Source organism: Rhodococcus koreensis (genome assembly GCF_017068375.1).
Taxonomy (GTDB): Bacteria; Actinomycetota; Actinomycetes; order Mycobacteriales; family Mycobacteriaceae; genus Rhodococcus_F; species Rhodococcus_F koreensis.
Window position 1 is genome coordinate 173,015 of sequence record NZ_CP070610.1, and the last position, 57,103, is coordinate 230,117.

51 protein-coding genes and 1 pseudogene (1 of these 52 only partly in view) are annotated in these 57,103 nt (G+C 64.7%); 27 read left to right on the forward strand and 25 right to left on the reverse strand.

Going from position 1 to position 57,103, the window contains the following annotated elements:
- From JWS14_RS41775 to JWS14_RS41795, 5 genes are all read right to left on the reverse strand, one after another.
- Positions 1 to 804 carry the 5' portion of an oxidoreductase gene (locus JWS14_RS41775; protein WP_095869814.1) on the reverse strand. 411 nt of this gene lie to the left of the window's left edge, so the window shows 804 of its 1,215 coding nt (coding positions 1–804); its start codon is at positions 802 to 804; the stop codon falls past the left edge of the window.
- 48 nt (positions 805 to 852) lie between these two features.
- Positions 853 to 1,065, reverse strand: a complete 213-nt coding sequence (locus JWS14_RS41780; RefSeq protein WP_095869813.1) for a hypothetical protein — start codon at positions 1,063 to 1,065, stop codon at positions 853 to 855.
- 375 nt (positions 1,066 to 1,440) lie between these two features.
- The gene (locus tag JWS14_RS41785) at positions 1,441 to 1,737 is read right to left on the reverse strand and encodes a DDE-type integrase/transposase/recombinase (protein ID WP_095869812.1); all 297 of its coding nucleotides are present in this window, start codon (positions 1,735 to 1,737) and stop codon (positions 1,441 to 1,443) included.
- 181 nt (positions 1,738 to 1,918) lie between these two features.
- Positions 1,919 to 3,751, reverse strand: coding sequence for a serine hydrolase domain-containing protein (locus JWS14_RS41790; protein ID WP_206016354.1), 1,833 nt, complete (start codon positions 3,749 to 3,751; stop codon positions 1,919 to 1,921).
- A gap of 119 nt (positions 3,752 to 3,870) precedes the next feature.
- Complete coding sequence (locus tag JWS14_RS41795; RefSeq protein ID WP_095869810.1) at positions 3,871 to 4,767, reverse strand: LysR family transcriptional regulator; 897 nt, start codon at positions 4,765 to 4,767, stop codon at positions 3,871 to 3,873.
- Between the two features lie 205 nt (positions 4,768 to 4,972).
- On the opposite strand from JWS14_RS41795, the gene JWS14_RS41800 reads away from it, so the two are divergent.
- Together JWS14_RS41800 and JWS14_RS41805 are read left to right on the forward strand one after the other, a co-directional pair.
- Entirely contained in the window at positions 4,973 to 5,851 is an 879-nt protein-coding gene (locus JWS14_RS41800; protein ID WP_206016355.1) for a carbon-nitrogen hydrolase family protein, read from the forward strand.
- A complete protein-coding gene (locus tag JWS14_RS41805; protein WP_206016356.1) occupies positions 5,848 to 7,218 on the forward strand; it encodes an APC family permease in 1,371 nt (456 codons plus the stop codon). The genes JWS14_RS41800 and JWS14_RS41805 overlap by 4 nt, the downstream gene beginning before the upstream one ends.
- A 2,642-nt stretch (positions 7,219 to 9,860) precedes the next feature.
- Here the strand turns inward: JWS14_RS41805 and JWS14_RS41810 are convergent.
- Positions 9,861 to 11,618, reverse strand: coding sequence for an FAD-dependent oxidoreductase (locus JWS14_RS41810; RefSeq protein WP_095869992.1), 1,758 nt, complete (start codon positions 11,616 to 11,618; stop codon positions 9,861 to 9,863).
- Complete coding sequence (locus JWS14_RS41815; RefSeq protein WP_241031744.1) at positions 11,615 to 12,856, reverse strand: MFS transporter; 1,242 nt, start codon at positions 12,854 to 12,856, stop codon at positions 11,615 to 11,617. Before JWS14_RS41815 ends, JWS14_RS41810 begins: the two co-directional genes overlap by 4 nt.
- Positions 12,857 to 13,129: 273 nt before the next feature.
- Between JWS14_RS41815 and JWS14_RS41820 the strand changes: the two genes are divergently transcribed.
- The 3 genes from JWS14_RS41820 (at position 13,130) to JWS14_RS41830 (ending at position 16,152) form a co-directional block, all read left to right on the forward strand.
- Positions 13,130 to 13,993 (forward strand): sugar phosphate isomerase/epimerase family protein, encoded by an 864-nt coding sequence (locus JWS14_RS41820; RefSeq protein ID WP_095869803.1) that lies wholly within the window; start codon positions 13,130 to 13,132, stop codon positions 13,991 to 13,993.
- Entirely contained in the window at positions 13,990 to 14,772 is a 783-nt protein-coding gene (locus JWS14_RS41825; RefSeq protein ID WP_095869802.1) for an SDR family oxidoreductase, read from the forward strand. The genes JWS14_RS41820 and JWS14_RS41825 overlap by 4 nt, the downstream gene beginning before the upstream one ends.
- 357 nt (positions 14,773 to 15,129) lie before the next feature.
- A complete protein-coding gene (locus JWS14_RS41830; protein WP_206016357.1) occupies positions 15,130 to 16,152 on the forward strand; it encodes a LacI family DNA-binding transcriptional regulator in 1,023 nt (340 codons plus the stop codon).
- Between the two features lie 380 nt (positions 16,153 to 16,532).
- Here the strand turns inward: JWS14_RS41830 and JWS14_RS41835 are convergent, their stop codons facing one another.
- Complete coding sequence (locus JWS14_RS41835; protein ID WP_095869800.1) at positions 16,533 to 16,730, reverse strand: hypothetical protein; 198 nt, start codon at positions 16,728 to 16,730, stop codon at positions 16,533 to 16,535.
- A gap of 156 nt (positions 16,731 to 16,886) precedes the next feature.
- Between JWS14_RS41835 and JWS14_RS41840 the strand changes: the two genes are divergently transcribed.
- From JWS14_RS41840 to JWS14_RS41845, 3 genes are all read left to right on the forward strand, one after another.
- Positions 16,887 to 17,525, forward strand: coding sequence for a phosphoadenosine phosphosulfate reductase domain-containing protein (locus JWS14_RS41840; protein WP_241031745.1), 639 nt, complete (start codon positions 16,887 to 16,889; stop codon positions 17,523 to 17,525).
- The gene (locus JWS14_RS50655; protein WP_241031846.1) at positions 17,465 to 17,695 is read left to right on the forward strand and encodes a phosphoadenosine phosphosulfate reductase domain-containing protein; all 231 of its coding nucleotides are present in this window, start codon (positions 17,465 to 17,467) and stop codon (positions 17,693 to 17,695) included. Before JWS14_RS41840 ends, JWS14_RS50655 begins: the two co-directional genes overlap by 61 nt.
- 95 nt (positions 17,696 to 17,790) lie before the next feature.
- Positions 17,791 to 18,219, forward strand: a complete 429-nt coding sequence (locus tag JWS14_RS41845) for a YciI family protein (RefSeq protein ID WP_095869799.1) — start codon at positions 17,791 to 17,793, stop codon at positions 18,217 to 18,219.
- Positions 18,220 to 18,344: 125 nt separating this feature from the next.
- On the opposite strand, the gene JWS14_RS41850 is transcribed toward JWS14_RS41845, so the two are convergent.
- From JWS14_RS41850 to JWS14_RS41860, 3 genes are all read right to left on the reverse strand, one after another.
- Positions 18,345 to 18,560 (reverse strand): hypothetical protein, encoded by a 216-nt coding sequence (locus JWS14_RS41850; protein ID WP_095869798.1) that lies wholly within the window; start codon positions 18,558 to 18,560, stop codon positions 18,345 to 18,347.
- A 10-nt stretch (positions 18,561 to 18,570) separates the two neighbouring features.
- Positions 18,571 to 18,885 (reverse strand): hypothetical protein, encoded by a 315-nt coding sequence (locus JWS14_RS50660; protein ID WP_241031746.1) that lies wholly within the window; start codon positions 18,883 to 18,885, stop codon positions 18,571 to 18,573.
- A gap of 1,323 nt (positions 18,886 to 20,208) precedes the next feature.
- Positions 20,209 to 21,228, reverse strand: a complete 1,020-nt coding sequence (locus JWS14_RS41860; protein ID WP_206016358.1) for an AraC family transcriptional regulator — start codon at positions 21,226 to 21,228, stop codon at positions 20,209 to 20,211.
- A 730-nt stretch (positions 21,229 to 21,958) separates the two neighbouring features.
- Between JWS14_RS41860 and JWS14_RS41865 the strand changes: the two genes are divergently transcribed.
- The 5 genes from JWS14_RS41865 to JWS14_RS41885 all read left to right on the forward strand — a co-directional run bounded on the left by JWS14_RS41865 (position 21,959) and on the right by JWS14_RS41885 (position 28,215).
- Positions 21,959 to 22,849, forward strand: coding sequence for a TauD/TfdA dioxygenase family protein (locus JWS14_RS41865; RefSeq protein WP_095869796.1), 891 nt, complete (start codon positions 21,959 to 21,961; stop codon positions 22,847 to 22,849).
- A 641-nt stretch (positions 22,850 to 23,490) separates the two neighbouring features.
- Positions 23,491 to 24,081 carry a hypothetical protein gene (locus JWS14_RS41870; RefSeq protein WP_095869795.1) on the forward strand — a complete coding sequence of 197 codons (591 nt, stop codon included), beginning with the start codon at positions 23,491 to 23,493 and terminating at the stop codon, positions 24,079 to 24,081.
- Positions 24,082 to 24,327: 246 nt separating this feature from the next.
- Complete coding sequence (locus tag JWS14_RS41875) at positions 24,328 to 25,881, forward strand: long-chain-fatty-acid--CoA ligase (RefSeq protein WP_095869794.1); 1,554 nt, start codon at positions 24,328 to 24,330, stop codon at positions 25,879 to 25,881.
- A 97-nt stretch (positions 25,882 to 25,978) separates the two neighbouring features.
- Positions 25,979 to 26,872 (forward strand): alpha/beta fold hydrolase, encoded by an 894-nt coding sequence (locus JWS14_RS41880; protein ID WP_206016359.1) that lies wholly within the window; start codon positions 25,979 to 25,981, stop codon positions 26,870 to 26,872.
- Between the two features lie 14 nt (positions 26,873 to 26,886).
- The gene (locus JWS14_RS41885; protein WP_206016360.1) at positions 26,887 to 28,215 is read left to right on the forward strand and encodes an MFS transporter; all 1,329 of its coding nucleotides are present in this window, start codon (positions 26,887 to 26,889) and stop codon (positions 28,213 to 28,215) included.
- 96 nt (positions 28,216 to 28,311) lie between these two features.
- Here JWS14_RS41885 and JWS14_RS41890 read toward each other — a convergent pair whose 3' ends face one another.
- Positions 28,312 to 29,535: an NAD(P)/FAD-dependent oxidoreductase gene (locus JWS14_RS41890; RefSeq protein WP_095869791.1), complete on the reverse strand. Its 1,224-nt coding sequence runs from the start codon at positions 29,533 to 29,535 to the stop codon at positions 28,312 to 28,314.
- A gap of 277 nt (positions 29,536 to 29,812) precedes the next feature.
- On the opposite strand from JWS14_RS41890, the gene JWS14_RS50665 reads away from it, so the two are divergent.
- Both JWS14_RS50665 and JWS14_RS51300 read left to right on the forward strand, forming a co-directional pair.
- Positions 29,813 to 29,986 (forward strand): hypothetical protein, encoded by a 174-nt coding sequence (locus tag JWS14_RS50665; protein WP_240960983.1) that lies wholly within the window; start codon positions 29,813 to 29,815, stop codon positions 29,984 to 29,986.
- Between the two features lie 54 nt (positions 29,987 to 30,040).
- Complete coding sequence (locus tag JWS14_RS51300; protein WP_257014823.1) at positions 30,041 to 30,172, forward strand: hypothetical protein; 132 nt, start codon at positions 30,041 to 30,043, stop codon at positions 30,170 to 30,172.
- Positions 30,173 to 30,653: 481 nt separating this feature from the next.
- Here the strand turns inward: JWS14_RS51300 and JWS14_RS41900 are convergent, their stop codons facing one another.
- Positions 30,654 to 30,869 carry a hypothetical protein gene (locus JWS14_RS41900; RefSeq protein WP_095869789.1) on the reverse strand — a complete coding sequence of 72 codons (216 nt, stop codon included), beginning with the start codon at positions 30,867 to 30,869 and terminating at the stop codon, positions 30,654 to 30,656.
- 249 nt (positions 30,870 to 31,118) lie between these two features.
- On the opposite strand from JWS14_RS41900, the gene JWS14_RS41905 reads away from it, so the two are divergent.
- Positions 31,119 to 31,490: a hypothetical protein gene (locus JWS14_RS41905; RefSeq protein WP_095869788.1), complete on the forward strand. Its 372-nt coding sequence runs from the start codon at positions 31,119 to 31,121 to the stop codon at positions 31,488 to 31,490.
- Positions 31,491 to 31,826: 336 nt separating this feature from the next.
- Here JWS14_RS41905 and JWS14_RS41910 read toward each other — a convergent pair whose 3' ends face one another.
- The gene (locus JWS14_RS41910) at positions 31,827 to 32,630 is read right to left on the reverse strand and encodes a hypothetical protein (protein ID WP_143548759.1); all 804 of its coding nucleotides are present in this window, start codon (positions 32,628 to 32,630) and stop codon (positions 31,827 to 31,829) included.
- A 112-nt stretch (positions 32,631 to 32,742) separates the two neighbouring features.
- Between JWS14_RS41910 and JWS14_RS41915 the strand changes: the two genes are divergently transcribed.
- Positions 32,743 to 33,051 carry a hypothetical protein gene (locus tag JWS14_RS41915; RefSeq protein ID WP_095869786.1) on the forward strand — a complete coding sequence of 103 codons (309 nt, stop codon included), beginning with the start codon at positions 32,743 to 32,745 and terminating at the stop codon, positions 33,049 to 33,051.
- 121 nt (positions 33,052 to 33,172) lie between these two features.
- On the opposite strand, the gene JWS14_RS41920 is transcribed toward JWS14_RS41915, so the two are convergent.
- Entirely contained in the window at positions 33,173 to 33,559 is a 387-nt protein-coding gene (locus JWS14_RS41920) for a DNA-binding protein (protein WP_241031747.1), read from the reverse strand.
- A 9-nt stretch (positions 33,560 to 33,568) separates the two neighbouring features.
- Entirely contained in the window at positions 33,569 to 33,889 is a 321-nt protein-coding gene (locus JWS14_RS41925; protein ID WP_095869785.1) for a hypothetical protein, read from the reverse strand.
- Positions 33,890 to 34,655: 766 nt separating this feature from the next.
- On the opposite strand from JWS14_RS41925, the gene JWS14_RS41930 reads away from it, so the two are divergent.
- Positions 34,656 to 34,925 carry an Atu4866 domain-containing protein gene (locus tag JWS14_RS41930; protein WP_095869784.1) on the forward strand — a complete coding sequence of 90 codons (270 nt, stop codon included), beginning with the start codon at positions 34,656 to 34,658 and terminating at the stop codon, positions 34,923 to 34,925.
- Entirely contained in the window at positions 34,922 to 35,653 is a 732-nt protein-coding gene (locus JWS14_RS41935) for an SDR family oxidoreductase (RefSeq protein ID WP_095869783.1), read from the forward strand. Before JWS14_RS41930 ends, JWS14_RS41935 begins: the two co-directional genes overlap by 4 nt.
- 495 nt (positions 35,654 to 36,148) lie before the next feature.
- On the opposite strand, the gene JWS14_RS41940 is transcribed toward JWS14_RS41935, so the two are convergent.
- Positions 36,149 to 36,550 carry an SRPBCC family protein gene (locus JWS14_RS41940; protein ID WP_095869782.1) on the reverse strand — a complete coding sequence of 134 codons (402 nt, stop codon included), beginning with the start codon at positions 36,548 to 36,550 and terminating at the stop codon, positions 36,149 to 36,151.
- Between the two features lie 161 nt (positions 36,551 to 36,711).
- Here JWS14_RS41940 and JWS14_RS41945 point away from each other — a divergent pair, with 161 nt between their 5' ends.
- Complete coding sequence (locus tag JWS14_RS41945) at positions 36,712 to 37,569, forward strand: helix-turn-helix domain-containing protein (RefSeq protein WP_095869781.1); 858 nt, start codon at positions 36,712 to 36,714, stop codon at positions 37,567 to 37,569.
- Between the two features lie 81 nt (positions 37,570 to 37,650).
- Here JWS14_RS41945 and JWS14_RS41950 read toward each other — a convergent pair whose 3' ends face one another.
- Positions 37,651 to 38,217 (reverse strand): flavin reductase family protein, encoded by a 567-nt coding sequence (locus JWS14_RS41950; RefSeq protein ID WP_095869780.1) that lies wholly within the window; start codon positions 38,215 to 38,217, stop codon positions 37,651 to 37,653.
- A gap of 113 nt (positions 38,218 to 38,330) precedes the next feature.
- Here JWS14_RS41950 and JWS14_RS41955 point away from each other — a divergent pair, with 113 nt between their 5' ends.
- Positions 38,331 to 39,206 carry a helix-turn-helix transcriptional regulator gene (locus JWS14_RS41955; RefSeq protein ID WP_095869779.1) on the forward strand — a complete coding sequence of 292 codons (876 nt, stop codon included), beginning with the start codon at positions 38,331 to 38,333 and terminating at the stop codon, positions 39,204 to 39,206.
- A 65-nt stretch (positions 39,207 to 39,271) separates the two neighbouring features.
- Here JWS14_RS41955 and JWS14_RS50670 read toward each other — a convergent pair.
- Positions 39,272 to 39,844 (reverse strand): annotated as a pseudogene (locus JWS14_RS50670) (hotdog family protein).
- 505 nt (positions 39,845 to 40,349) lie between these two features.
- Between JWS14_RS50670 and JWS14_RS41965 the strand changes: the two are divergent.
- The 3 genes from JWS14_RS41965 (at position 40,350) to JWS14_RS51970 (ending at position 42,829) form a co-directional block, all read left to right on the forward strand.
- A complete protein-coding gene (locus JWS14_RS41965; protein WP_095869778.1) occupies positions 40,350 to 41,126 on the forward strand; it encodes an SDR family oxidoreductase in 777 nt (258 codons plus the stop codon).
- A 283-nt stretch (positions 41,127 to 41,409) separates the two neighbouring features.
- The gene (locus JWS14_RS41970) at positions 41,410 to 42,348 is read left to right on the forward strand and encodes a cation:proton antiporter domain-containing protein (RefSeq protein ID WP_259376157.1); all 939 of its coding nucleotides are present in this window, start codon (positions 41,410 to 41,412) and stop codon (positions 42,346 to 42,348) included.
- Positions 42,278 to 42,829, forward strand: coding sequence for a cation:proton antiporter domain-containing protein (locus JWS14_RS51970; RefSeq protein WP_420855175.1), 552 nt, complete (start codon positions 42,278 to 42,280; stop codon positions 42,827 to 42,829). Before JWS14_RS41970 ends, JWS14_RS51970 begins: the two co-directional genes overlap by 71 nt.
- Before the next feature lie 323 nt (positions 42,830 to 43,152).
- On the opposite strand, the gene JWS14_RS41980 is transcribed toward JWS14_RS51970, so the two are convergent.
- From JWS14_RS41980 to JWS14_RS42000, 5 genes are all read right to left on the reverse strand, one after another.
- Entirely contained in the window at positions 43,153 to 43,908 is a 756-nt protein-coding gene (locus JWS14_RS41980; protein WP_241031749.1) for a GntR family transcriptional regulator, read from the reverse strand.
- Between the two features lie 349 nt (positions 43,909 to 44,257).
- A complete protein-coding gene (locus JWS14_RS41985) occupies positions 44,258 to 45,424 on the reverse strand; it encodes a CaiB/BaiF CoA transferase family protein (RefSeq protein WP_095869775.1) in 1,167 nt (388 codons plus the stop codon).
- A 1-nt stretch (position 45,425) separates the two neighbouring features.
- Positions 45,426 to 46,577: a zinc-binding dehydrogenase gene (locus JWS14_RS41990; RefSeq protein ID WP_095869774.1), complete on the reverse strand. Its 1,152-nt coding sequence runs from the start codon at positions 46,575 to 46,577 to the stop codon at positions 45,426 to 45,428.
- A gap of 21 nt (positions 46,578 to 46,598) precedes the next feature.
- Positions 46,599 to 48,116, reverse strand: coding sequence for an aldehyde dehydrogenase (locus JWS14_RS41995; protein WP_095869773.1), 1,518 nt, complete (start codon positions 48,114 to 48,116; stop codon positions 46,599 to 46,601).
- Positions 48,117 to 48,227: 111 nt separating this feature from the next.
- On the reverse strand, positions 48,228 to 49,598 hold the full coding sequence (locus JWS14_RS42000) for an MmgE/PrpD family protein (protein WP_206016363.1): 1,371 nt from the start codon (positions 49,596 to 49,598) through the stop codon (positions 48,228 to 48,230).
- Between the two features lie 559 nt (positions 49,599 to 50,157).
- Here JWS14_RS42000 and JWS14_RS42005 point away from each other — a divergent pair.
- The 3 genes from JWS14_RS42005 (at position 50,158) to JWS14_RS42015 (ending at position 53,565) form a co-directional block, all read left to right on the forward strand.
- Complete coding sequence (locus JWS14_RS42005; RefSeq protein WP_241031750.1) at positions 50,158 to 51,432, forward strand: MFS transporter; 1,275 nt, start codon at positions 50,158 to 50,160, stop codon at positions 51,430 to 51,432.
- Positions 51,433 to 51,441: 9 nt separating this feature from the next.
- Positions 51,442 to 52,188, forward strand: coding sequence for a GntR family transcriptional regulator (locus JWS14_RS51420; RefSeq protein WP_275957910.1), 747 nt, complete (start codon positions 51,442 to 51,444; stop codon positions 52,186 to 52,188).
- Between the two features lie 102 nt (positions 52,189 to 52,290).
- A complete protein-coding gene (locus JWS14_RS42015; RefSeq protein ID WP_259376146.1) occupies positions 52,291 to 53,565 on the forward strand; it encodes an MFS transporter in 1,275 nt (424 codons plus the stop codon).
- 6 nt (positions 53,566 to 53,571) lie between these two features.
- Here the strand turns inward: JWS14_RS42015 and JWS14_RS42020 are convergent, their stop codons facing one another.
- A complete protein-coding gene (locus JWS14_RS42020) occupies positions 53,572 to 57,048 on the reverse strand; it encodes a serine/threonine-protein kinase (protein ID WP_206016365.1) in 3,477 nt (1,158 codons plus the stop codon).
- Between the last annotated feature and the right edge of the window lie 55 nt (positions 57,049 to 57,103).

Genomic DNA, 57,103 nt, shown 5'->3' on the forward strand with positions numbered 1-57,103 from the left:
TCCCGCTTGCTGCAAACGTTCCAGAAACGGTCCCAGTTCGTCAGGATGCGCCGCGATTTTGGCTCCGTAATCCACCTCCTTCCATTGCGAGAAACGCACTGAAATTATGAATTGAGGGCCCGTCGCAGCACGGATTGCCGAAACTATTTCAGCAGGATATGCGGCGCGGTCAGCTAGGGTTTCACCGCCGTATTCATCGGTTCGCCTATTCGTTTCATGCCACAAAAATAGATCCAACAGGTAGCCATGAGCGCAATGCAACTCAATCCCGTGTGCGCCGAGCCGCTGGGCGATAAGCGAACTCTCGACATATGCATTTTTGGTATCCTCAAGGTCCTGCTTCGACATTGCAACACCGTTGGTACGGCCCTCCTGGATCAATCCTGATGGGCTCCATGCAGGATGGTCCGGATGTGGATTCTCAATACCGTCGACAACCAGTCGCAGGGCACCTGGATGCCACAGCTGCATCAATAAGACTACGTCGCCGGTACTGAGGACCTCACGGACGACATGTCCCCATTCCTTGATGGTGTCACGGCCGAGAATGCTGAACGCCGGCTGCCAGTACCCCGCCGGATGGTCAGGTGCGGCCCCCTCGGAAATGATTATTCCCGGGCCCCGTTCAGCGGTCGAGCGCAGCGTATCCGCCATGCCCACAGTTGGCTTGTACCCACGCGAGCCACGCTGCATGGCAGGAAGAAGAAACCTGTTACGGACCGTCGTGGTATTGATTCGAAGAGACGAAAACAGTAGATCGTCTGTATCTTTCAACACATCTTCTTCGGCATAGTTCGTCTGCATCTGACCGCCTTACGGTTGGAAATCGAGTCACCGAAGACGTTAAGTCCGTCACAGTTGGGTGACAATTAGGAACTTTTTGGTGCCTACTAACGACACGCAATGTGCCGAGCGGTCGGTTTCGTTCGGCAGCGTGATCAATGAGGTCCGCAGACGGTCGATCGCGCCACGAGGTTCGGTAACATCGCGCGAGTCGATCGAGTATTCGACGATCTGATTTGAGTACAGATCATCAACGATGCTTAGGTAGTGGTTCGCGCTCATTCGGATTGTCCTACTGAGAGATCGGCGACTGCGCGACTTGTCCCCTCAAATTCTCGCAGCGGTTTGATCGGTTGGCGGCTTCTTTCAGTTCGGGGGCTCGCCTGAGTTCGAGGTCGAGGCGCCACCTGTCTTGACGCCGTCGTCGCGCTTTCACCCATCCGCACAAATAATCCTCGACGGCGATGACGTCGCTGCGAAACTTCTCGTATCGAGAACGCCTCCAGTGTGAGGACATCCCTCCACGGCGGGGAAGCATCCACGAAGTGGAGGGATGTCGAACCAACCCGCACCAGACCCGATCGTTCGACGAATGCAACCGGTCCGCATTGAACCAGCGAACCCACTCGGCGCAGCGCGCGGTCATCGTCTCCACGATCAGCGGAGCCACCCGCGACCACCACACCGGCGCAACGCCAGGCGCTTCGAGCATGACCTGATGCCGGTCGCGCCCATCGAACGCCGCAACCCGTACCGTGCGCACGCCTGCTTCATGATCTCGGCGGTATACTGACTTCCCCTGTCCGAGCGCATGATTGTGCCTGCGACGTCTCCGCCACGTTCGTCGACAGCCATGTTCAGCGCTTCGAGGACCAGTTCGGTGCGCATGTGATCCGCCACCGCCCACCCCAGAACCTTCTTCGAATACTCATCCTTAATCGCACACAGATACATGTCACCTTCACCGCAGGTCAGACCTGCGCGACGACCTCGTCGTCGGCGGTGGTGCCGACCACGAGCGCGCCGTTGGATGAAGTCTCCGATCGAACCTGGAAGGGGTTCGGGTGGGGAACCCCATCAACGGCCATAGTCAGGCGAAGCGCATCCCAGGCCGATAAGGGTACGTTCGCTGGGTCTATCTCGCACCAACTGCCTCGACGGGCATGGGCGCTAGCTTGGCGGCCTCGGCGACGGCGGAGCTCCAACTGAACTCGTTGTTGTCGCTGAAGTAGTAGTAGGTGGCGCCGTTCGGCATCATCGCGACCGTGATGCCGCCGTACCCCGACATGAACGGTACGTAGAAGGGGCTGGTGTAGGCGGGGTTGTCGGCGGAGGTGAAGTCCTGGCCCCAGAAGCCGTTCTGGTATTTCATGGGCTTGGCGCCGGTGGTGGTCATGCCCCGGTCCTCCGGGTCGCGTTGCATGGTGGCCGTGAGCAGGGCCGGGTCGAGTATCTGCGTGCCGTTGACGGCCCCGTGGTCGTTGTTGAGGAACTTGGCGAACCGGGCGACGGAGTCCTGCGTCCAGAACATGCCGTACCCGCCGAAGGGTGCTCCGCCGGGGCTGTTGTCGGTGCGGGAGGAGACGAGCGAGTCGGGCCCGACGCCGACGGGTTCGAGCACGTCGTCACGGAGCATGTCGAAGATGTCGGCGTCCGAACCGGCCTTGTCGTGCAGGTAGTTGTTCATCGCGCGGGTGGCGAGGTAGGTGTCCGAGGTGTGGTAGGCCCACTGGCTGCCGGGGCTGGCCTTACGCGGGAAGGACAGGGCGAGTCGCATCTTGTCGGCGTAGGGCTCGGCTGCGAAGAAGTCCGCCATGGTGGGGCCCGCTTCGTCGGTCTCGTAGCCGTGCGAGATGTAGTTCCCGGTGGCCATGTCGAGAGTCTGGTCGAGGGTGACGCCGCTCCAGGCGGTGTTGCCGGCGGTCTCGGGGATTCGGTCGGAGAGCATCTCCTGGGCCACGGCGGGGCCGTAGCGCTTCGCCAGCCGCAGCATGGCTGTTCCCGCGAACGCCGACTTCGCGGTCGAGTACGAAGGCAACAGCATCTGGCCGCAGAATGGGTACTCCCCTTGCCGGGTCCGACAGTTGCCCACATAGTGCACTCCGCCGAAGTAGAAGCCGAAGGTGCTCAGTGCGGACGGCGTGATGCCGGCGCTGAACTTCGCTACGTCTACCCCACTGTCCGGGTAGTCGGTGGCCAGCGCCGAGATGGGCTTGGTCGGGAGCCGGTCCCCGACCTCGGCGGCGTACGCGTCGCGCAGGTTCTCGGCGCCGTCGACGGGCCCGGGCCGGTAGTCGGCCGGTACCTGGCCCCACATGTCGAGCTGGAAGTATTCGCAGGTCTCCGTGGTGATCTGGTAGCGGATTTCGGAGACCGATGTGGCGTCGAAGAGGAACATCAGGGCGCCGTTGTGCACGCAGTTCGCGTTGCGCTCGACGAGCGCGAAAGGCAGTGAGGCGCGGGTGCGTTCGCCGTCGCCGTCCTCGTTCCACGCACGGCCGGGGCCCACCGCCAGGTTCCACGCCTGGTTCCCCGTGTACTGCAACCCGCGCTTGGCCGGGACGAGGTGGCTGCCATTCTGCACGAGGGCGATGTCGACCGGTGGCAGGTGCCGGGTGGCCGCTGTATCTCCGTATCCGTACGGGTCTTTCAGTACGCGGAAGCCGCCGGTGGCGGAGAGACCGTTGAGGGTGAGGGTGCCTTCGAAGCTGTGGGTGGGTGGTGCTGCCTGGGCGGGCAGTGCGAAGGCGCTGTCGGGGACCGTGTCCGTGGCGGCGCCCTCGGTGAGTTGGCCGGCGGTGAGTTCGGTCCGGTTCACCGCCCCGCTTCCGGTGAGCGGATCGCCCGGTACGGGCACGGCTTCGGCGGGCGCCGCGATCGTCGGTGGCGAGACGGTGCACGCCGCCGCGAGTGCGACGGTAACGACGATGGCACGGCTCAGCCCTCGGGCATAGAAGGGTCTTGGCATGGTGGGTGTCCTCTCGGGCCGGCAACAGATACGGATATCGCCGCATCCTGGGGCCCGCCGGGGCCGCCGTCCAATGCCTGTCCGGTCTGATCAGGCTGCCCGCCAGGTATACGTCCAGCTCATCCGCGGGCGGTGACCTGAGGCCCGTACTGCTCGACGCAGAAGCGCGAGAGCCCCGTGGCGAAGGCCTCGATGCTGCGCAGCGCATAGTGGCTGGGGTCCCACGCGGCGTGCAGATGGATCTGCAGCGGCTCGCCCGCGCCGTCGAGGATCAGCAGCGGGTGCAGGTCGAAGCGGGGATCGTCGGAGACCACCGCAATTCCGTGGCCCGACGCCGCCATGGCCTGGGCGACGTGCGGAGTATCGCATTCGAGCACGATGTCGTACGAGGCGTCGGCGTCCTGCACGGCATGGTCCAGGACGCGTCGGGTGCCGTGCGCCGGGGTGAGGACGATGAGGGGCGCCGCGGCGAGTTCCCCGATCGTGACGCCGTCCCGGTTCGTCCAGGCGTGGTCGGCCCGCACATAGGCCCACAGCGGCAGCCGCGCCACGGGCAGCCCGGCCAAACGGCGCCTCGGAGGCGCCGTGGAAATGGCTACGTCGGCGCCCCTCCCCAGGGCCTGGTACGCGCGGGCCGGGCTCTCCGCCTGCACCGTGACGAGCGGATCCTCCGGTCCCCAGGTGGCCAGGAACGGTGCGATCACGTCCGTGATGGTGGTGGGCGGCGCCGCCACGGTGATCCGCATGGCGCGACCGGAAGCAAGTGCTCCGACTGCGGCCTCGGCGGCGTCCGCTCGGGCGACCAGATCTCGGGCCAACGGAAGGAAGCGCCGGCCGGCGGCGGTCAGGATCAGCTGTCTGCCGCCGCGGTCGAAGAGCGTCATGCCCAACGACGCCTCCAGGCCGCGCAGTTGGCGCGACAGCGAGGGCTGGGCGACGCGGACCTCCTCGGCGGCCTTGGTGACGGAACCGGTCTCCACGATGGTCAGGAAGTAGCGCAGCACCCGCAGTTCCATTGGAAGTGGCCTCTCGGAAGACGGAGGAGACATGGCACTTGCATGCCTCAAAGGCATGTAAGTCAGCCCTAGAAAGTATTTGAAATTATATGTGACGAGGCCCACGCTTGTCTCACCCCGGCCGCCCGGCCCACGCCCCCGGCGCCTGAACCACCATCAACTGCTCCCTCCAGAGCCCTACCTTCGATTGGCTGGTGTTCCCCGCATGACCCGCCCCCTGCCCCTGATCCTCGCCCAGGCGCCCGGCCGCCCGGCCGACGACCTCGCAGGCTTCACCTCCGACGTCGAGCGGCGCGTGAAGCTGCGCGCACCAGGCGCCCTCGTCGTCTACCCCGAACTACACCTCGGCGAGAGCGCCCCAGGCGTTCCGGCCGCGCCGGAGAAAGCCGCCGAGCCGCTCGACGGCAAACGGGACGCTGCCCTCGCCGAACTCGCGGGCGACCTGGGCATCTGGCTGGTACCCGGCAGCGTCTACGAACGCGGCGCCGACGGTCGCATCCACAACACGGCACCCGTCTACTCGCCGCAGGGCGAACGCCTCGCCGCGTACCGCAAGATCTGCCCGTGGCGCCCCTACGAGACGACCGCACCCGGCAACCGGTTCGAGGTCGTCGACCTCGCCGGGGTCGGCCGTATCGGACTGTCCATCTGCTACGACACCTGGTTCCCGGAGGTCTCCCGCCATCTGGCCTGGATGGGCGCAGAGTTGATCGTCAACGTGGTCCGCACCCCGACGAGCGACCGCACGCAGGAAGTCGTCCTCAGCCGCGCCAACGCCATCACCAACCAGGTCTTCGTCGCCAGCGTCAACTCCGCCGCCCCGTCCGGGATCGGCCGCAGCCTCGTCGTCGATCCACAGGGCACGGTGCGCGCCGAAACCGTCGATGCCGGCGACTCCACCCTCACCGACGTGATCGACCTCGACGAGGTCAGCAACGTCCGCCGCTACGGCACCGCCGGCCTCAACCGCGTCTGGGACCAGTTCCGCCCCGGTGACGCGCCCCTCGAACTCCCGCTGTACGGGGGCCGTATCGACCCCGCCACCTGGAACGCCGCCCACACCACCGAGGAGCCACCACGATGAACAGCGAGACAACTGGGAACACCATGAGACTGAAAGGCGACCTGAGCCTCTTCTCCGTCATCCTGTTCGGCCTGGCCTACATATCCCCCGGCATCGTCGTCACGATCTTCGGCGTGGTCGCCGCCACCAGCGGCGGCGTGGCCCCGACGGCGTTCGCCGTCGCCACCCTCGCGATGGTGCTCACCGGGCTGAGTTACGCAAAGATGGCGCGCGCGGTGCCCGGTTCCGGGTCGGTCTACACCTACGCCCGCAAGATGCTCGACAGCCGCATCGGTTTCCTGTCCGGCTGGGCGATGCTGCTCGACTACTTCTTCATCCCGATGGTCGGCTGGCTGATCACGGCGATCTACTTCAACGCCCAGTTCCCTGACATACCCAAGTGGGTCTGGCTGATCGTCTCGGTGGGCATCACCACCGCCATCAACGTCTTCGGCATGAAACTCGCGGACCGCGTCAACAAGGTCCTGATGTTCATCGCTCTGGGGTCGCTGGTCCTCTTCGCCACCCTGTGTGTCGTCTTCCTCGGCAAACACGGCTCCTCCGCACCCGCCACGGACGCCCTGTGGAACTCCGGCACTTCGATCGGCGCGGTCACTGCGGCCGCCGCCATCGCCGCGTACTCCTTCCTCGGCTTCGACGCCCTCTCCACACTCGGCGAGGAGACCAGGGGCGGGGCGAGGACGATCGGCAGAGGCATCGTCGGGTGCGTCATCGCCGCCGGCGCGATCTTCATCGTGCTGTCATTCGTCATGCAACTCGTCCACCCGGGCGCGCTGTTCACCGACGTCGACGCGGCCGCCTACCACCTGAAGGTCCAGGTCGGCGGCGAGACGTACGCCGAGATCATCAACTTCGTCACCATCGCCGGATCCATTGCCTCCTGCATCGCCCTGCAGGCGTCCGCCGCCCGCCTCATGTACGTCATGGGACGCGACGGCGTACTGCCCAAGGCCGTCTTCGGCAGGCTGTCGGCGACGACCGGCACCCCGGTCAACAACCTGCTGCTGACCGCGGCCGCCGGTGTCATCGCCATGAAACTCGACCTGACCACAGCCACCTCGTTCATCAATTTCGGTGCTTTCCTCGGCTTCGCCGTGGTCAACGTCTGCGTGATCGCCCACCTGGTCCGAGAGCACAGACACGGTCGCACCCTCAACCTCTTCTCGTACCTGGTGATGCCGGTCATCGGCGGCGCCGTCTCCGTCTATCTGCTCACGAGGCTCGGTGACGTCGCTCTCCAAATCGGCGGCGTATGGTTGGCGATCGGCGTTGTCTATCTGGCCGTTCTGACCAAGGGCTTCCGCCGGCCCGCACCGGAAATGACCTTCGACGACGACACCGTGGCCACCGACAGAGTCACCGCGTAGCTCCCCTTCCTCGCCCGGCGGCGTCGTGCGGTATCGCGACGCCGTCACCGGCCGGGTGAGGCGCGCCCTACGCTGGGTCGTGGAGCAGGAACAGCGGTCCTGACGTGCCCGGTCGTGCCACGGGCCGCGCCAGCACGGTGCGAATCACGCGCAACGACACACTATTACCGAAATATCGTTAATCTCCGACCAGCAGGACCGTTCACAGTGCTATTCCTTCTGATCCATGCCGTCATCACAGTCATGTCGATCGTCCTGCGCCGCCGCGTGCCGAATGCAGGATCGCTTCTTGCGGTTGCGGCACAAACGTACGCAACCGAACGATGGAGCACCGCGCATATCGTCGACCCTGATGTCACCGCACAGTTCCTAAGTACCAATCCGGGCCATCTCGCCGGCGAATCGGTCGCAGCCCAAAGATCCGACACGACAGAGTCGCCCATCGGTAGCTGCCGAGCAGGCGGAACCACTCTCGCTCGAACTAACAGCACTGGCCCGCAATACATTCGACACTCCGCGAGGCAGCTCACGATCCCAGACCCTCAGGATTGATATGCACAAACACTCGCGCACGAGGCGCCCCTGGCAGATAGTCAGCCATTCACTCTTCTCGGCACACTCAGCGACGCGAACGATTCCGAGTTGATCATCCTCAAAATCCGGTCGCGCTCCACACGAGAATGACCGCGAGGCGATGACGCAGAGATCGCGCGCAACAAACCGCACATCACCACGCCACCCACGGGTGCAATAACGGCTCCGGCAACAAGCCAGAAAGCGGCCATGATGGCGCCACGCGTTCATCTCGACGACGTCCTCGATCTCGCGATCTTCTGGGCACCGATCGGCGAACCTACACCCGGAACGATCCAGTCCGAATTCGGCATCGATGTCGCCGAGTACCGACGACTACTTTTGGCCGCGATACAACGGCACCAGCAGCGGCCGGTCGTCCCCTGCGATGCTGCGACCCTTGACCGGGTGTACTCCTCATCCGTTCTGGCGGCACTCGCCGTACAGCATCATCACACACCGTCCTTACCAACACATTCGGTCGATCCGAACCCCGAAACCTGCGATTCCCCCCGCCACCTGGTCGACTAGACACAGGTCTTCACTTCGAAACAGAGAATGCCATGTCAGCAACCGAAACCGGGGGACGCCAGGGGGAAACACCGGATCTACAAATTGCGCGAACAACACCAGTTGAGATGGAGATCCGTCGTTACCGTCGATGGCGCGATAGACGACGTGAGGCAGAGCGCCGACGTACCCAACTCCCTGAACGCAGTAGAGAAGTCGAGGACATACTCACCTTTGCGCGGAGATGCGCCCCCTAGGGGGGGTCCAGCCGAGGAGGATATTTTCGTCAACTTTGGAATGTCAACCAAACGATTCGAAGCAAGAGTGAAGCAGATTTTAGACGAGATCGGTTGCGACAGTCTCGAAGAACACAATTGATGTGGGTCTATCGCGAGTCAACCTCCCCGATGACCCAGTTTCGCAGTTGGGAAGCGCACACGAGAATCAGCCACCGCGGATCCGTCCGGTTCTGATACTGATCGCCGCGACGAGCCCGGCGATACTGATGGCCATCGGTGTCCTTCCTCTGAACGGGTGGGGAGTCGTTGCAGCCGCCGTCGCCGATGGATTAACTGCCTCGCCAATCCAAGCCGCCACCCGGACAATCACCCCTGCGCTCGTACCTGCCTTCCAACACACCGCCCTCCATTCCTTCGACGCCCTTTCCCGGGAGATCGTCTGATGCGGCGGGCCAGTGCTGATCTCCCTCGCCGCAGCGATCGCCGTCACTCCACCGCGGTTGCGCTGTTCGCCACGAGTGCGAAGTGGGCTTCCGAAGACATCAGCAGGAGACGACCCCGGACACGTGCTCTATGTAGGACCTCTAGACGCAGCACCGAAGATTCAGTTGCAGGAGATTCGCTTTCCGGCTTGACCCAGACCATCCGACCCCAGTGTCGACCACACCTAAACTAAATTCAAACTCGTCAGCGCGTGTGTATGAGGATGAGACAACCAAGCCCTGAGTTGGCCGCACAGCCATTGGAACCCTCCCTTAACAGTCAGGGGCTGTCGAGAATGCGACTGTCGTGGCGATTCCACATGTCGCACCTGTCGACGGCTTTGCCTATCCCGATGTCCACTCAGGTTCCGACCTGTCGGACGGTCAGCGCTCTAGGTCGCCGGTCCGTTGGTGAGGGTATGCGTTCGCCAAATTTCGTATCTCGTTTTGGGCACAGTTCGATTCGGGGATCACCTGCCACAATCGTTCGATGAATCGGGATGTTGTCATGCCGAAGTGCACAAGTATTTCCTCCTCGGCAGCGCCCCCGTATGGTGCCCACGTCCTGGCGAACTCGATGAGGTGCTCCGCCTCGGTATCAGGATGGCTGCGTGTGCGGTTGGCTTCGATCCAGGTGGCGCGACGCCTTTGGCGCCATTGGCGATACTCACGACAGTTCATAAGAATTCACAGATCTGATCGGGACTACGGAAGCGGCGGGCGGGTGGGTCGTGCCGAAAGAGCGCTGCGCCCTGATGTCGTCGAACATCGGCAGGACGGGCGGCGCCGGTGACGTTCTCGAATCGTCCGCCGGCGTCGTCCGACCGCTGACTGGGTGTCAACCAGCCGGTTGTGTGTCACGGACGTTGGGGCTGCCGGACTCCTCCTCCGAATCCGTGGCGCTGGTGGCGTGTCGTGCTGCGATGTATCCGAAGGTCATGGCGGGTCCGATGTTGATGCCGCCGGACGGGTAGTGCCCGCCCATGACGCTGGCCTGGTCGGATCCCACGGCATAGAGACCTGCTATCGGGGTGTCGGAATCGTCGAGCACACGCGCGGAGGCGTCGGTGACGATACCGGCGAAGGTCCCGAAGCTTCCGGGTACGACCTTGACGGCGTAGAACGGTCCCTTCTCCAGCGGGGCGAGTGAGGGATTCGGGAACGGGTTGTCCGGATCCCCGGAGCCGCGGTTGAACATCGTTTCGCCGCGGTGGAATTCGGGGTCCTCTCCGCGTCGGGCATTGTCGTTGAACGATGCGACCGTGGTGTGGAGTTGGGCGGGGTCGATGCCGCATTGCTGTGCCAACTCGGTGAGGGTGCGACCGGTCTTGAGGTAACCCGAGCGCAGGTACGGCCAGACCGGGATGGGGCGCGGTTTGGACATTCCCAACGGATACAGGCGCTGGAACCGGTGATCACAGACCAACCACGAGCACACTTGCTGCCCGTCGGGAACGGCGTCGATCATCGCGGTGGTGTAGTCGTGGTAGCCGTCGGCCTCGTTGACGAACCGCTTACCTGATGCCAATACGCCTATGACACCGGGCTTTCCGCGATCGAGGATGTGCGGGAAGACACCTGTCTTGCCGTTGCGGTACGGCACCAGCGAGACCGGGCAGTAGGCGACCGGTGAGGCGAGGGTGGTGTCGAGGCGGCCGCCGGCGGATTCGGCGAGCGCGATCCCGTCGCCGGTGGTGGTGTCGGGGGCCAGGGTCCAGTGTTCACGCCCGGTCGGGGTGCGCGGAAAGTACTTTTTGCGCATGTCGACGTTGCTGGGGAAGCCACCGGTTGCGAGGATCACTCCCCGGGCGGCGTGGATGGTGACCGGGCCGTCGGGGCCGTCGAGCTGTGCTCCGGTCACCGCCCCGGAGTCGTCGGTGGTCAGCGTGCGTGCCGGCGACGAGACGCGGATGTCGACGCCGAGTGCGTCGGCGGAGGACAGGAGCCGTCCGATCAGGGCGGTGCCGTTGACCAGTTGCATGCCCTTGCGTGCGGTGGCCAGGTCGATGAGGTGCCGGGTGACCCGACGTGCGGCGTGCCCGAAGGCCTTCGGGGAGCGGGTGGCGTGCAGAAACGCCTGGAGGTCGGGGCCGGCCATGATTCCCATGCCGAGGAACGAGGTTTCGTAGAGTTGCCAGCGCAGCTTCGCCCGAGCCGGGGCGGGGATCTGGTAGGCGTCGATCGGTTGGGGTGCCACCGAGCGGTGTCCGGTCCCGGCGCCGGGGGTGCCGCCGTGGATGTCGGCGATGGTGGTTCCGGGTACGAACTGCAGCCTGGTCTTGTGATGGAAGAACCCGACCATGCGCGGCGCCTCCGCCAGGAACGCATCGACCTTGGCGGCGTCGAAGTTCGTCCCGAGTCGGTGTTGCAGGTAGGTGCGCGGCAACTCGATGTCCTCGTCGACGCCGTCGGCGCGGGCGAGGGGGTTGCGCGGCGCCCACATCCATCCGCCCGACCAGGCGGTGGCCCCGCCGCAGACATCGGCCTTTTCGGCGACGATGACGTTCGCGCCGTGGTAGGCGGCGGTGACGGCGGCAGCGAGGCCACCGGCTCCGGCGCCGATGACGAGCAGATCGCACGAGAGGGTGTCGGTCATCGCCGGCCCTGCCCGGTCCACTTGTACGACCACAGTCCGGTCACGAGCGCCACGAGGGACGCGGCGGCGAGCAGGATGGCCACCGGGGTCCAGTTTCCGCTGTCGCCGAGCAGGGCGGTGGCGGTCAGGGGCACGAAGCCGCCCACGGCCCCGGCGACGGCGTAGCCGAAGCCTGCGCCGCTGTAGCGGATGCGGGCGTCGAACATGTCGGTGAACCAGGTCTGCTGCACCGAGGCGGAGATGTTGTGTCCGAGGTTGATCAGGATGAAGAACCCGAGAATCATCATCGGCATCGATCCGCTCTCGAGGGCGGAGAAGAACGGGACACCGGCCGCGGCAGCGCACAGCGGGCCGACGATGTAGAACCAGCGGGCACCGAACCGGTCTGCGAGCAGTCCCCACAGCGAGGTGGTCGGTACGGCGAGGACGAGGGCGACCATCGATGCGGTGAGCACGCTGCTCGGCGGGGTGTCGGTGTAGTTCTTGACGTAGACCAGCGAGAACGTGAAGCCGATGTAGAACGTGCTCTGGTCGACCAGGCGCATCCCGATGATGGCGAGGATCTGCTTGGGGCTGGTCCTGAGGGCCTCGAGCAGCGGTGCGGCCTGCTTCTTCTTTGTCTCTTCGAGTTCGGCGAACACCTTCGACTCGGGGACGCCGCTGCGGATCCAGAGCCCGACGAGTGCGAAGAGGATGCTGACCAGGAACGGCAGACGCCAGCCCCAGGTGTCGAACTGCTCCTCGGTGGTGAGGTTGGTGACGATCGAGAATGCCAGGGTGCCCAGGAGTAGGCCGAGGAACGATCCGATCTGTACCCCGCTGGCGAGGAAGTTGCGCTTGTTCTTCGGCGCGTTCTCCACCGCCATCAGGGCCGCTCCGCCCCATTCGCCGCCGACGGCGATGCCTTGCACCGCGCGCAGGCTGACCAGCAGGATCGGGGCCGCGATGCCGATGGCGGCGTAGCTGGGCAGCAGACCGATGGCGGTGCTGGCCAGACCCATGATCAAGATGGTGATCACCAGCATCTTCCGGCGGCCGACCCGGTCACCGAAGTGGCCGAAGATCGCCCCACCGATCGGGCGGAAGACGAAACCGACCGCGAACGAGCCCAGCGAGGCGAGGACACCCACGGTCGGGTCCTCGGAGGGGAAGAACATCGGTCCGAACACCAGGGCGGCGGCGGTCCCGTACAGGAAGAAGTCGTACCAGTCGACGATCGCGCCGACCGTGCTGGCCATCGCCGCCCGCCGTGAGCCGGACGGCGGCGGTGCGGGCGCCTCGCCGTCGACCGGTCCGGTACGGCCGGAGGACGAATAAGGTTCCGAGGCTGGAACATTCGAAACTGTCATGGGTGGGGGTTCTTTCCTGGGGTGAAGCCCGAGCCGAAGGGGCGGTTGCGGCGGAGGGGGCGCAGTGCTTGAATGACTACGTAGTAAATTTGTGATTCACAGCATAAGTAGGGCGCAGCTGTCCGTCAACTCCCACCTTGGAAACCGCGTAAAGGACTGTTCATGACACGACCCATCGGGCTGGCCCACCTGTCGGCTCTGCATCTACCCCCTCCCGAGTTGGTCGAAGCTGCGGCCGACTGCGGCTTCACCTCCGTCGGCGCGCGGGTGCATCCCGCCACCACGTCGGAGACCCGGTATCCCATGGCCGCGGGCTCCCCGATGTCGGCGCAGACGCGGGCTCGTCTCGACAGCACCGGTGTGCGCGTGTTCGATGTCGAGGCGTTCACCCTGGACGGCGTACGCGGTCGGGGTGAGTGGATGCCGGTGCTCGAGGCCGGCGCCGCCCTCGGTGCCCGGGTACTCAACGTGATCGGCGGTGACGACGACCGCCATCGCCTGACCGATTCCCTGGCTGCGCTGGTGCGCGATGCCCACGAGTTCGGTATCACCGCCTCGATCGAGCCGATCTCGTATCAGAAGGTCGATACCTTCCGCGCCGCCGCCGCCGTGGCGGAACAGACCGGGTGCGGGATCATGCTCGACGTCCTGCACTTCGTCCGTGCCGGGGGCACCGTCGGCGACCTCGCGGCTGTTCCGCCGGGAGCGGTGCAGGTGATCCAGTTGTGCGACGGTCCCGCCGCGGTCCCGCACCTCGAGGCGCCGCCGCGGATGCCGCTCGGTCAGGACACCAACGGGTCCGACCGCCAGATCGAGTCGCGCGCGACACGTCAGGTGCCCGGGGACGGCGCGTTTCCCCTGATCGAGATCCTCGCGGCGCTGCCCGGCGTCCCGGTCAGCGTGGAGGTTCCCGACGTCGCCTTCGTCGAATCACACGGCATCACAGAACATTTGCACAGACTCATGGCCGCAACACAACAGCTGATCACCACCGCCGACACCGAACGAACGGAAGCGATTCGATGACCGCAGTCGACACCACCGACTCCCTGCACGTCACCACCGCCGACCCCTCGACGTTCTATCCCGGCCGATTCGCCGGACGCGTCATCCTCGTCACCGGCGCCGCCGGCGGCCTCGGATCAGCGGCAGTGGACCGACTCATCCACGAAGGCGCCTCGGTGGTGTGCACCGACGTCGTCGGCGACGGGGACGGGACGGGCCGCGACATCGCGGCTCTCGACGTGACCGACCGTGCAGCCTGGGACGAGACCCTCGCCCGTGTGTTGGCCACCCATGGCCGCCTCGATGGCGCACTCTTCGCGCACGGCATCCAAGGACCGGAAACCGCGATCACGGCCATGCCGTTCGAGGGCTGGTCGAAGACCATGAGTGTCAACCTGGACGGCTGCTTCCACGGCCTCGCCGCACTACTTCCCACGCTGACCGAGCAGGGGTATGGCCGGGTGGCGATCTTGTCCTCGATCTCGGCGCGGGAGGGTAATCCCTTCCAGGCCGCCTACTCCGCATCGAAAGCCGCCGTGGTGTCCCTGGTCAAAACCGCCGCCAAGGAGGTCGCCACACACAACGTCACCGTCAACGCGATCGCACCCTCGATGATGCACACCCGGATGCTCGACGACCTCAGTCCCGAACGCAACGCCGCGCTCCTGGCCCGGGTTCCCATGGGCCGGGTCGGCAGCACAGCAGAATTCGCTGCCCTGGCGACCTGGCTGCTCTCGACCGAGGCCAGCTACGTCACTGGACAGACACTGGACCTCAGCGGTGGCCGGAACACCGCCTGACAGTGGGTAACCGTTTCCGGTCGGCCGCCGGCGCCGCGCTCGGCCGGGCCGAACCGGAGGTACGGACGTTGCCGGCGCATACTTCGACGGCGATCCGCGCGAGTGCCGCGGTCCAGATTCCCGGACCGCGGCGCACCCGCCGCCGATCTCCCCCGCGCCCGCAGCACCAATCCCGGACCGAGGAGGGCGGGGCTCTCCGATGAAACCCACGAGGAAGGCACACCCACCAGCAATCGAGGTGTGTGCGAGGACGACCCGTCGAAGCCGTTCGACGCCGACCACACGGCGCCACGCCCAGGCCCCGGGGCCCGCGGCGACGTCATCCGAACCCGGCCCACCGTTGGGTATGATCCGCACGTGGTAACCAGTGTCGATCTCGCCGCCTACCTGGGACTGAGCCAGTCGACAGTCTCCCGTGTCATGCGAGGAGACCCCGCCGTCGCCGAGCGGACGACCAAACGGGTACTTGCCGCAGCCCGGGAACTCGGTTACGTCCCCAACTCCGCGGCTCGCAGCCTGGTCACCCGACGGGCGCGGGCGATCGGTGTCGTGGTCGCCGACCTGACCTCGCCGTTCTACCCCACCGTCGTCGACGCCATTCAGCACCGGCTCAGCGAACGCGGTTATCGCATGGCCCTCATACGCGACCCGGACGTCCCCGAGGGCGTCGACAGCGTGGACGTCCTCGACCCGGCGACCGTGGACGGGATGATCTTCGTATCCGCTCGCCGCAAATCCCGCACCGTGCGCCGAGTGCTCGAACGAAGCACCCCAGTGGTGCTCCTGAGCCGCGACGATCCCACCCTGTCTCTCGAAGTGGTCCTCTCCGACGACGAAGGTGCCGGCGAGCTGGTGATCGAGCACCTGACCGCCCTCGGTCACCGCGACATCGCGATCCTGTCGGTACCGCGCGACCGCACCAATGGTGCCGCCCGCGAAGACGGCGCCCGGCACGCACTCCAACGCCGCGGCATCGCCCTACCCGACCACTACATCCGCCGGGCAACCATGACTCACGAGCACGGCGTGGAAATGGCGACATCACTGCTGTCGATGGATCATCCACCGTCAGCAATCTACTGCGTCACAGACGAATTGGCGTTCGCAGCATTGGACGCGGCCGCGCGTCTCGGCGTGTCCGTACCCGCCGAACTGTCCGTGATCGGCTTCGATGACTCACCACAAGCGCGATGGGCAATGATCAACCTCACCACCATCCACCAGCCCATCGAGGACATGGCCGCCGAAGCGGTCCAGCTCCTCCTCGCACGACTCGACGACAACACACCGGAACAACCCGGCAAGCGAGTCTTCCCGGTCAGCCTCCAGATCCGAGGCACCACCGGCCCAGCCCCGCAACGCGCCGCGTCCACCAGCTAGGTAGCCAGAAGCGGTATAGCCGGGTTTTGGGGTCACGCTTGTGGTGCAGGTCATGGTCGGCGGCTTGGTGTTCCAGCCGCGAGTTCCGCTGTGGCGGTGAGAGTGTCGACTGTTTCGAGACGGCAGCGGACGCTGGTGAGGTAGCGAGCGGCGTCGGCGGATCGACGATACGGTGGTCGTAGGACAAGACAGATAGGCCATCCACCGGACATCGATCTGGAGATCCCTTTCATCGAGAAATTTGCTCTTACGTACCACCTCACCGCCGGGGCGCTCACCCAACGGTTAGGAGCAATCGCTGCCCACCATCACCCGATCCACGCCGACGGTGTCGATGGCCGCCCACACCACGTCCTGCTCCGAAGTCAGTTCCGGCGGCGTCACGATTTCGCTCTGTCGTGGGGGTACTGCTCGGCGATCTCACTTGCCTCCCGGACAAGCCAGGTCAGCCCCACTGCGCCGTCTTCCCCAACCGTCCGCAGATCCGCCCACCGACTCTGCGGGCCACGGACGCACACCAACGCCAACTCGTTCTCGGACAACGCCTGCCACAGCTGCTCCACCGCGGACGACCCCATGCCGTCCATTCAACCGCAGAACATCACGCCGGTGCCGAAGCCCGGGCGCGGGTACGCCGGGACGACAGGTGCCGTATCCAGCATGTCGCGGCTCCGCGTCTGCTGCTGGCACCCATATGGGCCATAGGTCCCCTATGCACACCGCACTGCCGATGGGTGAGTGGCGGAGCGACGACATCGGAACCTGGCCTGGATCTCGCCGCACTGCGTGGATTTCGAGGGCCGTCGGCGAGAGCTGGCGCGAAGGCCATCGCGGACATCACCGTTCGGATCGAGTCACATCTGGCCGGCCACGACGGGTACCTCGCGTTCTCCGGCGGAAAGGATTCGCTCGTCATCCTCGACCGGGCCCGCCGCGTCGCACCGGAGGTGCCGGTGGTGTTCTTCGACTCCGGCCTCGACTACCCCGAAACCTACGACTACCTCACCGAACTCGCCCACACCTGGCGGCTGGACCTGCACTGCATCCCCACCGACCCACCACTGCTGCAGGTGCTCGCCGACTCCGGCCTGTGGAACCACACCGCACTCACCGACGGTGCGGCCGCGGCGATGGTGGATCTGCACGCGGCGCTGATCACTGAACCCGCTCGCCGCGCGCACGCACTGCTCGGGCCGGGTGAGCTGTGGGGTATGCGGGCCGACGAATCCGCCCCCGCCGAATGCTCAACACCCGAGGCGGCCGCCGCGACGGCATCATCGCCCGCGCGGACGGCACCGCCGCGTACAGGCCGATCTGGGACTGGACCACCACCGACGTCTGGGCATACATCGCCCGCCACCGGCTCCCGGTGAACCCCGTCTATGCCAAACTCCGTCAGCTGGGTGTCCCCGCGCAGCAACACCGCCTCTCCCACCTCATCGACGGTGGCCACCTCGACCGCGGCCGGCTGACCTGGCTCCGCCGCGGGTGGCCGGCCCTTTTCGAGCAACTCGCCGACACGCTCCCCGCATCCGACAACTGAGCTAGGAAATGTCGCCGGGGATGTCGAGAACCCGCGCACGGCTTCGTCCCCGCAGTGAAACGGCCACAATGGGCCGCACCGCACCAAAGGAGAACATGATGGCCAAGTACCTGCTGCTCAAGCACTACCGCGGCGCGCCCGCATCGCTCAACGACGTACCGATGGACCAGTGGACGCCGGAGGAAATCTCCGCCCACGTGCAGTACATGAACGACTTCGCCGCCCGGCTGGAGGGCACCGGCGAGTTCGTCGACAGTCAGGCACTTTCCGCGGAGGGCATGTTCGTCCGGTACGACGGTGAGGGGCGGCCGCCGGTGACCGATGGGCCGTTCGCGGAGACCAAGGACGTGATCGCCGGCTGGATGGTGATCGACGTCGAGACCCACGAGCGGGCGCTCGAGCTGGCCGGCGAGTTGTCCGCAGCCCCAGGGGCGGGTGGGAAGCCGATCCACGAGTGGCTCGAGGTGCGACCGTTCCTGGCCGCCGCACCGAACACTACGGAGTGCGGTTTTCACCAGGGGTGATGACATGTCCCGCGATCGTCTGATCGCGGTGCCGGGGCCGCTCGAACAAGGCGTGCTGTCTAGTACCTGAGCAAGAATGAGCTAGAGTATGGACACTGCGGATGCACAGGATGAGCCGGAGGCGTTTACCCCTTCTCGGGGTTGGTGCCTTCGGTTTTCTGTTTCGCGAGCCGCTCGTCGGTCATCCGTTTCTTCAGCTCCCGGCGGGCGCGTTGCTTCGGGGTCTCCTCGGGTTCGCTCTCGGGTTGGTCGTCGACGGGCCGGAAGTGCGCGCGTCCCAACTTGATGTCCGGGTGCACGACCAGCTCGGGTCGGCCCTTGTCGTCGGTGAACAGTCCCATCTCGTTCCCCTCATTCCTTGGTGACATCTCGCAGCTGGACGATCATCCGTCGGCCGATACTGCCGTCCGGGCGACGGTATCGCCCCTCACCGGCCGAGACCACCTCGAACCGCATTCCGCGCGGCAGCAGGTGTGCGGTGTCGTCGACGGTGTCCGACCTCCCCATATACATGCCCCGGCCGGTTTCGATCTCGAACACCACGTCCCGCTCTCCGACCGTCGGGTCGAGTTCGTGCAGGGCATGGGTGGCCATTGTGTGCCGGTCGAAGTCCAGCCGCGATCCCGGCTGCAGGGTCGAGGGCAGGTTGACCGCTTCCTGAGGCACCTGGTGGGGAGGGTGACCGCGCAGTAGAGGATGTGCCCTCGGTCGTTGAACCGTTCCGCGGTCTGAATCGCCTGGTCCACGCGCTGGACCTGCGACCGCATCTTCACGTCCAGTTGCTGCGCGTCACCGCGTGCCGTCGACAACGCCTCCCCGACGGTGTTCCACCGGTCCGGGTCGGTAATCAGGTTCTGCACGGCGGTGTACCCGACGGCCGGCAACCGCGACTGCGCCTGGTGCTTGTTCACCGAGCGCACCTTGCGCTGACGCGAACTCAGGCCTCGGCGAATCGAATCCGGGATCGGCAGCTCGCGGCGTTTACGTTCGGAGACCTCGGGCACTGTCGCCCGGGGGAAGGCCCGCTCCAGGTCTTTCCGAGCGCGGGTGAATTCTGCGTCCTCGACCATCCGGTCCAGTTCCCGCGCCGAGTCACGCTCCTGTGCGCGGTCTTTGTACGTGTCGGCGGAACGGTAGCCGGCGGGCTTCGATGCGGGCGTGTGCTGGTGCCGGCCTCCGGATCCAACCGACTCGCCGGTGCATCCGGGCTCACGTTGTACGCCACCAGATCCCCTCCCGCTGCGTCGAATACCCCCCCGATATGATGAAGCGTGGCAGGCAATAATGTCCCAATTGACGACCTGCCACGCTCGAACCCGACCGCAGCGTGGGTCTACCCGGGAAAAGCATTCCGGTGACCAAACCAGCAACTCGCTCCCACGCGTGCTGTCGGCGTTGCCGCCGACGGTACGAGCATACCGAAACACGCAGAGGTGGAACCCGATCCGCTCGCACTTAGGGGTTTCGTCGTTCGGGGTGTTGACCTGCGATCACGGCACGTCCCCTCGCGGACTGGGTGAGCTGGAGACACCGTACCGCCAGTCTTCTCGGACGAAGGCCTCCGTGTCACGATTCTGAGTCGTTAGCGACCGCACCGCAGCAGACCTCGAACGCGAACTCGCCATGCTCGTCTACGTGCGGGACCGCCTCCGGGCGTCGGAGGGCGAACACTTCCGAATCCCGACCACGAGCGCCGACGTGGTACTCGATGCGCTCAACAGCATCGAACGGTCTCCGTCGGATCCGACATTATTCCGCCCGGAAAGAGCACGAATGACCACAGGTTCCCGGTTCCGAGGAGGTGGTCACGGGCCTGCACCAAGGCAAATTCCGCTGGTGGCCAGCGGGGAGAATAGCCTTGTACCAGAGTCCTCTGAAGTAAAGAGCCCAGTAGCTGCCGGTCCTCGCGTCCGTGAGCAACTCAGGGCTTGCTTCACCGTCAACGAATTCCTCGACATCGGCAGCTGTCTGCCCACCGGTGTCGCTGGGCTACGCCGACCGGGACCCGTTCCCGCGTTCCGCCCGCCATACCGTTGGACTGGATCCGAACTCGTTTCGAAACCATCGCGAGAACGCGGAGAGCTCGGAAAATCCAAGCAGTCCAGCGATATCCGTTAGGGAGCGTGTCTGCTGGGTGACGTATCTCCGGGCCAGCTCCGCTCGGATGCTATTCACCATCTCCGAGAATGAGGTGTTCGACCGGGCAAGAAGTCGATATACCGTGACGCGGTTGACTCCCAGGGTCTTCGCGACATGCTGCAGTGAACACCGGCCGGTCGGGAGAGTGGTCTCGATCAATTCACGGACGCGATCGAGGTCATCGACGGGGCGCGGGCTGGCGATGGTGTCGATATATTCCTTCGCGAACGATTGAAACAACGTGTCAAACAGTTTGTTCGGGAGGTCTAGGTCGCTCGCAGGAAATACGAAACCATTGAAATTATTATCGCCAAATCGGACCGACTTCCCCAAGGTCTTGGGGTGACGTGTCCGGGTGGCCGGCGCGTCGTGGGTGAAGCAGATATGTGCCGGATTCCACTGGTTTCCGACAACGAATTTGATTAGACGGATAAGCGCCCCCACGGTCATCTCAGAAAAATGTGTGGAGTTGACGTCGGGACCTAGGTTGAAGTCAATCCTGACCTTCGCGAGGTCGTCCGCTTCGGAGATCCGGATATTGATGGCCTCGCTGCGAATGTGCTGATATTGGCCGAGCAACATCAGTACGCCGCGCAGATCCGCCTCGCCCTGCGCAGCGACACTGATCGGGCCTAGGTTGGTCACCTTCCGGCTGTCGGCCAGGCGAATTCCGAAGTCCTCGAGACCTGTTGCCACCGCAGACCGCTCGAGCAGTTGAGCTGCGGCGTCGATGGCGATCCACTGGTTTGGCACGGCCAGGTCGGCTGCCTGCAGTCCCACCGACCTCAGTAAGGGAAGTGGGTCAACTTTCCGAGACCGAACGAGATCCAGGTAGCCGGTCAGAGCGGCATTGCGGACGAGCATGGTCATCGCGGCGTCTTTCCGATTCTCGTCGAACGGCGGTGGGCGTTCTCCTTCAGTCGTGATGTACCGAGCAGGGGTTCCCTATTGCGGCGCGCGAGGGGGAGGTGCCTCCTGCCTGGGGTTATGTCACTGGTAAGGCCAGGTACTGGCAGTCGAGGGTACCTCGCAGCTGCGGTCGTGGGTAGCGCCGAGTGCCTGACGGCCGGTGACCGATATCGCCCGCTGCCAGCGAGTGCGGCCGGGTCCACCGACAGGGGATGCTCCGCCTGGTCCTTCGGCCGATCGGCTTAAGCAGGTGCGCCGAGGGGCGCGGATCCACCAGGCGATGGGTCAGCGCCCCCGAGTTGTGCGCGTGGGATAACCGCAACCTCCGGCAGGTGGGCCATGGTCGGCTGACCAGGGATCCGCGGATGTCGCGGCGAAGGCACTCCGGGAGCTCGGTGTCCTGAGCGTTCAGATACGAGCCTGCCGGCGAGGCCGCACCGCCGGATCTGCCGGCCGCCCGAGCCGACCGTTCGTCGCGGCTTCGTGTCCGGGCACCAGTAATAGCGCGTCAAGCGAGATGCAACGTGAGGTCAAATTCTTTTCACGCCCGAGCGATACAGTTTCGACACCTGAAGCTGCGAATCCAGTCATTGATGGTCCGCAATTGAAGAGCATTCAGCGATCGGTCCCTGACATTGCGGGCCGAGCTGAACGAGTAACCCTTCCGCATGAAAGAAAAGGAGCGACACCCATGGGCACCGCCGTTAAATTCGAGGTACCAGCGCAGGCCGAGAATTCACGGATCAGAATGAAGCAGTTGACCCGTCACATCGGCGCCGAACTGTTCGACGTGCAGATTCCCGATATCACTCGCGACGCCACACTCTTCGCAGAATTGAAGATGCTCCTCCTGAAGCACAAAGTGTTGTTCCTCCGAGATCAGGACATCACGCGTACTCAACACGTCGAGTTCGCGAAGAAGTTCGGTTCGCTCGAAGAGGGCCACCCCAACACCGATGATGATTCGGGCGTAGTGCTCCTGTACAAGGACAATTCGAGCGAGGGGCACTACGAGAACTCTTTCCACAGCGACACCAGTTGGCGCGAGTGTCCATCCATGGGCTCCGTTCTGCGTTGTGTGGAAACGCCGGAGGTCGGTGGCGATACCATCTGGGTCAACATGGTCGAGGCGTATCGGGAGCTTCCGGACCATGTGAAGGAGGACGTACGGTTCCTGCGTGCCCGGCACGGCTTTGAGGCAGTTTTCGGTGCTTCCAAGCCGATGGAAGTACGGCACGAGCTGAAGGAGCGTTTCCCTGATGCCGAGCACCCGGTTGTGCGCACGCATCCTGAGACGGGTGAAGAGATCCTCTATGTGAATGTGTTCTCCACGCACTTCACGAACTTCCACACGCCGAGCAGGGTGCGTTACGGTGCCGATTACTCGCCGAGCGCAAGTAATTTGCTCGACTACCTGAAAAGCCGGGCATTGATCCCTGAATACCAGGTCCGTTGGACGTGGACGAAGAACAGCGTCGCCATCTGGGACAACCGATCCACGCAGCATTACGCGGTGCAGGACTACTGGCCGGCGGTCCGGAAAATGGAGCGCGCGACGATCGCAGGAGATCGGACCTTCTAGGTCTCCCGTTCCCGCGTGTTGCCCGGAAGTTCCGGCCGCACAGAACAACGCGACCACACCGGCCTGATGACAGGTGACCTGCCGGAGAACCCCGTGCCACCCAACTTCCGCGGCCGTGCGCGACAGCAATTGCCGACCGACCTCAGGACCCCCAAATGACCGGCACTCCCCACGCGTCCGACCTTCGTCCACCCGTTCCGCGGCCGAACTCTCGCGGGGCGTTCCTCACCGCGCAGGTGCAGAGTTATCGACGACATCGACCTCGCACGCAGCAGACCGCGCAGCGGCGGCGGCTCGCCCGACCTACCCGCATCACGAGGCGGCGGAGATCATCCGGTTCGCCGAGGTCTGGGCGCCCTACGGCGGACCACCCGGCGACGAAGTGTTCGTCCGCTTCGGCATTACCACCGCCCAGTTCCGGGCGCGACTGCGCGACGCCCTCCGGAAGTGTTCCGATCCGGACACCACTCGTTGGCACACTGCCGCGTATCGCGTTGCGTGAATGCCCGCTTGACCAGCGGGCGACCGAGTACGACGAACTCCCCCCTCGGCGCGCTCGCGCCGAGGTGTTCGGGTCCGCACCACCGGACCGCATCACACAATTTCAGCCATCACACAATTTCAGCTCTGATAGGAAAACGATGAGTAGATTCGACGTCACCAAGACGAACATTGCGGTCGGGCAGTTGATCGAGCAGACCGTCAACCCGCGGCACCGGTACCTGCTACACGCTTACAACCGGCACCGCAACCTGGAGATTGCCGGCCGCTGGGAGGAGATCTTCGCACCCGACATGATGGTCGACAAGCCCGTCTACAACTTCAACACGTTCGGTCGCATGGTCAAGCTCGAGGGTGCCGACGCGATCAAGAGTGTCTACAGCGAATGGGCTGGAACCGGGCAGTGCATCTTTTACGTCGAGGACGAGAAGATCGCTGTCGGCGACAACCTGATCTGCACCGACTTCGTGCTCTACCAGCAGACGCCCGGAACGGCGCTGGCCGCTGACGGCATCGACGTCGACCCGCAGGCGACCTATCTGATGAAGAACCGGCAGTACATGAACTGGCCCTACGACGACGAGGGCCGCCTCATCGGTGAGGATGTGTGGGAGGTCGACGAATCCACACGGGAGTACATCCGACTCGACCCCTCCGAGGTGCTCACCTGTGCACAGGCGGCGCCCCTGCTCGAACCGCTGATCAAGCCGCTGCCGGTGCGTCCCTTCTAGGGAATTCCCCACTGTCCGCCGAAGACGGCAGCGGCACTGGGGGTTCCGCCCTGCAGATGCCCGGGTAGGTGGTCAGCTTCGGTGAACCACCGCCTGGGCTTTCCGATTCTTCGCCGGTGATCCCGGCGACGGCGCCGTTCCCGGCCAGCGCCCGCGAAGGCTTCCGGCACCTTCGGGCGCCCCAGGGCCATCCACGCCCGATTCGACAACGGCCACGGCCGCAATACCCACCGAGAGAGTTGCCACATGCTCAATCTGTCCATGCTCCTAGAGGATTCCGCTCGTCGGTATCCGGACCGCGACGCCCTGATCCACGACGAGCAGCGGTTCACCTACGCCCAGCTCAACGCCGTCTCCAACCAGGTAGCCAACCTTCTCGTGTCGCGCGGGATCCGGCCCGGCGACAAGGTGGCGCTGTCCCTCCCGAACGTGCCGTGGTTTCCGGCGCTCTACTACGGGATCCTCAAGGCCGGCGCGGTGGTGGTGCCGCTGAACATCCTGCTCAAGGGCCGCGAAATCGCTTACCACCTGGCCGACTCGCAGGCCAAGGCCCACTTCTGCCACGAGAGCACGCCGGACCTGCCGATCGCCGAGTTTGCCCGCGAGGGCTTCGCCGACACCCCGGGCTGCGAACACCTTTTCGTGATCAGCGCGGACCAGGTGGCCCCAGGGGAGGGCGTCACGGCTCTGCCGCACGCACTCGAAAACCAGTCCAGCGAGTTCGAGAGCGCGGTCCGCGAGGCCACCGACACTGCCGTGATCCTCTACACCAGTGGCACCACCGGGCAGCCCAAGGGAGCCGAGCTGTCACATTCGAACATGGTGATGAATGCGCAAACCTCCAACCGCCTGTTCGACTCGAGACCGAGCCAACAGGACACGCACCTGACGGCGCTACCGCTTTTCCACACCTTCGGCCAGACCGTGAACATGAACTCGGCCTTCTCGGTGGCCGCGACATTGATCCTGCTGCCGCGATTTGATGCAAAATCCGCCCTGAAGATCATGAACGAGCAGAACGTGACGGTCTTCGCGGGGGTGCCCACCATGTACTGGGGTCTGCTCGACGCCCTCGCCGCCGGAGTCGACGGAGTGGACGTGACACGGATCGCGGCGAACCTGCGTAAGGCGATCTCGGGTGGATCGGCGCTGCCGGTAGAGATCCACAAGCAATTCCGGCAGCGATTCGGCGTCCAGATCCTCGAGGGCTACGGGCTCTCGGAAACATCGCCGCTGGCGGTGTTCAGCGACGCCGAGAGCGATACCCGGCCGGGGTCGATCGGCACGCCCGTCTGGGGTGTGCAGGTCCAGTTGGTCGATGCCCAGTGGAAGCCTGTGACCTCGCCCAATGAGGTAGGTGAGATCGCGATCCGGGGCCACAACGTGATGACGGGCTACTACAACCGGCCCGCGGCCACCGCCGAGGTGATGCGCGAGGGCTGGTTCCGCAGCGGGGACCTCGCCCGCCGCGACGAGGACGGCTTCTACTACATCGTCGACCGGGCCAAGGACATGATCGTGCGCGGCGGTTTCAACGTGTACCCCCGGGAAATCGAGGAGGTACTCATGGCCCACCAGGCGGTCTCGCTGGCGGCAGTGGTCGGGGTACCGCACGAAAGCCACGGCGAGGAGGTCAAGGCCTTCGTCATCCTCGGCAAGGATGCGGACATTTCCGAAGGCCAGCTGATCGAGTGGACCAAGACGCAGATGGCCGCCTACAAGTACCCACGGATGGTCGAGTTCGTCACGTCATTGCCGATGACCGCCACCGGAAAGATCCTCAAACGCAGCCTCGCCTAGGTTGCCTCACGCATCCGACCGCGCCGGCAACCGGGGGCCGCAACGCGACTCCCATGACACTTACTGGCCCCATCGGGCACTACTGCATGGAGAAACAATGCTCGACAAGCTGCACATCGTGGTGGGAGAGGTCCGGTCACCGGTCCTGACCAACAGCCCCTCCGGATCCGACGAGGCCGTGGTGTTCGTGCACGGAAATCCCGGCTCCGGCGACGACTGGGTCCCGTTGTTGGAGAAGGTTGCCGCCTTCGCCCGGGTGATCGCCCCCGACATGCCCGGTTTCGGCGACACGGAACGGCGCACTAATCAAGACTTCACGGTGCCGGCGCAGGCAGACCACCTCGAGGGAATCATCAACCAGCTCGGTGTCACGCGCGCGCATCTGGTCCTCCACGATTTCGGGGGGCCGTGGGGGCTGGCCTGGGCTGCCGCGCATCCCCAGCACGTCGCGAGCGTCACGCTCATCGACACCGGCATCAACAGGAACTCGCACTGGCACGGATTCGCTCGCCTGTGGCGAACCCGGTTCGTCGGCGAACTGGTGCAACTGATGATGAGCCGCCGGGTCAACCGGGCGATCATCGGACGCAAGAATCCCGCATTGCCCGAGAACTGGCTGAACCAGATCGTGGACCACGCCGCGCCCTGGGGTACCAAACGGGCGGTGCTCCAGATGTACAGGTCCCTGGACCTCGCCGTGCTCGAAGGAAGTTTGACCGGCCCGCTCCGGGATCTGGAGGTTCCGTCGCTCGTGGTGTGGGGCGGGGACGATCCCTTCATTCCCGTCGAGTTCGCCCGGCGGCAGTTGGCGAGCTTTCCCGGCGCGCGGGTCGACATCGTGCCGGGAACCGGACACTGGCCCTGGCTCGATGCGCCCGACAAGGTCACCGACGTCGTGCTGCCGTTCCTCCGTGCCCAGTTCGACGATGCCCCATCCGACTCGGCTGGTGTCTGCGGTCGCGACGTGCCCACGACCACGGTCGGTCATTAGATTAGGAGCACCACATGGAACTGCGTGCCACCTCCGTAGAAGACCCGGCCGCCGCACCCCGCGTCGGCCCCAGCACCCGGTCGAGTAGGTATCCGTGGATCGTCTTTGCGCTCACCTTCGGGCTGCTGCTCTCGGACTACATGTCCCGGCAGGTTCTCAGCGCCATCTTCCCCTTCCTGAAAACTGAATGGGCGCTGTCTGATTCCCAGCTCGCCTCGCTGTCGAGCATCGTCGCGCTGATGGTCGGCCTGCTCACCCTGCCGCTGTCGCTGCTGGCGGACCGGTGGGGCCGGGTCAAAAGTCTGGTCCTCATGGCCGTGCTCTGGAGCGCAGCCACCCTGTTGTGTGCAGTGGCCGGCAGCTACGAACAGATGCTCGGCGCCCGGTTCCTCGTCGGAGTCGGCGAGGCCGCCTATACCAGCGTCGGTATCGCGGTCGTGCTCAGCGTCTTCGCGCCCCGACTGCACGCCACCCTCAGCGGAGCCTTCATGGCCGGCGGATCCTTCGGGTCGGTGATCGGTGTCGCCCTCGGCGGCGTCATCGCCGTCCACGTGAGCTGGCGCTGGTCGTTCGCGGCCATGGCGATCTTCGGTTTGATCCTGGTCGCGCTGTACCGAGCCCTGATCACCGAACGTAAACTGGCCCAGCACGCCGCCGACGACCTGCCCGCGGTCACAGCAACTACACCGGCTGGATACCGCGCCCCGGTGTCGACCTTGTTCACGAACCCGGCGGTGTTGTGCGCCTATATCGGCGGCGGCCTGCATCTGTTCACCGCCGGAGTGCTGCTGTCCTGGCTCCCCAGCTTCTTCCACCGCTACTACGACCTTGCCCCGGCCGAGGCCGGCGCGATGGCGGCAGTCTTCGTGTTGCTCGTCGGCAGCGGAATGGTGATCTGCGGCATCATCACCGACCGTGTCGGCCGCACCGACACCAGCCGCAAGTGGACCGCAGCGATCGCCTTCTGCCTGATCTCGCTCGTGTTCCTGGCGGCAGGATTTAGCATCGGTACCGGGGGTGCGCAGATGGTCCTGATCGCAATCGGGGCCTTCTTCTCCGGCGGGGCGTCCGGCCCGTCCGCGGCGATGGTAGCCAATCTCACGCACTCCTCGGTCCGAGCCTCCGCCATGGGTACGCTCGCCGTTGCCTACAACCTGCTGGGAATGGCGCTGGGACCCTTCACCGTCGGTGTCCTCGCCGACCACCTAGGGCTGCTTCGGGCCCTGCAACTCTCACCCCTGGTCTACCTCGGTGCAATCGCCGCACTGATCGCCGGCAAGCGGCTCTACCCGGCCGGGATGCGAAAGCTCGCCGCACTGAGCACGGACACACCACACCCGTGAATCCCCCGACCCACGCGGGGGCCGGTCCTCACCCTCACTCCGCCGCGCGGGCAGCCGGGCGACCGCATCTGGCTCGCTCCCTATCCACCTCCTCGCTCATGCCGGGCCGCTTGGCTTGGCCAGCGATCGACCGTGCTCAGCCTGGACCCGCTGCCGTCGGGAGGCGTCGTTGACCGGCCACGTGTGCGACCCGGGCTTTCGCGCCTCGCCCGCCAGCTGCTTGACGGGGCTCGCGGACGCGGCCTCCTTGAGCTTCGCGCCGAGGCGGCCCCGCAGGTGCAGCCGCATCGCGGTGTCATCCCTGTGGGCGAGCTGGAAGACACCGTCCCCACGCCCCAGGCTGACACACATGGCGGCGATCCCCTTGCCGAAGTCTGCGGGCCGCTCCCCTGCTATCCGGCTGAGCACCGTGTCAGCGGCATGCGCGCCGAGGGGCAGCGCAGCTTGGCAGCTCATCCGCAACGGCAGGTTCGACGGGGCCGCGGCATCGCCAGTCGCGACGATGCGTTCGTCGTCCACGCTGGTCAGCGTCTTGTCGGTGAGGAGACGGCCCACGGCGTCGGTGCTCAGACCGCTGCGGCCGGCCAGGTCCGGAACGCCGAAGCCGGCGGTCCAGATCGTCACCGTGCTCGGCAGCTCACGGCCGCCGCTGAGCTCCACGGCGTCGCGTGTCACCGTGGTGACCGTCGCGCCAGGGCCATCGAGCACGGTCACACCGAGATTGGACAACCCCTTGGCCACCGAGCGTCGGCCCCGTGGGTGCAGATACGGGCCGAGCCGGTCGCCGCAGACCAAAGTCACGGTCCGCCCAAGCTCCGCGAGCTCGGCCGCCGTCTCGATGCCGAGCGGACCGCCACCGACCACCGTCACCGTCACCGGCGCCGCTACGGGGGCGTCATCGAGGACGGACCGAAGCCGCTGCGCCTCCTCCAGGCTGGCGGTCGGATAAGCGAACTCGGCCGCTCCGGGTACGCCCCGGTCGGCGCTGCCACTGCCCACGGCGTAGATCAGGTAGTCGTATCCGACGGTCCCGCCGGACTCCAACGTCACGCCGCGCTCGGCAGCGTCGATCCTCGTCACGCTGTCCACCAACAGCCGGATACCGTCGGCCAGCACGGCGGAGTAGTCAACCACCGCATCGTCGGACCCGCCCACCAGCTGATGCAGGCGGACCCGCTCGACGAAACACGGACGCGGGTTGATCAGCGTCACCGCCACATCGTCGCGCTTGGTCAGGCGATTCGCCGCCATCACGCCGGCGTACCCGCCACCAACCACGACCACATCGATCTTCCCGGGGCGCACACTGCTCGCATTCATGATGTCTCCTTGAGATTGGCGTCGCACATAAGACGCCGCCCGCCCCACCAATGTGACAACACGTGACCCACACCCCTTCCCTGACACAACGGTCAGATCAGCGCAGGGACCCTGAGTGACGTTGAGGACCCCTGAGTGAGCTGCACGGGTCGCCGCTGCCCCCTTGCATGGGCCCGTGCTGATCATGGACCGACACTCGAGCCCGGCCATCCCGCCCACCACCGTCATGTTTACAAAAACTCGATTGCGGAAAAGCGCACCCGAGGAGGTGCACACCATGACCACCGAACAGTGCGTCAGCGATACCGACAGCACACGCCAGGCCGCCATGCCCATCCATACACAGACGCTCCACGACCTGGTCGCGGCGATGTGGTCCGTCGACACCAGCGACGGGCCACTCGACCTCGACGCGGTAGCACGGATCCGGCAACACCAGTTCGACGACTAGATCCTCGCCGCCGCCCGCTCCGGCTTCCTTACCGCGCGCGAGATCGACACGCTCGTGCAGTCCTGGCACGCCGACCCCCGGTCGCTGTTCGACGCCCTCCTCGCCAACTCCGACGACCTCACCCGGAGGCGCTACCAAGCGATCTGGAACTCACTGGGTACCCTCGACGCAGTCGAGTACGCCTGACGCATCCCCCGCAGAAACCGCGGAAACAGCCTCGCTGTCGGTTCGCGCGCGTCGGATAAGAAGACCTTCTCGTCTGCCTCGGAGAACACCGCTCCCACGTAGGTGCGGATCCGGAACACCGGCCGCGCCGGACCATCCTGTTGTCAGGTCGAAGGGGTCGTCGGGGGCAGATTCCACTCGTGAGCGTGGACGAGAGGAACCGAGCCGGTCTCCCGCAGACGCGCGACGACGGTCAATATTTCGTCGTCGTAAAGGGATCCGTCGCTACTGATTCCGGCTCTATCGAGCATGGTGCGCCAGCCGCTGTATCGCAGGCCCGGGCCGAGTTGTTGGTTCCCCAAGGAGATCTGGCGCGGTGGCCTCGGCGATCACCGCACATGCGTCAGCGGCGTTGGCGGCGGTCCGGCAGATACCTCGCAGATAGGGTGATGACACCGGCCGGAAAGGCGCTGAAAACGCTGCTACTGAGTAGTGTTCAGAATTAGCCTCGCGGCCGGAAATCTATTTGCAACGTGATGTCGACCCCTTGCTGAGTGGCGTCGGCAATCCGATCCATCAGGTCATACGCCAGATCCCGATACCGGGCTTCCCACCTGGTCGTATCAAGGTGACTGGTGTCAGCCGCGAGGAACTCGCTCCATGCGGCGTGCGCGGCCGTCACTGCTGCAATCACGTCATCGGTTCCGTCGGCAGTCATAGAACGATCCTCCTCTTCTCGAGGACGCCCAGCTATTCGAAGCCAAGTCGGAGCAGCCCGAACGGCCTTTCCTCGACGGGGTCAAGCGCGCTGGTGCGTCGGGCCCCGCGACGGCGTGAAGCGAGCTCCGAATTTCGGATACGTGCTGATCAAGGCGGTGGCTCGGCTCCGACCTGGTGAGCCAGGCCCCGTCGGGATCCGGCCCAGTTTCGGCGTCACCACAGCCCGTGCCGGCGTTACGATCGGGCCATGGGACTGGGCGCCGTGGCGCGAGCGCTGATACGGGCCGCGTACCGGCTTGTTCGTTTCCCGCTGCACCTGGTCGACGACGTGGTGTTGCCGGTGATCTTCGACGAGCAGGCACCGGTGCGGCGGGCGTACGGGAAATTCCTCCTCGACTGCGACGGCGCCGCGGCGTACCTCCTCGCCGACGACACGGCGGCGGTCCGTGCCGCCATTCTCCGTGGACGCAGCGCCGCCTTCCACGATGCGATCGCCCGCCACCCCAGTAGCATCCACACCGAATCCGAGGTCGTGATGATGCACCACCGGGCACGTTTTCGAGAACGCCGCAGCGCCACCAACCCGCCCGGACACTCGACAACCCGCCCGCCCCGGTAACACCCCCAGGACTGAGGCATGTGACAGAAATCGATCGATTTCCGACACGAGGAAATGCTGCTCGCCCCGGGCAGGACAAGACAGGTCGAGTGTCAGGTCGCCGGTACCGAGTCACCTGCCTCGGTAAGCGCGCGAGTGCCACTGCACCGACGGGCTCGCGGGCCTGCATCGGAACGATTGCGACACGATGGTGGGAAGCAGTGATGGCGCTAATCTCATAGTTCGGTCGCGGCCCGCGAGTGTGCGACCCAGAGTTCGGAATTCCCGACGAGGAGGCGGTGTGCCGCCTCGCAGACCCCCTGCTTTCCTTCTTAGTGCCGGCTGTCCTCGGTGGCATCAGGTTGGGCCAGCGGCGGTACCTGCGCTAGGTGTTCCCGAACAATCTCTGTCATCGTCTTCCGCTGATTGATGATCGTTGAGTAGCACTCGCGCAGTCCAGATAGGTCGGGCACGGACCGCTGAATCACTGCTTGCTGCGAGGCGGTCGCACTCAATTCGTGGAATCGCCGCGTATCGATCTACAGCGTCTTTAAGAGCCGCGTGTGTATGTGGCTCACTCACGATGAGGTGCGCAGTACTAAATCCCATTTCTATGGACATCAGGCCTCGTATCCAGATCTCGGCCTTAGCCATGAACTCTGCAGCTGCATCGTTGGTGCGTGGCATCGAGGGCACATCTTGCAGGAGTTCCAGGAAGGATTGGAATGGGAAGGCGAGGTTTGCTATCTCTTCCCAAATCGGCGGAATGCAGCGGATCTGTTCAGCGCGGCGCTGTGCGTCAAGTTCATTGGCGAGCAGTTCGTCTGACTTCATGAGCTGTGCGGTGTGCCGAGCTTCAGCAGCGACCATCTGTTCAACCGAAACTGCGTGTACCCGTTCCAGCTCTTTCACTAGGCGTTGGTCTGCCGCTTCTAGTTCACGGGTAAGGCGCTCATCGGCCTCAACCTTCGCGTCAGCTGCATCATCTCGCGCGCTCTTAATCTGCCAGAGCGCGACAACTACCGCTGCCAGCGCCCCGAAGCCGCCGACCCAGCCACCGGCCGCTGACCATTGATCGACGCTGAAGCGGGTGCCTGTGATGAAGACGAAGATATAGTGGCCGGCCACTACAGCCAGGACTAAGAGAACAACCGCTCCCATACCGGCTGCCAGGTACCACGCCAACTTCTTTGTGTCACGGGTGGACTCTAAGGTAGGGGCGGCTCGGCAAACTTCTCTGCAGTCCGTCGCTTGTCCCTGATGTCGTTCACCGGTGACGTTGCCGCCGCACCCCATCTTCAGCGCCGACCAGTCCCGGCCCCGACTCTCCCGGTTCGGCAACCGCACACTCAACTCCGCCATCCATGTCGTCGCCCTGAGTCAGGCAACGGTCTCGGGCAACGAGGATCACGCCTATACCGGGCGCAAACTCGACGAGGGCAAGACCGCCCGCGAAGCCCAACGCCGTCTCGAACGGCAGGTCACCAAGACGCTGTGGCGGACCATGCGCCGAGACGAAACCCGCCGCCGCCTTGAGTCCGGAGGCGTCCCCGAGGGTGTCCCGTTCAGCGCCCGGGGCTGAAAATCTTCAACCACTGATTCGGCTCTATCCTTCCGATTACCGTTTTCTGTGTCGGCCTTTCTGAGCCGCCCGGAAGGTCCCGACGCCCCGGGATGGTCACCCCCGGTCGGGCTGTCGGTGGCTATGCGCCGCGGCGGGCGCGGGCGCGCTCGACCACGGACTGCTGGAGCACCCAGGTACAGCCGACACGGGTGGCCGGCAGCACCTTGCCCTTGATCGCCTTCAGTACGCCCTGGCGGGTCATTGACGAGGCCGTCGGCGGCCTCCTGCACCGACACCAGCGGCGGAGGTCCATCGCGTCGGTGAGGCGATCGAAATCGGCGGTGGTGAGCACCCGCAGCGACCGCAACGGCCAGGGGGAGGTCTCCAGGACCGCCAAGGCCGTCGAGGTGGCCTGCCGCACCGATTCGGCGGGGATGGTGAACACGACCTCGGCGTGGCCGAGTTCCGAGCGCGCGGCCGCGCCGCACAAAGATTTCCCTGCAACGTCATTCGCCGCATCCACCATGCGGATGACCTAGGGTCTTGGCGAGCTTCGAGCGTTGTGGCGGTCCCGCCGGGCACGCCGCCTGTCCGGATCGAGCCTGCGTCGCATGTCCTCGGACGCGTCCGGACCGGCGACGAACTCGGCCCTCATCGAGGACAGCGGCCGGCCACTGTAGTGATCGACGAACTCGGGGACGATCTCCGATCCGGTGACCTGATCGACCAGGACGACGTTGCGGGCCGTCCGCCGCGTTCTTGGTCCCCCAAAGGTACAAGGCCACGATGACCGGGCGTGGTCACGCCCCTTGTCTGTGACGATGTACTCGTAGCGGGCCTGTTTGGTCGAATACATCGCGGTGATTCGGATCGTATTGTTGCAGTTACGGTGTCCCGTAGCACCGTCTCGTAGGCGTCGTCGAAATCCGCCTGCTCACCGCTGGAGATTGCGATCGCGCGATCTGGGCACGCACTCATCCCGGCGTCCGCCAAGGCTGAGGAATCCGCCCGTAATCTGGTCCGCGCCCGCGAGGCCTCGCGGCAGGATCACGATCTGTGACTGCGGCAGCAGCGGTTCGCATAGGCGTCGACGCGCGGTATTTGATCTGGAGTTGTCTGGACACGGCACGGCAGCGACGGTCTCACAGGTACCGAATTGTTCGTGGTTGGCGAACGCCAGCATCGGGTGAAATCCGAACTCCCTGTTGTACGTGGCGGATGCCTAGTCCTCTCGGAACGGGCGGTCACCAACGTCGCATCGAGGTCGATAACGGTCGGGGTGATGCGTGATCGTACTGGTCGCCCGCGTGCGATCTGGTGTTCCGTCATGTGGTGGCACGCCGGTGTCGATCGCGCCGAGGACCGCGGGTGTGAGCAACCGAGGTCCATCGCCGCACTCTCGCGACGCCGTGTGCGCAGGTCATCGATGCCAGGCTGCCCGGCAACCCCTCTGTGCGCCCCAGGGTGGAAGGCGTGATCTCCGCCCCATCGGTTTGAAATGTCCCACGCGTCGCGCGAGGTCGCGACCTGACTGGGTGCGCGGCACCTAGTCGAGCTGCGTCCTGTCTACGCATCCCACTTCTCGCAAGAATTGGATCACCAAGTTGTGAGAGAGGATCGTGATGGATGAATCCGGAACCACCATCGACCGGGCAGATGTCATCGGCATGTGGGTGACAGCAGACGGCTTCATTCGCCAGGAACTGCGTGCGGATGGGCGGTACGACGAGGCGCGTGGCACACGGCTGGGTGCGTACACCGGAAGTTACACGGTGACAGGAAACCATCTCGACTACATCGACGACCTTGGTTTTACCGCAACAGGAGACATCAGTGACGGGGTGCTGTTCCACGAGCATCTCGTCCTATACCGAGAGGACAAGCAGTCATGAGCGAGCACAAGGTAGTCCTGATCACGGGGGCAAGTAGTGGGATCGGGGAGGCGACAGCGCGGAAGTTAGCCGCCGACGGCCACCACGTCTTTATCGGCGCACGGCGCACAGAACGACTCGAGCACTTGGTCCAGGAGATTGGCGATGCCAACGGCGGTGCAGCATTCCGCAAGTTGGACGTCACTGACTTAGCCGACGTCCAGTCCTTCGTGGAGACTGCCCGCGAGCGTTTCGGTCGCGTCGATGTAGTGGTCAACAACGCCGGAGTCATGCCCCTGTCGCCGCTGGCCGCGCTGAACATCGACGAGTGGAACCGGATGCTCGACGTGAATGTTCGTGGCGTTCTCAATGGCATCGCCGCAGCACTACCGGTCATGCGGGCACAAGGTAATGGACATTTCGTCAACATCGCATCCGTCGGGGCATACGAAGTGGTGCCGACAGCGGCGGTCTACTGCGCGACGAAGTTTGCGGTGCGCGCGATCTCCGAAGGGCTGCGACAAGAATCGTCAGGCGATGTCCGTGTCACCGTCGTCTCTCCAGGTGTGACGGAATCTGAATTAGCGGATAGCATTTCGGACGACATGGCACGCGAAGACATGAAGGCATACCGCGCCGTCGCACTTCCGGCCGCGGCGATAGCCAATGCGATCGCGTTCGCCATCGATCAGCCGGCGGATGTGGACGTGAACGAGATTGTCGTTCGCCCCGCCGCGAGCGCACAGTAGTTCGGCCGGACCGAGGTGGTCGTCTCCCGACGAGACGGCCACCTCAGACCACTCGTCAATTTCCGGATGTCGTCATGCCGATTGCCGATATCGCCCTCAGATACACGGCATTTGGTCGCAGACGCTGTGGCCCGGCTGGACAACACTAGTTGGACGGGTTGGTGACATCTGCGTACGTCCTCCCCCTGATCTGCCTTGTGTGCTCGCTGTGACGGGCACAAGCGTACCGAGGATGATGAAACCCGGAAGCGACGCCGTATCTGCAGCCAGGCTGGGCGGTCCGGTTGCTACCACAGACAGTGCTGAGGACTGTCCTTTGCCCGCTATAAGATACAGCGGCGAGTTGACCGCCTGTCCCGTGGCCGGTCCGGCCCGATGCTGCCGCGTTTTGCAGACCATCCTCGGATGGGCGTCATCACAAACGTTTCCGGGGCGTCATTTCGAGGACAGTTCGTGAAGAACGGCGTCCTCTCGGGTCGCGGATGCTCCGAAACGTCACCGCACGGCGGCAGCCAACCCGCCTTCGTAGAAGCCGGTGATGAGCTGGCGAGCCTGCTCGGCAGGGATTCCGTCGGCGTCGAACTCGGCGTCCCAGGAAACAACGGTCTCCCCTGACTCGCCGTCCCGGGCGACGGCAACGGTTGCCTGGTAGTTGCATACGGGAATGGACCCACCAACCATCTTGTAACTGTACGACTGCTCGGTCTGATTGATCAGTTCTTCGATCGCCTCACCACCACCTTGCAGAGCGACGCAGCGGACGCTGTTCCGGCTGTCGTCGCGTGCAGTGTGTTCGGCATCGGGATGCCAACGATGGATGGCAAAGAAGTCTCCGATTCTCCCCCACACCAACTTCTGGTCCAGCGGGGTACGAACTTCTGCATGAACTGTCAACATGCTCCTCGGATCCTTTCGTGGTTGCTGTGGGTCGTGTGGTCCGGATTCCGCGCCGGACGCTGGGCGTCGGCGATGGTTCCACTGTCGCCGAAGACCGGCCCGTCTGTCGTGGGTGCAGTGCACCCACCCACTACCAGGCAATTCAGAACTAACATTGGGAAATGCCTTCCAGCGAACTCGGACATTTCCTTCGGTCACGTCGTGCTCAGGTTTCACCGAAGGACGCAGGAATTCACGGCTATGGCACTCGAAGAGTTTCAGGCCTTCGACGTGAGGAAGTCGCGATCCTTGCGGGACTGAGCTCCGATTACTACACCCGCTTAGAGCAAGGGCGCGAACGTAATCCGTCCGCTCAGGTGCTCGACGCTCTCTCGCGCGCGTTGCGCCTCGATGCCGACCAGGAAATGCACCTGTACCGGTTGGCCCGGCTGGTGCCGAGCGCCCGCGGGTCCAGTGCACGGGAGTCGGTCAGTCCGGCACTTCTCCAGTTGATGGATACCTACGACTCGACTCCGGCGTTCGTGTTGAATCGGACACTCGACATTCTCGCGTGCAACCGGCTCGCCGAAGCGCTCTTCTCGCCGTTCACCGCTGCTGACAATCTGCTGCGGATGGTGTTTACCGATCCAGCGGGAGCGTCTTTCTACGCCGAGTGGCATCGCGCGGCACAGGCCACCGTCGCAACATTACGTTTGGCCGTCGGCCACGACCCGGATGATGCTCGTCTCACCCAGTTGGTCGATGAGCTGTCGGCGGCCAGCCCCGCGTTTCGCCAGTACTGGGAAGAGGGGCAGGTGCGGGGCAAGACACTGGATGCGAAGGAGCTCGTTCATCCCGATGTGGGAACGTTGAGCTTGACGTTTCAAGCTTTCGATGTGCGTGACAAGCCGGGACAACAGTTGGTGATTTATCAGGCGGAGCGCGGGTCCCCGAGTGATCAGGCGCTGAAGTTGCTTTGTTCGCTCACTGCGACCAGGGACCGGGAGCGGCGGGAGGCGGAAGCAAGTTCGCCCGACTGACGTCGCGCGGCTACCGACCCCCACTCCTGCTCCCATTTGCTGAGCTTGAAACGGGGCTGCACACGGGTGCCGGGATATTGACTAGTCGATCAACGATGGCCACTTCGTCATCCGCTTACGGAGGTCGATCGCCTCACCGTTCTCGGAGAACGTTCCGTCGCCGCGGTGATGGATCTCGCCCGTGCCTCGCTTCGAATCGTCCACCCACACATGCTGGGCCTGGACAATCCAGAGTCCGTAGTCATCGACGAGGCGATCGTCGACGACGCGGCATTCGATATTCGCGAAGCACTCCGCGACGAGGGGGGCCGCAACGGATGCCGATGCCAGCGGGGTGAGGCCGAAACGCTCCCACTTGTCGACGTCCGCACCGGATACGTTCCCGACGTCGACGACCTGCTCAGCGAGTTCGATGGCCGGGATTGCAATGACGCACTCGCGGGTGTCGCGCAGCGTGTCGAAGCTGTAGTCCCACGGGCCGAGCACGAATCCGATGAGACCGCCATGTTGCACGGGCATGTTGAAACCATTTGTCATCAGATTGTCATGCCGTCCGTCGGACGTCGAAATCATGATCACAGGGCCTGGCTCGATCAGTCTGTGCACTTTGGAAATTGGGTACGGGGAGAATTGATCCGGACCAGTCATGCGGTTTTCCTTCCGATCAGGTTGATTACCTATAGTTTTCAGGGTTCAGCTGATGGTCGCGTGGCCCTTTCACACCCCCCTTGGAACTTGACCGGTTGCCTTAGAATCAAGCCATGGCGAGCACTGAGTTGGGGGAATTTCTGCGGGCCCGACGTGCTGCTGCATCACCGGATTCTGTTCCGTTTGCGTCCGCGGGACCTCGGCGAGTGCCGGGGTTACGCCGGGACGAAGTGGCCATGCTGGCCGATGTCAGTCCTGACTACTACCGCCGGCTGGAGCAGGGCCGTGAACGTCACCCGTCCCAAGCGGTCCTCGAGGGGCTCAGTAAGGCTCTGGTTCTTACTTTCGAGGAACGTCGGCACCTCTACTCGCTGGCAGGTGTGGCGTGGCGACTCGACGGTGCCGAGCTTCGCCGGGAGGTCGATCCCGCGTTACTGCGTTTGATGGAGTCCTGGGAGCGCTCCGGCGCGTTCGTACTCGATCCGGTCTTGGACATCTCGGCGATGAACTCCCTGGCGGTGGCGCTGTTCGAACCGTTCGCTGATACGACCAATCTCGTGGAGATGGTTTTCTGTGATCCGGCCGCCCGTGAGTTCTTTGTCGATTGGGAGGAGTCGGCGAAATCAACGGTCGCCAGTCTACGAGCGACCGCCAAGTTCTCCTCGACTCCTCACCGGTTCACCGACCTCATCGCCCGGCTCGAGGCCGGAAGCCCTCGTTTCTGCGAGCTGTGGGCCCGACATGAGGTACAGCCGAAGACTCATGAAGTCAAACAACTGCGCCATTCCACCGCCGGCGAGCTCACGATCGAATTTCACGCATTCGGTGTCCCAAGCGCGCCCGGTCATCAGCTTCTGGTGTACCAGGTCGAGCCCGGCTCGCTCGGCGAGACCCGTCTGCTCGACCTGGCGACACACCGCATCGATGCCGGTGTACGTAGCGCACAGCCCGCTGGGCAGGCGGACCGACCCACCGCGTCAATGGATTAGATACGAAAGCAGGCCGAGCAGCGCCGAACCACCCAGCGGCTTCATCGGGGTCGTGCACTTCAGACTCAAGCCGTGAGGGCGGAGAACCGCCAGTCGAGGACGGACGCGTCGGTGCGGTCGCGGTGTGTGAGAAACACCAGTGAGTGAAGGTGCAGGACCTCACGGTCGCCGAGGGCGTCGGTGCCTTCGACCTGCAGTTCGCCTGTGAGGATGTCGCCTTCGGAGACCGGCCCGGTGTGATCGCAGGAGGTCCAGCCCAGGACCGTTCACCAGGTTCGGGAGGACACGGGTGGCCTGGCCGAGGCGATGCCGATCATGTGCCGCCGTAGACGAGGCGGCCGGCGGCGCTGACCCGTTCGTGGTGGGTGGCGGCGATGTTTGAGCTTGAGCCGCGCCAGTTTCGGGGCGCTCGAGACCATGTCGCCGCTGCCGAACACCGCCCCGAGCCCGGCATCGAAATGCGTGCCCGGCACCCGCGTGCGGTACGCGTCGATGCCGGTCAGCGCCTCATCGACGATCTCAAGGTCGCGTGCGGTCTCGTTCTTCGGGAGCATGATGTTCGCCAGGCCAGGCCAGGCGCACGCGGCGAGGTCGTCCCGTGTCCAGGGGGTGGTCAGCCCGTTCACCCGCACCGACACACTGCCCTCGCGCGTCGGTCTCGGTCACCAGTCGGCGCACGAGGTCGCGGGCCTGCTCCTTGTTTCGGCGGTGACGGAGTCCTCAAGGTCGAGACCCACCCTCCCCTGCGGTCGAGGCCAGCGCCTTGCGCGCCTTCCATTTGTCGGAACCGGGCGCGATCAGCACTGACCGCCGCCGCTTAGCTATCTCATTCACCACAGTCTCCTTCGACACTATTCATCCGGTTGGTTTTTGGTTTGCAGCACGCCTGATGGAGTGAGCGAGAACATGCACTGATCAGTCAAAACATCTACTAACACACAGTTTCATCGGTTGCACTGTGACCGCACCGCTAATCATAGGGAGGATACGTACGGATGAATTGGGTAACGGTTTTGCGGTTTGCCTGGGTGTGGTGCACCTAGGCAAACCGCGGCCTGTTCGCCCACCCCGATCACGCCGACGATGGAATCCGTACCCCGAGGAACCACACCTCGAAACACCACCGTCAAGGAGACACACCCCATGAGCCAGGTCCTGACCGGAACCCCCCTCACCGGCCGCATCGCCGTCGTCACCGGCGCCTCCAGCGGAATCGGCGAAGCCACCGCCGAACGACTCGCCCAACTCGGCGCCAAGGTCGCCCTCCTCGCCCGCCGCACCGACCGCATCACCACCACCGCCAACCGCATCAACGCCGCCGGCGGCACCGCGATCGCCGTCACCACCGACGTCACCGACCGCACCGCCCTGCAAGCCACCGCCGACCGCATCACCACCGAACTCGGCCCCGTCGACCTCGTCTTCGCCAACGCCGGCGTCCAGCTGATCTCCGAAATCGTCGACCTCAAGGTCGACGACTGGGACACCCAGATCGACCTGAACATCAAGGGCGTGATGAACACCATCCAGGCCTTCGTCGAACCCCTCGTCCAGGCCGCCGCCGACGACAAACCCGCCGACCTGATCACCACCTCCTCGATCGCCGCCACCCGCGTCCTCGAAAAGTTCCAGGTCTACTCCGGCACCAAGGCCTACATCAGCCAGCTCACCCGCCTACTGCGCACCGAACTCGGCCGAAAAAACGTCCGCGTCTCCACCATCGAACCCGGCATGGTCGACACCGAACTGCCCGACCACGTCACCGACCCCGACGCCAGCAAACTCATGGCCGACCTGATCGACCAGATCGACGTCCTCCAATCCGAAGACGTCGCCGAAACCGTCGCCTTCCTCACCGCCGTCCCCAAGCACGTCAACCTCACCGAAATCACCATCCTCCCCACCGCACAAGCCATCTAAACCCACCCACACCACCGTTCCCGCCCCCGGGCAACCCGAGGGCGGGAAAGGTCCCCACTGGATCAAAGAGGGACGAACACGACGTGGGTCTCCGACCCTCGTCGTGCAATCTCATTCCGGACCCGCCTCGAGGCGGGTCCGACAACGTCTGTCTGGCGGCCGACCCACACCTTCCGCCAGCGCAGAAAGCACGTACCCCGCAGCACTCAATAGCCATGAGGTGACCATTGCAGTCGATTCAACTACTCGTCGCAGTGCTCGGTACGGTCATCATCTTCACCGTATGGGGCGCTCGGATTCGGATGGTCCAACCGGCCGCCCTGCTGCTCGGTGGCTGCCTACTGGGTTGAACCCGACTATTGCTGCTTTCGAGTTGCCCCCCGAGTGGGTCCTCGTCCTGTTCCTTCCTGCGATCTTGTACTGGGAGGCTCTGACGACCTCTACGCGAACGGCGAGTCGCGATGCCCGCTCTGTGGTTCTGCTGGCGGTCGTGCTCGTGGTTGCCACGACCGCCGCAGTGGCCGCCTGCCTGCATTGGATCCTGGACATTCCGTGGGCGGTTGCGTTCGTCGTCGGGGCCGTGCTTGCCCCGACCGATGCCGCCGCCATTGCCGCGCTGGCTCAGCTCCTACCGCCCCGGTTCATGACGTTGCTGCGAGCGGAGAGCCTGATCAACGACGGGACTGCGCTGGCACTTCTGGCCACCGCCGTCCCGGTCGCGATCGGCGCGCGCCATCTCGATCTGCTGCACATCAGCTGGGCCTTCGCCGCAAGCTATCTTGGCGGGGTGGTGTTCGGTGTCGCGGTCGCCGGGACCGCACTGGTCGCTCACCGGTTTCTCCGAGACTGGATGCTATCGAGTGTGCTCAGCGTCTTGACGCCGTTTGTGGTGTACCTGCTTGCAGAGCAGATACATACCTCGGGTGTCATTGCTGTCGTGACGGCGAGTTTCCTGCTTGCCCGGCGTGGACCGCGTGTAATTCCGCCAGCCACTCGAATGCAAACTCAGCCTTTTTGGTCACTGACTACGTATGTCCTCAATTCGGGACTGTTCGTCTTGGTGGGTACTCAAATCCCCTCCGCTGTAGATGATCTGGCGCCTCAATCGTTGATTGGTAGGGTGGGCAGCGGTTGTCTTGGCCGGTTTCGGCGTGATCGGTTGTCGGCTGCTGTACTTCTACACGATGCCTTCCGTGTTTCGGGCCATCGACCGCCGCGGTAGTCAAGTTTCACGCCGGATCAGTGTGCGTGAGCGTTTTCCGCTCGCATGGTCCGGTGTCCGTGGCGGGGTATCGCTGGCCGGCGCGCTCGCTGTTCCCGACACCACGGCAGATGGGCGTCCCTTCGAGTACAAGAGCCTGATCGTGTTCATCACAGCTGGTGTCATCGTTGTGACCCTGTTCGGGCAGGGCATGTCCCTGCCGCGCGTGATCAAATGGGCCCACTATGACTCCGTCGACGACTCTGCCGGACAGCGGACAGCGGAAATCGCTCTGACCGAGGAAGGGTTGCGGTATGTGACGGACCCGGCTCAGCGCGACACCGCCCCCCCTCCCTGCCGATCGGCTCGACGCCGAGCTTCAGGAGCACCTGCGCGCACTGACTGTCCGGCAGGAGGACCCGGTATCGCTCCAGATACAGATACTGACGATGCGCCGGGCGATCCTCGCTGCCCAGCGCAGTCGGCTTCTGACCATGTTTGAACGACACGAGATCGACGATGCTGTGTTCTTACGGGTCCAGTCGCTGCTGGATACAACCGAGGCGAAACTGAACTCGACGGTGACGTCCTGCCCGGAGGAGCCGAGCGCGAAAAAAACTGTAGCGAACAGCTCTGTGGCAGCGTTTAGTCGTCGAGATGCGCGCGAGGGCGCGCGATGTCGACACTCAATGCGGACTTCGGACGGTTGTACAAGGGGCCAACCAGGGCCACTTACAGCGTCCCAATCGTTCACTCAACAAGGAAATGTGCGGCTCGCCGCCATGCGCTATTACGGCCGCGAGTCACACGTTCACTTCCTCGTGCTCAGGCTCCTCGCCGCCGCAATTCCATGCGGTACGAGTACCGGCGCGGATTGAAGTGAGAGGACGTGAATTCGACGAATTTCCCGTCCGCGTCGTAGTAGAGACGCTCGATTAGCAGTATGGCGTCTCCTGCTTGACATCCGATCAGTTCGGCTTCGTACTCCGGGGCGTTCATGGCGGTGATCTCTTGCCGTGCGCCCATGATCGGCTTGGTGAGCAGTTTTTCTGCCGCCCCGATCACGGTTCCCTCGCCGACCGACGGGACCCCCTCCGCGGCCAGTTTCGCACCGAGGTCGGGTTCGACGTAGTGGCGCGTTAGGACAAAGGGGATCCCCTCAAAGGAACGGCGAACGGTGGCCTTGCTGACCTCGATGTACGGCAATTCCAATCGGGACGCGATGGAGGGCTCGACGACGACCGTGAATGGTTCGATCACCTCGGTGTTCGTGTCGGGCCAGACGATGATTTCGTCGAGGGATCCGATCGAGCGGACGTAGCGGCCCCGGGTGTCCTGTTGGCGGCCGCTCACATAGGTTCCGCTGCCCTGCACGCGGTAGATCAGCCCGTCGGAGAGCAGTATCTGCAGGGCTTCGCGGACCGTGTGACGGCTGACGTTGTGGACCGACTGCAGCACGCTTTCGGTGGGCATCTTCCGTCCGACCGAGTAGACACCGGCCTCGATGTCGGTCCGCAACTTCTCGGCCAGCACTTTGTACGCCGGCACACCACGCTCCGCGGGAGCTACCTTGTTCGTCACCACGGGCCCCTCCTTCTCCCTGATGCGGCCGGCAGGGTTCCATCCACCACACTAGTGCTCGTCCGGATGAATCTTCAACGGGGGCCGCTCCGCATTGGTGATCTACTGCGAAACCAGAGCATTCGTGGCCACAGAGTCCATCTCGACATCTGTAGCTCGAAAATTGATACTGATCAATCGAGTATGGAGGTGTGACCGTTTGCGATCACACCTCCATACTCAGTCCGTCCGGCGCCGGAGTCAGGCCGCCGACGGACTTCCGTCACCAGAACACGGCCGCGATACGGATGTCGGGCTAATCGCGGCGGTACTGGTGTCCCCGCCGCCGCCTGCATGTCGGCGGGGTGCGTCAGGCGGTGGTCGGTTCCACCTCCGTAAGCAGTTCGTCGTTGTGCTCGCCGAGCTGGGGCGCGGAGTCGGTGCGCGGCTCCTCGTAGATGTCGGTCAGGAACGGTGTCCGGATCATCCGACGGCGACCGGCATGCGGATCGTCGATCTCGAGGAACATGCGACGCGCGTCGAGGTGTTGGCACTGGTAGAGCTCGTCGATGGTCTGGGTTTCTCCGGCGGGAAGCCCATGCGCGGCGAAGTGCTCGACGATCTCGCGGCGGGTGCGGGACCGTGTCCACCGTTCGGCTTCTGGGCGGATCACCGATGCGAAGTTCTCGGCCCGGTGAACGACGGAGTCCAGCAGCGGATGGTCGAGCAGGTCGGGCCGCTCGATTGCCACACACAGCCGCCGCCACATCTCATGGGTGGGCAGAATCAGTGCAACATAACCGTCCTCGGCTTCGAGAGCGCCGAGTGGCGAATACCGATCCACCCCGCGCACTCGATGCTCGCCCGTGAAATCCCACAGCATGAGTTCGCGTTCGAGCAGGGACGCCACCGAGTCGTACATGCTCTGATCGACGAACGTACCCGTACCGGACTGGTGACGGCCCTCAAGAGCGGCGAGCACGCTGACGGTGGCATGCACGGCAGTGAAGACGTCCGCGAAACCGGTCACCGTCGGCAACGGCGGGCCCCCCGGTTCTCCGGTCACCGCCATCAGCCCACCAATCGCCTGGATTGCGGTGTCGAAGGCCGGCCGTTCGGCGAATTCACCCCGATGTGTCGACAACCTCCCGTATCCGCTGATGGCGCAGTAGATCAGGCGTGGATTGATCTCCTTGAGCGCGTCGTATCCCACTCCCATGCGGTCGACTGCCCCGGGGCGAAGGTTCTCTACGACGACGTCGGCGGTCGCCGCCAAAGCCAGGTACCGTGCTCGGTCACTCTCCGCGCTCAAGTCCAGGGTGACGGACTTCTTGTTGCGGTTGTAGCTCAGGAACCCGCCGCTCATGGACCCGGTCTCGGTCTGCTCGAGCGGATCATAGATTCTGCGCGGATCGCCGCCGTCGGGCCGCTCGATCTTGATGACCTCCGCGCCCAGGTCGGCCAGCATCATCGCACAGTAGGGGGCGGCGATGTACTGGCCCATCTCGAGCACACGAATGCCGTCGAGGGGCCTCACGTCAGATTCCTTCGGTTCCGTGCGGGACGAGCATCGGCTTGATGTCCTCTTGCGCCCGCATCCGCGTCAGCGCCTCGGTGGCCTGGTCGAGCCGGTACCGGTTCGGGACCAGTGCACCGAAGTCGTACTTGCCGTGCGTGTTCTTCATGAATTCGAGTGCCTTGCGGTACTCGGCGATGTGTCCGGACCAGGTCCCCATGATGGTCAGCTGCTGTCGGGTGATGAAGCCGGGCCGGACCGGGACTTCCTTGCCGGGGCCGTCGATCTGGCCGGTGACCATGTAGCGGCCGCCTTCTTTGATCATTCCCAAGCCTTCCGGGAATGCGGTGCGTGCGCCGGAGAATTCGAAGACAACTTCGGCGCCGTGGCCGCCGAGCAGGTCGCGGACCGCGGCGATTCGGTCTTCGGGTTCGGGGTGTTCGGCGACGGAGACGAGGTCGGTGGCGCCGTATTGCTTGGCGATGGCCAGGCGGTTGTCGGGGGCGCCGATGGTGATGATTCGCCCGGCGCCGAGGTGATCGGCGAGGGCGGTCGCGAACAGACCGAGCGGGCCGGCGCCCTGGATGACGACGGTTTCCCAGGGGTTCATCTTGCCGATGCGCTCGAAGGAGTGCACGACCGTTCGCAATGCGCAGCTGGCCGCTGATGCCCAGGAGGTTTCCACCTCGTCCGGCACGCGCACTCGTCCCGAGTTGGGGAAGACGTAGGCGTATTCGGCGAAGCCGCCGACCAGATACGGGGGACGTTCGCAATTGGTGAACATGTAGTACTGGCGGTTGGTGCACAGGGTGGGCTGGTTGTCGAACCGGCAGTGCTCGCACTGGTTGCATGAGGCGTGGGTGAAGCAGATGCGATCGCCGATCTCGAGCGGTGTACCGAAGGTGTCCCGCTCGGCGCCGTCACCGAATGCGATTACCCGGCCGACCATTTCGTGTCCGGGGATGACGGGCAGATCAAGCGCTTGGCTGCCGCCGAGGGAGCCGTCCCACAGGTGCAGGTCCGATCCGCACACCGTCGCGGCTTCGATTCGGACCAGGAGTGCGCCCGGTTCGAGGGTCTGAGGCACTGGAATTTCGCGGATCTCGAGCGGCTCGCTGTGCTTGGTGAGCACCGCCGCCCGGCTGGTCTTGGGGATGTCGAAGGTGGTAGTCATCAGTTTGTTCTCCTCGTGGGCTCAGCCGAGTTTGAAAGGGTCGCGGCTTTCGCCGGTGAGTTCGACCCAGATGGATTTGGTCTGCAGGTACGCGTCGAGGCCTTCTATGCCGTTTTCGCGGCCGATGCCGCTCTGGCCGAAGCCGCCGTAGGGGACGTTGTTGGCGAGCACACGGTAGGAGTTGACCCAGATCGTGCCGGCCTCGAGGCGGTGCGCCACGCGGTGTGCGCGTTGGATGTCTTTGGTCCACACCGCCGCGGCGAGTCCGTAGGTCGTGTCGTTGCCGATCTGGACCGCCTCCTCTTCCGAGGTGAAGGTGATGACCGACAGCACCGGTCCGAATATTTCTTCCCGTGCCACGCGCATCGAATTGTCGACGCCGCTGAGGATGGTGGGCTGGAAGAAGTACCCGTCGGCCAGGTCGGTGTCTTGCGGACGCTCTCCGCCGCACACCACCGTGGCGCCTTCGCTGACTCCGAGGTCGACGTAGTAGCGAACCTTCTCGAGTTGCTCGGCGAAGGCGATGGGGCCCATTTCGGTTTCGATGTCGAGCGGATCACCCATCTTGATCTGGGGTGCGCGCTGGGCGAGCCGTTCGACGACGGCGTCGCGGATCGATTCGTGGACCAGCAACCGACTTCCTGCGATGCAGGTCTGACCGGTGGCGGCGAAGATTCCTGCCATCACCCCGTTGACGGCCGCATCGATGTCGGCGTCGGGGAAGATGATGTTCGGGGACTTGCCGCCGAGTTCGAGGGTGACCTCCGCGATGTGGTCGGCGGCGCTCTTCATGACCGCGATTCCGGTGGCAGTCGATCCGGTGAAGGTGACTTTGTCCACCCCGGGTTCGGCGGTCAGCGCGGCTCCAGTGGCTCCGGCGCCGGTGACGACGTTGAACACTCCAGGCGGGAAACCGGCTTCATCAACGAGTTTCGCGAACTCGAGGGTGGACGACGGCGTCTGCTCGGCCGGCTTGGCGACAAATGTGCATCCCGCGGCCAGGGCGGGCGCGAGCTTGCTCGCCAGCAGGAACAGCGGGCTGTTCCAGGGCAAGATTGCGGCGACCACGCCGATCCGCTCGCGGCGGGTGTAGGTGAAGAAGTTCGTCTGGGGCGCGGAGATGGTGTCACCGAAAATCTTGTCGGCAGCGCCGGCGAAGAATTCGTAGGTCGCCGGTAGCCCGGCCATCTGGCCGCGTGTCTCGCGGATGACCTTGCCGTTGTCGGTGGTCTCGATGCGCGCGAGCTCCTCTGCTTGGGGCTCGATCAGCGCCGCCAACCTGCGGATCAGGACACCTCGCTGCGCCGCGGACATCGATCCCCACGGCCCGGACAGCGCCCGGCGTGCGGCCTCGACGGCCTTCTTCACGTCGGCCGGTCCAGCGAGTGGTGCAGTGGCCCAGGCCTGCCCGTTGTACGGGTTGACGGTCTCGAAAACCTCACCGGAAATCGCATCGACCCATTCGCCGTCGATGTACATCTTTCGGTGTTGGAGTTCACTGTTTCGTCTCTCGGCGGTGGCAACGACGTTCTCGGTCATAGTGCTCTTTCTCGTTTCACGGCCGGACCGAGTGCCCGGCACTGTCAATTGGGGCCGCGGTATCGGCTTCGAGGTACCGCGCACATCAAGGAGGATGTGGGGATGCTGTCCTCACGTTCCGACGGAGATTCCCGCCAGTGCCGACCGGATCAACGGGTCGACGGAGGACGCCTGCGGCAACGTGGCCACGCTGTCGACCAAGGTCTCCAATTCCTCTGCCACCAACGGAATCTCGGTCGCGAGGCGTTCGGCATTGCGGACGACGCCGTCCATGTGCCACGACAGCATCGCATCGGAGTCCTCGATGGCGTCGTGGACCGTGGTGCCGTCGATCTGGGTCACGGTGGCGTGTGCGGTTTTCGCTGAGCGTCCCGGCTCGGCGACGAGGTCGATCTTGCCGATGAGGTCGAGCACCTGGGGATCGGTGAACTGTTGCAGCAGGTCGTAGGTGATGTCGCCTTGGACGAGACCGGTCGCGAAGGCGAATCTGGCGCTCATGAGTGTCTGTGAGGTGCTGGCGAAGGGCCCCCGCGAGGGCATGCCCGGATAGGTGGCTTCGCGTTCGTTCATCCGCAGCCGGATCGACGCGACCTCGTCGGCGCGGAGACCGGACTCGCGAAGCCGCACCGCGAGCATGGCCGGCGCCTGATTGAACGCACACACCGGGTACGGCTTGAAGGTGACGTCAAGGATGTTCCAGGACCGGCCGAGGTCACGGGCGAGTGTGTCCGCTCCCTCCCGCGATCGCGAGAAGCAGTCGAGGAATCCTGCTTCGGCCTCGAACGCCGTCCGGGACCCCGCGACACCGGTTTCGGCGAGTTGCGCTGCCATCAGCCCGCTCGTCGCCGCGATCCCCGACTGGAAATGCCACTCGTCGGTTCCCGCACCGAACGATTCGGACGTGCCACCCGAGATCGATGCGGCGATCGCCAGTGCGGAGGTCATGCGTTCGCCGCTCAGGCCGCGGATCCGCCCGACGGCAGCGGCGGCAGCCACCGGCCCGAAGACCGCCGTCGCACGAAAGGGCGGGGTGGTCAGGTCCGTGAGCGGCCCCGACAGTGCAATACCCACCTCGTAACCCGCGACAACCGCCGCCAGCAGGGTCCGGCCGTCGACAGCGCTGGACTCTGCGGCCGCCAGGGCTGCGGGGATGACGCTCACTCCCGGATGAAAAGTACCGTGTGTGTCTTCCTGCGCCCGGGCATGCAGATGCACTCCGTTGATGAAGGCCGCCGTCGAGGCCGGATGCCATTGCCCGGTCACCAGCGAGCGGGCGTATCCCTCCAGGTTCGGAGGCGAACTCACTCCAGGGCTGGCCTGCTCGGCCTGTCGACCGAAGCCGGCCGCAGACCCGGCCATCCCCACCGCCAACACGTGGATGAGGCACCCTGTCGTCCGCTCGACGACCGATTGTGGAAGCGCATCGACCTCCAGACCTGCGGCGAAGACACCGAGTCGTTCGGCGATCGTGCTGCCAGACATGCGCACTTCCCTTCCATGATTCGTGGACACGTCAGTTGCGGTTCCTGTGGGAGCCGCCCGCGGACGCGGATCCGATCCCCGCCGTCGCCACAATTTGTCCGTATGACTTGAGACACTATTGCGAAGTCTTGCATCTGTCAATCACGACGCGAACCGAAACCGAACCCTTCCCATTCCGCCCATGGACTAGACGCCAGTGGGCATTAAATAGCCAGTTCACAGCATTTTCTTCGGCCAGTTCCCGCCCAGCGGCCGGCCCGCAACTTTTAAGGGGTTGACGCAAGCACCGACCCTGACTAGCTTCAAGTCATCCGTACAACTGTGGCTTACTTCACTGCGAGCTGCCAGGCGGAGGATCATGGGCGCGCCAAAAGACCGATCAGATTCCCGCAGGACCAAATTCACGTCGTGGCGAAAGAAGTCCACGACGCTTCCCGAGGAGACCTCGATGACGAACCCACCCCCTGTATCGCCGTTACCCCCCACGATTGCGGGAGATGCACCGACGACTGATGCGCTGACCTCATCGGGGACGCTGGCACCCCAAGTGTCTCGACGCGTGGCCGTCGCCGCGGGCATCGGCCACTTCCTCGAGTGGTTCGACTTCGCGGTGTACGGGTTTCTGGCCGCGACCATCGGGGCGCTGTTCTTTCCGTCCGGGAACGCCACTACGTCGCTGTTGGCCTCCCTCGCCGTTTTCGGCGTCGCGTTCCTCTTTCGTCCGCTCGGGGGGCTGCTGATCGGGGCTTTCGGCGATCGCGCCGGTCGCCGTGCGGCGCTCTCACTCGCAATCGTCGTCATGGGTATCTGCACCATCGGCATCGGCATCCTGCCGACCTACGCCACGATCGGCCTTGCCGCTCCCGCTCTTCTGGTGCTCCTTCGGTGCGCCCAAGGATTCTCCGCGGGTGGCGAGTACGCCGGCGCAGCTGCCTTCCTCGTCGAATATGCACCGGCCCGCCGACGCGGGCTGTGGAGCAGTGTGGTCTCCGCCGGCGCCGGCATCGGGGTCATGGCCGGGGGTGCGGTGACCTTGCTGCTGACCACCCTGCTGTCCGACGACCAGATGACGACCTGGGGTTGGCGCGTCCCCTTCCTCGTCGCCGGCCCGCTGGCCGTCCTCGGCCTCTACGTCCGGCTCCGGCTCGAGGACACTCCCGTATTCCAGGAGCTCCAGCGCGCTCACGAGGTCGAGCACGCCCCCCTGCGCAACGCCGGCAAGCACAGCCGATCCGGAATCCTCCTGGTGTTCGTCTGCACCGCGGTGACCGGCCTCGGCTTCTACTACCTTGCAACCTTCGTGGTCACCTTCCTCACTGTCGAGGTCCACATGACCAAGACCGCCGCCCTCGAACTCGCGGTGCTCGGGTTGCTCATCTACTCGCTCATGTGCCCCGTGGCAGGGATGATCGGCGACCGTATCGGTCGCCGACGCACGATGCTGCTCGGCGCCGGTGGCATTGCTCTGACCGCCGTCCCCTGCTTCGTTCTGCTCTCGACCGGCACCTGGTACCTCGCCCTGATCGGCCTGGTGATTTTCGCGGCCTTCGAGGCCCTGGCCAATGTCATGCTCGGCGTTCTCATGGTCGAGCTCTTCCCGGCCCGACTGCGGGTGACGGGTAGCTCGATCGGCTTCAACGTCGCGCAGGCCCTCATCGGCGGGCCCGGCCCGTTCATCGCCACCGCCATCGCAGCTGCCGCAGCGCTCATCGTCGCGCCCGCTCTCTACCTGGTCGCGATTGCAGCGCTGTCGTTCGTGCTTCTGCTGCGGTATCTGCCCGAGACCCGCGGGGTGTCGCTGTTCAGCGAGGAAGCACCCTCCGCGAGGAAATGACAGACAGGCGTGATTGTGGAGACGCATTCGTATCTCAGGCGTCCCGCGTACCGGCTCGTCGCCGAACAACTTCGGCGGCGAGCCGAACGCGGTGAGTACGCCGTGGGTGACAAGCTGCCCACCGAAGACCAACTTCGGCAGAGTTTCGGCGTCAGCAGACACACGATCCGGCAAGCGATCGGTCACCTGGTCGAGGAGGGCATGGTGCACCGCGTCCAGGGCAGTGGCACGTACTTGATTGGGCACGAGACGAACTCAGGTCGCTACCAGCGTGCAATCGGATCGCTCGACGAAATCATGAGCTGGCCCGGCACCACCACCCGGTTACTCGAGCCTTTCCGACGGGGAGTGAGCGAGCCCGCGATCGCCCGCCACCTCGGTGCGGATATCTCAGACGTCCGCTGCGCACTCGTCCAACGCTGCTACAACCATGCGCCTTTCGCTTTGACCCGGCACTACATGGTTTCCTCATTGGCGGACAACGTGATCGAGCGGGGACTGTGGGAGACCGACAGCACGATCATTCAATCGGCAGAGCGATTACTACCCGAGAGCATCGTCTCCGCAACTCAGAATATCCACGCCACCCAAGCCGAGGAGGCGGAGAGCGAACTGATCGGATGCTCGGCGGGAGACGCCGTCTTGCTCATCGAGCGGCTGTACCACGACGCCGGGGGGCGGCCGGTCGAGTTCACCACCTCGCGACTCAATCCCCGCCGCTACAGCTACCGGATGGACCTGCGCCGGAGCCGCTGATGGGGGCCCACGATCCGTGCCCGGTGTGCTACTGGGCCACCACGAAGCGATAGGCGCGACCATCACACGGTTCACCCATCGGGAACGCACGAAGGAGGCGGTGTGGGCCTACAGCCGAACACCGACATCGGTCCGATCAACGTAGTCCGGGATCGATATGCCCCGTCCGGACGAGTAATCGTCATTCTCACCGTTACGGCCATCACCGCTGTGGGACAGATGTACTCGGTACTGGCGCTACTTCCGCAGATGGCCGCTACCTTCGGTGTCGACCCTGCGCACGTGACGGCAACCTCCACTGTGTTCGGCGTCGCCTATGCTCTCGGCTTCCTCGCCGCGGGGCCGCTGGCGTCGCGGTTCGGGCCGCATACCGTGATGACGGTCGGCCTGTTCGCCGCCGCGGTCACCACACTGCTGGCAGCGCTGCCGTCCACGCTCCTTCTGGAGTTGATCGCTCGCGCGGGGCAGGGCTGCGCAGCCGCCGCCTTCGCCCCGGCCGCGTTCACGTATATCGCCGAGAGCATCGATCCGCGCCACCGCCTACTTGCTTTGAGCTGCTTGACCAGCGGTTTTCTCGCCGCTGCGGCGGTCGTTCCCGTCGCCGCGCAGATGATCGCCGCTGCAGCTGGCTGGCGTGCGGTCTTTGTGGTCGGCGCAGGCGCGCTCGTGGTGGCAACCGTGGCAGTTGCTGCGTTGGTTCCGAGGGCGCGGCCCAGGGACCACCCCGGTGGTACGCGCCTTTTCGGAGTCCTGGTGACGATTCTGGGCAGGTGGCGGTTGGTCGCGCTGTTTGGTGCTGCAGCCACTTTCCTCGGGGCGTATGTCAGCGTCTTCACCACCATCTCGCTGGTGGGGCCGCCTTCAATTGCCGGAAATCCCGAGGCCCTGCAGGTGCTGCGATTGGCCACCGTGCCGGCACTGCTCGTCATTCCATTTCTGGGTCGGGTGCTGAGGCGGTGCCGACCGGCCCGCCGGGGCGCGGCGGCAATGGGTGTGGCGGCGATGGGTGTGGCGGCGATGGGTGCGGGCGGATCGGTTCTGTCAGGTTCCCTGGTTGCCTTGTCGATCACGGTGCTGGTGCTCGTGGCGGCCATCGCCATTACGGCGTCGGCCATCGTCGAATCACTTCTGGCGCAAGTACATCCGGAGGAAACGGGCGGCGCAACGGCACTGTACGGATCCTTTACCTTCCTCGGTGCCAGCGCCGGTCCGGCACTCGCTTCGGGGGTCAGCCCGTGGGGTTTTGGCATCGGCATGCTTACGGCAGCCATCTGGCTCGCCATCGGGGCGGGCCTGATCCTCTTCTCTGCCGCGGGAACCGTGGCCCGATGGTCAGTTCAACACGACACCGACGATGCGGTGTCCCCCCTGCGGTAGGGGGTCTCACGTCAGGCCGGCATCAGCCGCGAGCGCCGCCAACAAGAAGTCGCGGGGCACGTCCGACGAGTGCGGCGGATGAGTTGGTGGATGGTCGGTGTCGACGATGTGTTGGAGGGTGTCCATGACGTGTTCGCCCCCGTCGGCGAGGAACCGCACCAACCCGGCCTGCGAGCAGCGGGCTATCACCTCGGTGAGCACCTTTCCGGCCTCTTCGCTGCGGCCGGATGCGGCGAGGCAGCCGGCCAGCAGTCGGCGGGCCCGCAGCGCGGCCCGGTGGCGTTCGCTGTCCGCGAGGCGCTCTACCCACTCTCTGGCCCACTGGCATGCGAGGTCGGTATTCGCCGGGGATCCGGTTCGCACCAATCCCCGGATTGCCGCCTCCTCCCGGTACTGCGCGATCGCCTCGTCGAGACCGGACACTTGCTCGGCGCGTTCGGCATAGGTGAGGTCCTCAGGTTGTGCATCTGAGGACGGCAGGACGAGATCCAGGCGCGCCGCTTCGTTGACGATGGCGCTGTGGAGCCTCGGCAGCTGCATCTGCATGGAGAATCGTGCGCCCTCGTCCAGCCGTTGAACCGCCGCCGAACGGTCACCGCGAATCGCTTTGATTCGGGCTCCGACGACGTACCGGGTGATCTTCAAGTCGACGGCCCCCGCGTGTGGCCCGAGGTCGAATCCGTCGTCGAGCAGTCGCTCGGCCTCGACGATCTGACCCTTCTCGTACAGAACTTCACCGAGCAGGCCCCCGGCCAGCCGAGCTGTGTACGACCGACGTCCATCCATTTGCTGAGCGATCTTCATCGCGGTTCGGAAACTCGATTCCGCCAAGCTCACGTCGAGTTGCTCGAAGGCGGCTATACCCACCCAACAGTGTCCGTGCACCGAGTTGTACGGCCCGTTGTTCCGCTGGTGATACGTTGCGGCCCATTGCTGAAGGGCATAGGCGGCGCGATAGTCCGCTTGGCAGATTGCGGCGAACGTCGCGACGTTCGCCGCGACGGATACGACCCACGGCCTGAGATCATCGGGTCGATCGAGACACGGACGCACCAAGTCGTCGATGCGAGAGGCGCGGTCGGCGCGCAATTCCACGGCTGCTCTGACCACCGACGCTTCGGCGGCCAGCGCGGGGGTGTCCGGGTCGCTGCGGTGGGTGAGCGCGGTATCGACGCGGTCGAGTGCCTGCAGAGCCGGGTCGGGGTTGTAGAGCAGGATGTTCGACCAGGCGGCGGCGAGCTGCAGCCGCGGATTCGATACCGCGCTGTCGATCGGCAGCTTGTCGACGAGTCCACGCAACGTCGACATCTGCGAATGCTCGAGCAGATACGTCCCGTCGCGTTCGATCAGTTCCACCGCACCGGTCGTATCGCCGGCACGCAGTGCGTGATCGACCGCTTCGCTGAGGAAGTGGTGCTCGGCGAACCAGGTGGAGGCGGAGCGATGCAACTGCGCCGATCGTCCGGGAAAGTCGGTGTCGAGGCGGCCGCGTAGGAATTCGGCGAACATGTGGTGGTAGCGGAACCAGTGTCCTTCGTCGTCGACTCGACGCAGGAACAGGTCGCGTTCTTCGATCAGCTCGAGCATCGCCTGTCCGCGTCGCACGTCGGTCAGGGTGGAGGCGAGGTCGGCGCAGATGCGGTCGGGAATGGCGGTGGCCAGCAGAAATGCGCGTGTGTCCGTGTCGATGGAGTCGAGGACGTTCTCGGCGAGGAAATCTCCGATCGCTTGGTGGCGGCCCGAGAGGTGTTCGATGAAACCGGCGGGGTCCGCGGACGAGCGCAGAGATAGCGACGCCAGCTGGATGGCGGCGGCCCACCCGTCGGTCGACCTCGCCAGGTTGGCGATGTCACTTGTCGCCAGGTCCACTCCCGATGTTTCGGTGAGGAAGGTGCGTGTTTCTTCTTCGTCGAATCGCAGTACTGCCGAATCGATCTCGACCAGTTCGTCGAGAACGCGCATTCGGCTCATCGGCAGTCCTGTTTTGCTGCGACTGGTCACGATGACCTGGATGTGGTGGCACCCGTTGTCCAGTAGGTACGTCAGCGTCGCCACACTCGAGGGATCCGAGACCCGATGCCAGTCGTCGACGACGAGGGCCAGGTGTTGGTCCTGATCGTGCAGTGTGTTGATCAGCGTTGTCAGCACGTGCGGGCATGCGTGGTCACCGTGTGCTTCGAAGGTGTCCCGCAAGTCGGTCGCCACGGCCGGCAATGCGGTGGTGACGGCTTCGATGAGATGTGCGAGGAACCACAGCGGATTGTTGTCGTCTCGGTCGACGGTCAACCATGCGGTGGCGATGCCCTCGTCGGCGAGCTGACGGAGCCACTGTGCCGCCGTGGTGCTTTTTCCGTAGCCGGTGGGTGCGTGAATCACGGCCAGGCGCCGCCGTCGATCGGTGTGGAGAGCCTGCATCAGGCGGGCACGGGGGACCAGGGTGCGGCTCGGTGGTGGTGGTCGGAATCTGGTGGCGGGCGTGGGAGGTGCCGAGTACCGACCGGAGGGTGTCGGCGTCCGCGAGTGCGGTGACGGGGATTGGAAACCGGATGCTGATGAATTGTGTTCTGGGTCGGCGCTCAATTCTGGCGCGATCCCCTCGGGTGCGCTGCTCTCGGAGTTGTGGTGGACGCGGCGTAACTGGTCCGCAAATTCGGCTGCCGCGCGGGGACGGTTGCCGCGATCGCGGTCCATGGCATGCTCGATCGCAGTGCAGAGTTCCTCGGGGATGTCTCCCCGCCAGTCACCTAGCAAGGGACCGGTCGGATTTGTGATGCGCCGGAACTGAGCGATCAGAGGCTCACCGCTGCGCCGTTCGAAGGCCGCGTGTCCGGTGAGCGCGCTGAACAGGGTCGCTCCGAGGCTATAGATGTCGCCGGCTGGGCTGGGGGGATGCCCGAGCAGCACGTCGGGGTCGGTGTAGGCGGGTGATCCGGTCACGACACCGGCCGTGGTCTCGAATCCGCCGGTGATGCGGGCGATGCCGAAATCTGTCAGCTGCGGCTCTCCGAAGGTGTCGATCAAGATGTTCGCGGGTTTGATGTCTCGGTGCAGGATGGATTGCTGGTGGGCGGCCTCGAGCGCGTCGGCCACCTTGATCCCGAGGTGCAGGACACGGATCCAGGAAATCGGACCCGACTCGATCAGTGCCTGGAGGGAGCCCGGCTCGTGGTAGTGCATGACGATGTACGGTTGGCCGGCGCCCGTCGTTCCGACGCGATAAATCGTGACTATGTTGGGGTGCCCGGACAGGCGTCCCATTGCTTTTTGCTCACGGAGAAAGCGGGCCACGCCTTCCGAGTCGTGATAGGTGGTGAGCACCTTGACCGCGACGACGCGATCGAGAGTCCGCTCTTCGCAGCGGTACACCATCCCGAAGCCGCCCCGTCCGATCTCGGTGGCGCACTCGAATCCCTCCGCCGCCAGCTCCGTGGCGATGTCTGGAGTCTGGTCGCGCTGTGTTGCCCCCGGATCGGTCTCGGCCATCTATCCCCTCGGACCGGCATCTGGTGCCTTGAATCGGCTCATCACCCACCTCGCC

What these genes read in the sequence shown, in the direction of transcription:
- JWS14_RS42000 (WP_206016363.1), bottom strand. Translation starts at nt 49,598, where the DNA reads ATGTCTGGCAGCACGATCGCCGAACGACTCGGTGTCTTCGCCGCAGGT.
- JWS14_RS41910 (WP_143548759.1), bottom strand. Translation starts at nt 32,630, where the DNA reads ATGGGAGCGGTTGTTCTCTTAGTCCTGGCTGTAGTGGCCGGCCACTAT.
- JWS14_RS41820 (WP_095869803.1), top strand. Translation starts at nt 13,130, where the DNA reads ATGACACGACCCATCGGGCTGGCCCACCTGTCGGCTCTGCATCTACCC.
- JWS14_RS41945 (WP_095869781.1), top strand. Translation starts at nt 36,712, where the DNA reads ATGCCTTCCAGCGAACTCGGACATTTCCTTCGGTCACGTCGTGCTCAG.
- JWS14_RS41890 (WP_095869791.1), bottom strand. Translation starts at nt 29,535, where the DNA reads ATGAATGCGAGCAGTGTGCGCCCCGGGAAGATCGATGTGGTCGTGGTT.
- JWS14_RS41860 (WP_206016358.1), bottom strand. Translation starts at nt 21,228, where the DNA reads ATGACCATGCTCGTCCGCAATGCCGCTCTGACCGGCTACCTGGATCTC.
- JWS14_RS41790 (WP_206016354.1), bottom strand. Translation starts at nt 3,751, where the DNA reads ATGCCAAGACCCTTCTATGCCCGAGGGCTGAGCCGTGCCATCGTCGTT.
- JWS14_RS41990 (WP_095869774.1), bottom strand. Translation starts at nt 46,577, where the DNA reads ATGACTACCACCTTCGACATCCCCAAGACCAGCCGGGCGGCGGTGCTC.
- JWS14_RS41930 (WP_095869784.1), top strand. Translation starts at nt 34,656, where the DNA reads ATGGATGAATCCGGAACCACCATCGACCGGGCAGATGTCATCGGCATG.
- JWS14_RS41995 (WP_095869773.1), bottom strand. Translation starts at nt 48,116, where the DNA reads ATGACCGAGAACGTCGTTGCCACCGCCGAGAGACGAAACAGTGAACTC.
- JWS14_RS41810 (WP_095869992.1), bottom strand. Translation starts at nt 11,618, where the DNA reads ATGACCGACACCCTCTCGTGCGATCTGCTCGTCATCGGCGCCGGAGCC.
- JWS14_RS41785 (WP_095869812.1), bottom strand. Translation starts at nt 1,737, where the DNA reads ATGTATCTGTGTGCGATTAAGGATGAGTATTCGAAGAAGGTTCTGGGG.
- JWS14_RS41815 (WP_241031744.1), bottom strand. Translation starts at nt 12,856, where the DNA reads ATGGCCAGCACGGTCGGCGCGATCGTCGACTGGTACGACTTCTTCCTG.
- JWS14_RS42020 (WP_206016365.1), bottom strand. Translation starts at nt 57,048, where the DNA reads ATGGCCGAGACCGATCCGGGGGCAACACAGCGCGACCAGACTCCAGAC.
- JWS14_RS41940 (WP_095869782.1), bottom strand. Translation starts at nt 36,550, where the DNA reads ATGTTGACAGTTCATGCAGAAGTTCGTACCCCGCTGGACCAGAAGTTG.
- JWS14_RS41885 (WP_206016360.1), top strand. Translation starts at nt 26,887, where the DNA reads ATGGAACTGCGTGCCACCTCCGTAGAAGACCCGGCCGCCGCACCCCGC.
- JWS14_RS41905 (WP_095869788.1), top strand. Translation starts at nt 31,119, where the DNA reads ATGGGACTGGGCGCCGTGGCGCGAGCGCTGATACGGGCCGCGTACCGG.
- JWS14_RS41935 (WP_095869783.1), top strand. Translation starts at nt 34,922, where the DNA reads ATGAGCGAGCACAAGGTAGTCCTGATCACGGGGGCAAGTAGTGGGATC.
- JWS14_RS41795 (WP_095869810.1), bottom strand. Translation starts at nt 4,767, where the DNA reads ATGGAACTGCGGGTGCTGCGCTACTTCCTGACCATCGTGGAGACCGGT.
- JWS14_RS41970 (WP_259376157.1), top strand. Translation starts at nt 41,410, where the DNA reads ATGGGGCGCTCGGATTCGGATGGTCCAACCGGCCGCCCTGCTGCTCGG.
- JWS14_RS41925 (WP_095869785.1), bottom strand. Translation starts at nt 33,889, where the DNA reads ATGTATTCGACCAAACAGGCCCGCTACGAGTACATCGTCACAGACAAG.
- JWS14_RS41965 (WP_095869778.1), top strand. Translation starts at nt 40,350, where the DNA reads ATGAGCCAGGTCCTGACCGGAACCCCCCTCACCGGCCGCATCGCCGTC.
- JWS14_RS41865 (WP_095869796.1), top strand. Translation starts at nt 21,959, where the DNA reads ATGGGCACCGCCGTTAAATTCGAGGTACCAGCGCAGGCCGAGAATTCA.
- JWS14_RS41835 (WP_095869800.1), bottom strand. Translation starts at nt 16,730, where the DNA reads ATGGGGTCGTCCGCGGTGGAGCAGCTGTGGCAGGCGTTGTCCGAGAAC.
- JWS14_RS41850 (WP_095869798.1), bottom strand. Translation starts at nt 18,560, where the DNA reads ATGGGACTGTTCACCGACGACAAGGGCCGACCCGAGCTGGTCGTGCAC.
- JWS14_RS41875 (WP_095869794.1), top strand. Translation starts at nt 24,328, where the DNA reads ATGCTCAATCTGTCCATGCTCCTAGAGGATTCCGCTCGTCGGTATCCG.
- JWS14_RS41780 (WP_095869813.1), bottom strand. Translation starts at nt 1,065, where the DNA reads ATGAGCGCGAACCACTACCTAAGCATCGTTGATGATCTGTACTCAAAT.
- JWS14_RS41825 (WP_095869802.1), top strand. Translation starts at nt 13,990, where the DNA reads ATGACCGCAGTCGACACCACCGACTCCCTGCACGTCACCACCGCCGAC.
- JWS14_RS41870 (WP_095869795.1), top strand. Translation starts at nt 23,491, where the DNA reads ATGAGTAGATTCGACGTCACCAAGACGAACATTGCGGTCGGGCAGTTG.
- JWS14_RS41880 (WP_206016359.1), top strand. Translation starts at nt 25,979, where the DNA reads ATGCTCGACAAGCTGCACATCGTGGTGGGAGAGGTCCGGTCACCGGTC.
- JWS14_RS41845 (WP_095869799.1), top strand. Translation starts at nt 17,791, where the DNA reads ATGATGGCCAAGTACCTGCTGCTCAAGCACTACCGCGGCGCGCCCGCA.
- JWS14_RS41950 (WP_095869780.1), bottom strand. Translation starts at nt 38,217, where the DNA reads ATGACTGGTCCGGATCAATTCTCCCCGTACCCAATTTCCAAAGTGCAC.
- JWS14_RS41900 (WP_095869789.1), bottom strand. Translation starts at nt 30,869, where the DNA reads ATGACTGCCGACGGAACCGATGACGTGATTGCAGCAGTGACGGCCGCG.
- JWS14_RS41805 (WP_206016356.1), top strand. Translation starts at nt 5,848, where the DNA reads ATGAACAGCGAGACAACTGGGAACACCATGAGACTGAAAGGCGACCTG.
- JWS14_RS41920 (WP_241031747.1), bottom strand. Translation starts at nt 33,559, where the DNA reads ATGGTGGATGCGGCGAATGACGTTGCAGGGAAATCTTTGTGCGGCGCG.
- JWS14_RS41955 (WP_095869779.1), top strand. Translation starts at nt 38,331, where the DNA reads ATGGCGAGCACTGAGTTGGGGGAATTTCTGCGGGCCCGACGTGCTGCT.
- JWS14_RS50665 (WP_240960983.1), top strand. Translation starts at nt 29,813, where the DNA reads ATGACCACCGAACAGTGCGTCAGCGATACCGACAGCACACGCCAGGCC.
- JWS14_RS41800 (WP_206016355.1), top strand. Translation starts at nt 4,973, where the DNA reads ATGACCCGCCCCCTGCCCCTGATCCTCGCCCAGGCGCCCGGCCGCCCG.